A 57,671-nucleotide genomic window follows, 5' to 3' on the forward strand; every position below is an offset into this window, starting at 1 on the left:
CCCCGCCCCTCCCCGTTTCCCGGCTGGGGCGACTGGTAGCCGCCCGATCTTTGTCCCCCCCCCCCCCCCCCCCCCCCCCCCCCCCCCCCGAGGCCGAGCCGCAGGAGGCCCACCGATGACCACCCCACTCGACATCACCCGCGTGCTGTTCCGCCTCTACCGCCCGGTCGTGCTCTGGACCATGAGCATCCTGGCGGTCGGTAACGCGATCGGGATGACCGTGATCACCCGGGTCACCGACCCGCCGTTCAGCCTCTGGGTGATGATCGTCAGCCAGGCGGCGAAGTACTGGGTGCTCGTCCTCGGCATCATGCTCGTGTCCCTGTACCTGCGGTCGTTCGTCGCGAACGGGGTCACCCGGCGCGACTTCCTGGCCGGCGGCGGCCTCTTCGGGCTCGGCATGGCGGTGTGGTGGAGCCTGCTGGTGCCGATCGGGCACGGCGTCGAGAGCCTGGTGCTCGCAATCGCCGGCACCCCGCCCGGCTACCCCCGGCTCACCTTCGCCCTGGCCGCCACGGAGTTCGGCCACTCGCTGCCCAGCTCGGTCGCGTTCCTGGTCTCCGGCGCGGTGATCACGGCCGGCTTCTACCGCTACGGCGGGCTGGGCGGCCTGTGGTTCCTGATCCCCGGCCTGTTCCCGATGGCCGCCGCCGAGGGCCTGCTGGGGTTCGGCGAGCAGGGCCAGGCGGTGGTCCGCTTCCTGCCCTATGCGGGCGCGGCGGCGGTGACCCTCGCGGTCGCGGCAGCCCTGGCCGTGGTGGGCCGGCAACTGCTCCGCGATGTCGCCATCCGGCCCAGCTAGTACGCGCGGCCATGGACCAACACCATCGGGTACTAGAAAGTCGGGTTGTGCACACACGAGCGATCCCGTAGGGGCACGCGAGGCCCCGGGGAGGTGACCCCCCGAAACCCCTTGCCTGCAAAGGACCCTTGCCGGTCCGACCTGGACTGAGACGGAACGTCAGAACGACCCGGCGTCGCAGGGCATCCGGTCCCGGGGGCACCGCCGCTGGTGGACGAAGAAGGCCATCCGGCTCTTTTCGTCGAGCCAGATCTCGTACCGCTGGACGTCCGAGGGCTTGTCCGGGAAGGCCCAGGTGATCAGCCAGGACGGCGCGGGAGGCCCGAACCGGGCGAGCGGGCCCGGTATCGGCGGCGGCGGCATGTTGCTGTTCGGGCCGCCGTCGGCCGGGTTCCATGGGATGACCAACTCGCCGTCCGGGCGCCTGGCGAGCAGCGTGGCGACCTTCTCCCGCGACAGCAGCGCGAAGCCCTCGAACGTGACGTCCTGCCGCTTCGTATTGAACGAGGGGAGGTTTCTGCGGGTTCCCCCGCGCGTCGACCACTCGTCCCGCCAACGCCAGTGTGCCTCGGCGAGCGGGCCGAGCTCGGGCATGAGCCTGGCGACGGTCGCCGTGTCGATCTCCACGCCGGAGACGTGCGGCCCGGGCACCTGGTTGTACGCACTGATCCCGACCCACCCAGCGCCCATGAAGCAGATGGAAGCGGAGACGACGACCAGTGTCACCAGCCACACCTTGAACGTCCGGAACAGCTCGCGCGCAACGTACGTGGCCTTCTGCCGGTTTGTCGCGTGCCGCATGTCCACGGAGACCCACGCTAGTGCTTGACCACAAACGTTGGCCGGGTTGGGTGACACGCCGGATTGGGTCCGCAGTGCGGGCCCGTCCTGGCCGCCCAGCGCCGCGAACGCGTCCGCAGCGAACGCCAACACCGCTGGGGCCACCCGACCACAAAAGCCGCCTCATCAACCCGGCGAACGTTTGTGGTCAAGGCACTAGCTCGCGAACAACGGCGCGGCGTCTCGCCACCCGGCGAGCCGCCGCGTGTCGACCCGCAGGCGTTACTGCTTGTCGTGGATGGTGATCGCGTAGCCGTCCGGGTCGGCGAAGGTGAACTGGCGGCCGAACGGGCCGTCCACCGGCGGCGCCACGATCGGCACGCCGGCCGCGGTCAGGCTGTCGTGCAGCTGCTGGGCGTCGGTCGCGTGCAACCACAGCGCCACGCCCAGGCCCGGGCGGTCGACCGCGTCCAGGTCGACGCCGGGCAACGGCTCGCGCACCGCGAACGCCACCGGCGTGGTGGCGAACACCACGGCGCCGGGCGGGCCGGCCGGGACGCGGCGCAGGCCCAGCCGCTCCTCGTAGAAGGCGGCGGCACGGCCCAGGTCGCGCACCTGCAGGGCGACGAAGTCGGGTCCGGTGACGGTCATGGGATTCTCCTCGGTTCGCGATGTCAAAGTCCTGACATGCAAGAGCGTATGTCAAACTACTGACATGCGGCAAGTCGAATCGCTCGGCCCGGTCGAGAACGCGGTGGGTTACGTGCTGAAGCAGGCGGCGGTGGCGTTGCGCCAGACGATGGACGCGGCGCTGCGGCCGATGCGGCTGACCGTGCCGCAGTACTCCTGCATGGAACTGCTCCGCCAGCGCCCCGGGCTGTCGAACGCGGAGCTGGCCCGCGGCACCTTCGTCACCCGGCAGTCGATGAACGTGGTGCTGCAGGGACTCGAGGCCCGCGGCTTCGTCACCCGACCGGCCGCCGCGCCGCACGGCCGTGAGCTGCCGGCCGAGCTCACCCCGGCCGGGCGCGAGCAGCTGACCGAGGCGAGCGCGGCGGTCCGCGACATCCAGTCGCGGATGATCGAGGGCTTCACCCCGGAGCGGGAGCAGGCGCTGCTGGACGCGCTGGCCGCCTGTGTGCGGAACCTCAGCCCTGAACAGCCGGGGTGAGCAGGTAGTCCTCGGCGTCCGAGGACCATTCCAGGGCCACCGCGCCGTCGGTCGCCGCGGCCTTGCAGAACTGCAGGAAGCTGCGGTAGCCGAGCTTCTTCTCGCTGAAATCGGGCGCTACCTTGCGTACCTGATTCTTGAGACCCGAAAGGGCCACCGAGCCGGAGCCGCCCGCCAGGTCCTCGACCACCGAGCGCAGCAGGGTGAAGGCCGCCTCGCGGTCGCCGTGCTCCGGCAGGGTGACCTCCGGATCGCCCTTCGCCGCGCCCTCGCTCAGCTCGACCACGTTGTTGCCGGCCAGGTGGCGCAGCAGCTCGCCGAACGCGCGGAAGCCGTAGTCCGCCTCGTTGAACGTCGGGTCCTTGCGCAGCAGGGTGCGCTTGAGCGTGGAGGCGGTCACCGAGCCGCTCGAGCTCCGCAGCAGGCCCGACACGGTCTGCGCGACCAGCGCGTCGAGCGAGTCGGCGTCGCGCGCGGGCAGGTCCGCGACCGGCTGCGGCTCGGGCTGCGGCGGCGCGACCTCGGCCGGTGCCACCGAGGGCTTGGTGCGCCGCGTACGCGGCGGCGGCACCTCCACCCCCTCGAGGCGGTCGTAGTAGAGGAACTCGTCGCAGGCCGGCGGCAGCATGGCCGACGTGGTGCGCTCGACCCCGACGCCGATCACCCGCTTGTTCAGCTCGCGCAGCTTGTGCACCAGCGGGGTGAAGTCGCTGTCGCCGGTGCACAGCACGAACGTCGAGATGTACGTGCGCTCGAAGGCCAGCTCGAGCGCGTCCACCACCATCTTGATGTCGGCGGCGTTCTTGCGCGAGGCGCCCATCCGCTGCGGGATGTCGATCAGCTCGACGTGTGAGCGGGTCAGCATCCGCCGGTCCTCGTCGAAGTACGACCAGTCCGCGTAGGCCCGCCGGACCACGACCCGCCCGCGCTCGGCCAGCGCGTCGGCGACCGGGCGGAGCTCGAAGCTCATGCCGCCGAGATGGTCCCGAGCGCCGATCGCCAGATTCTCGTAGTCGAGGAACAGGGCGATGCGCTCTTCTTGATCCACGCGGTCAGCGTACGCCTGCATCCAGCGAAGCCCCGGCAAGCGAAGTGCAACGGGGTGGTTCCCACCCCGCCCGCTTCTCCGAAGGGACAACGATGACCATCAGGAAGCTCGCCGCACGCCGCACCGTAACCGCCATGGCCGCCGTCGTGGCCGGCGTCCTCGCCACCACCGCGCTGAGCGCCCCCGCCGAGGCACACGGCCTCGGCAGCAAGTCGCTCGCCGCCGTGCTGACCGCGGACACCAGCGGCTTCGACCGCAACAGCGGGGACTTCGACGTGCTCACCGCGGCGGTGCTCGCGGTGCTGGACGCCAAGCCGGCCAGCCCGGTCAAGGTGCTCACCGACGGCTCGGTGGCGCTGACCGCGTTCATCCCGAACGACGGTGCGTTCCGCCTGCTGGCCAAGGACGTCACCGGCGCGCGGTCCTTGCCGTCGGAGAGCGCGGCGTTCAGCACGGTGGCCGGACTCGGCATCGACACGGTCGAGACGGTGCTGCTCTATCACGTGGTGCCGGGCTCGACGATCACCCGCCGGGCCGCGCTGCGCTCGGACAACGCCAAGCTGGCCACCGCGACCGGCGCCACGATCAAGGTGGACGTGCGCTGGGGCTGCTCGGTCACGCTGATCGACGCCGACCGCAGCGACCGCAACCCGCGAGTCGTGAAGTTCGACATCAACCGCGGCAACAAGCAGATCGCGCACGCCATCGACCGCGTCCTGCGCCCGGTCGACCTGCCCTGACGAGAGGCGTCGCCCGGCCACACCGGGCGACGCCTCGTCCGGGTCAGGCGCCGACGGCGGCGATCGCCTCGATGGAGATCAGCAGGCCCTTGGGCAGGCGGACGTTGGCCGGGGCCGAGCGGGCCGGCGGCGGGTCCGGCATGTGCTCCGCGTAGATCTCGTTGATGGTCGCGAAGTCGTCCACCTCGCTGTAGAAGATGGTGGTCTTGACCAGGGTCGCCATCGAGGCGCCGGCGGCGGTCAGGACCGCCTCCAGGTTGCGCAGCGCGAGCCGCGTCTGGTCGGCGATGCCCGGTGGGATCGCGCCGGTCTCCGGGTCGATCCCGGCCGTGCCGGAGCAGAACACGAAGCCGCCGGCCACGATCGCCTGGCTGTAGGGCCCGATCGCGGCCGGGGCGAGCCCGGTCGTCACGGCTTGTCGATCCATGATCTGTGCCTCTCCTGATAGGTGCGGGCGCGGGCCGAGTAGGCCGGCATCCGGGCGTGCTCGCCGAGCGCCGCCAGTTCGGCCACCGCGGCGCCGGCCCGCGGCAGGCGGAACGTGGTGGCCACGTCGCAGATCGCGTCCAGGGTGGCCGCGTCGATCCAGCGGCACACCAGCGGTGGCAGGTCGCCGGTCCGGTGGTAGGCGCCGTCCAGCCACTGCATCGCCTCGGCCGCGTTGCCGCGCCGGGCGGCGAGCAGGCCCAGGCCGCGGCCGGTGACCGCGAGCCAGCACGGGTCGGCCAGCCGGGCGGCGGTGGTCCAGGCGGCCGAGAGCTGTTCGCCGGCCGCGTCGAGCCGCCCCTCGATGAGGTCGAGCTCCGCCGCGACGGCCAGCGCCAGCGGCCGGAACGCGGTCCACCGCTCGGCGTCGACCAGCGCGCCGGCCCGGTCGATGTCGGCGCGTGCCGCGGCCGGGTCGCCGCCGAGCAGCTCGTTGCGGGCCAGCATGGTCAGCGACCAGGCCGCCTTGCGAGGCTCGCCGGCCCGGTCGGCCAGCTCGACCGAGGTGTGGAACCGGCGGGTGGCCGCGGCGAAGTGTCCACTGTCGGTGAGCGCGAACGCCTCGATGCCGAACACCGCGGACAACTTCCCGTCGTCGCCCTCGGCCAGCTCGCGGGACGCGCGCAGGCGGCCGCCGCCGTTGCGGCTGCGGGCACCGGCCGCGACGAAGCCCAGCTCGCGGGACGCGGTGGCGGCGGTGGACCGGTCGCCGGCCGTCCGGGCCAGCTCGGCCGCCCGGCGCAGCGCGGCCACCCCGGCCGCGTCGGTCAGCGCCACCGAGTGCACCAGCGCGGCGCCCAGGGCGGCGTTCGCCTCGGCCCGGATGCCCGGGTCGCCGAGGCCGTCGGCCAAAGTCACCGCCAGGCGCAGCCGGTCCAGGCCGTCGCCGGTCGCGCCGGCGGCGAGCGCGGCCTTGCCCGCGTCCACGTCGAGCCGGGCCTGCAACCGGCGGCCGTCCGGCAGCAGCGTCACGCCGCCGGGCAGGACCTCCGCGGCGTGGGCGACCCGGCGGGACGGCAGGATGCCGAGTTCGCGGGTGAACAGGGCGGTGCAGGCCGCCACGGCGGCCTGCGCGCCGATCCGGTCTCCGGCGCCGGCCAGGCTGCGTACCAGAAGAAGGTGGCTCTGCTCCTCGAGCGGCGCCAGCCGGACGAGGCGGCGGGCCAGCCGGACCGCCTCCGTCGCGCGCCGCTCGCTGAGCCGGGCGCCGATCGCACTGCGCAGCGAGGACCGCAACGCGCCGGTGACCCGTTCGCGCTCGTGGGCCAGCCAGAGCTCGAACTCCGGGCAGTCCGGCAGCGCCAGACCGGCCAGCAGCTCGCCCGCGTCCTCGGCGGGCTCGACCTGTCCGGACAGCACCTGCCGCACGTCCACGACGGTGCCGGCGGACAGGTCGAGCGTCACCGGGTTGCCCTCGATGCCGGCGTCCGGGCGCAGGCCCCGGCGCAGCTCGGACAGCACCCAGCGTAGCGCCGCGGGGGCGTCGTCGGCCGCCGGGAACAGCATGCCGACCAGCTGGGACCGCGGGATCGGCCGCTCGCTGAGCGACGCCATGGCGAGCAGCGCCCACGCCTTGCGACCGCGGGGACGTGGCCCCCGGCCGCCCGCACGGTGAATGTCGGGACGTCCGAGGAGCTGGATGACCGTCGCCATGCCGAGAGTGTGCACGACGACGGCCGCCGGGTCGTTCAGCGATCCGACATCAGCCCGCGGCAAGTGCCCGGACATCCGCGGTGGACAGCGCCTTGCCGCCGATCCCCCACTCGCCGCTGGCCACCTCCTCGACCACCACCCAGGTGACCGGGCGCATGTTCTCTCCCTCGATGGCGACCATCGCCTCGGTCAGATCCTCGATCATCTGCTGCTTCTGCTTGCCGTCGAAGACACCTTCGATGACCTTCACGTTGATCAGCGGCACGGCCGTGCTCCTTCGCTCGTTCCCCCACCTTGTCGCCGAGCAGCATGGCGGCGCCGCGTGTGAGGATCCGTTTGAGCCGCTCAGCTGTCCGGTGTCAGCACGGCGGCGGCGACCGTGTCCACGTACCAGGTCTGGAAGCGCTCGACCGGCCAGCCGCGCTCGACCACCAGCCACTGGTAGTTGCGCACGTCCATGGCCAGCCACAGCACGTCGGCCACGGTGTCCGGGGTGTGCTCCGGGCGGATCTCGCCGGTGGCCAGCAGATCCGCCGCGAACCCGGTCATGCCACGGCGCCGGTCGTCGAGGTTCTTGCGCCAGATCGCGGCCGCGTCCGGGTCCGCGGTGGCCGCTCCGGCCAGCGCCGTCATCACCCGGGCCTGCCGGGCGTGCACGGCGGCCAGGTGCGCGGCGAAGCGGACCAGCTTGGCGCGGGCGCCGGTGAGCGCCTGGATGTCGGCGACGAACGATCGCCCGGGCAGCGGCACCGACTCGTCGTCGCCCGCGATGGTGACGTCGACGAGTTCCGACAGCAGCGCCTTCTTGCTGCCGAAGACCTTGTAAACGGTCTGGATCGCGACCCCGGCCTCGGCGGCGACGGCGGTGAGCGGGGTGGCCGCATAGCCCGGATCGACGAACAGCGACGCCGCCGCGTCCAGCACCGCCCGCCGGGTCTGACGGGCCTGCTCCTGCCGGTGCGCCGATTCGTACCGCCTCTTGACAGCCACCTGCCGACTGTAGTGCTCTATTCGATAGAGCGGTACTCTACTCAACAGGGAGACAGTTATGACCGGAGCTCGCGTGATCTTCATTCCGCCGCCGCTGTACTACGTCGCCGGCCTCGTCGCGGGCGTGCTGCTGCACCTCGTCGCGCCGCTGCCGATCGGCGGCCGGCCGGGCACCACGATCGCCGGCGCCGCCGGGCTGGCGCTGGGCGTCGCGCTCGCGGCCGGCGGGATCGCCGGGGTGGTGCGGCACCGGACCACGATCGTCCCGCACCACGCCGTGGCCACGCTGGTCACCAGCGGGGCGTACCGGATCTCCCGCAACCCGATGTACACCGGGCTCGCGATCGCCTACCTGGGCGGTGCGCTGCTGATCGGTTCGTGGTGGCCGGCCCTGCTCGCGCCGGTCGTGCTGGTGGCGGTCGGCCTGCTGGTGATCCGCCCGGAGGAGCTCTACCTGAGCGAGCGCTTCGGCGCGGCCTACGCGGGCTACTCCGGCCGCGTCCGCCGCTGGCTCTGAGCGAAGTCCATGTCCGCGGCGAGGTGGAAGCTCGGATAGGACGGCTGGTTGTAGGTGGTCTGCTGGCGGGCGACCTCGGCGCGGTACTGCCTGTCGTGCATGAGCGTGCCCAGCTTGTGAGTGGTCGGCTCGGTGCTCAGATAGATCCGGATCGCGGTGCTGTCCGCGGTGCGCAACAGAAGCTCCTCGCGCCAGTCGCCGAAGATGTCGGCGACCAGGCTGGGATTGCCTTTGGTGCCGTTGTTGGTGAGCGTGCCCTCGGCGGTCAGCAACGTGCCGCGCCGGTGGTCGACGATGGTCGGGGTGACCGCCAGGGCGCCGTCGACGATCTGCGTGGTGAGGTCGCCGGCCCAGCGGATGCTCATGTTGGTTCCGGGCGCGGTGGTGGAGATCAACTGCCCGTCCGAGGTACGCAGCCCGGTGCCGCTCGAGCCCCAGACCTCCATCCCGGGCAGGTCCGGCCGGATGTCGCCGACCATGCCGCGGCCGGTGTCCACGCCGGTGTAGCCGCCGAAGATCACGCCTCCGGTGGCGGCGTCGCGCAGCGCGTAGCCGTAGGGCGCGCTCGGGCCGCCCTCGTGCACCATGAAGATCTCCGTGCCGGGGCGGCGCGGGTCGATGTCGGTCACGTGCATGGCGTCGCCGTGGCCGAGCCGCGCCATAGTGCCGGGTGCGGCGCTGCCCGGCGGGAGCACCGCGAAGGAGCTGTAGAGCAGGCTGCCGTCGTGGTCGACGGTGGCGCCGCCGTAGACGATCTCCTGCTTGCCGTCGCCGTCCACGTCGGCCGCGCTGAGAGAGTGCGCGCCCTGTGTGGTGAGAGTCTTGAACTCGGGATCGGTGCCGTCCCGGCCGTGCGGCGCGTCGTTGAAGGGGTTGCTCATCGGGGTCCAGCCGCTGTCGGCGTACCAGCGCTCGTGCAGCCGGCGGCCGTCCCAGTCGTAGGCGATCAGCGTCGAGCGGGTGTAGTAGCCCCGGGCGAAGACCGCGGACGGGTGGCGGCCGTCGAGATAGGCCACGCCGGACAGGAACCGGTCGACCCGGTTGCCCGGCTCGATCCGGGCCATCGCATAGTCGCCCCACATCAGGCCGTCGTCGTGCCGGCCCGGCTTGTAACGCACCGTCTGCAGCTCGCGGCCGGTGGCGCCCTCGAACACGGTCAGGTATTCCGGTCCGTCGACGATGAAGCCGGCGAAGTTGCGCAGCTGGTTGCGGGTGCTGCGGGACGGCGCGTAGACGTCGATGAAGTAGTCCGCCAGCGCCTCGGCTCCCCTTCCGGACGGCGCGATGCCGAGCGCCTCCTCGACGGTGGCCGGCCAGCGCCCGGCGACCACCTCCGGGTGCGCCGCCCAGCCCTCGAACATCTCGACCAGGTGCTGGTAGTAGTCGGCGGCGCTCATCCGGAAGTCGTCGGTGTGCGCGTAGCCGGCCCGGACGTCCGCCGGTGGCATGGTGATGTGGCGGCGGCCGGTCTTCGTGCCGGGGGCGGTCTTCATCATCAGCTCGGCGCGGCCGTCGCCGTCGAAGTCGTAGACCAGGAACTGGGTGTAGTGCGCGCCGGCCCGGATGTTGACGCCCAGGTCGATGCGCCAGAGCAGGGTGCCGTCGAGTTCATAGGCGTCCACGAACACGTTGCCGGTGTAGCCGACCTGCGAGACGTCCTTGGAGTTGGACGGGTCCCACTTGACCACGTACTCGTACCGGCCGTCGCCGTCGAGGTCGCCGACGCTCATGTCGTTCGCGGAGTAGGTGTAGGCCTCCCCCGCCGGGGTCACGCCGTCGGCCGGTTTGCGCAGCGGCAGGTCGTGGTGGTTGGACGCCCACGGCACGGCCACCGCGGAGGCCTTGCCGTGCGCCGCGGCCACCCGGTAGCGGGCGGCCGCGGTGCCGGCCCGGTCGAGATAGGTGGTGCTGTCGGTGACCAGCGCGATCGGCCGGCCGTCCCGATAGACCCGGAATCCGGCGCTTGCGGCCCCGGTCGCGGTGTGCCCGGTGACCTCCTCGCCGAGCAGTCGCCAGCTCAGGAAGACCCCTTCGCCGGTGGCGACGGCCACCAGTCCGCGGTCGAGCTTTTCCATGCTCGGTTCGGCATGCGCCGGCGTCGGGAGAAGCACCAGCGCGAGCACCAGACTCCAGATCTTCATCGGGACCTCTCAGCCGATCGCGAAGCTCGGGTGCGGCGGCTGGTTGTACGCCGTGTTCTGCCAGGCGACCGCGTTGCGGTACATCCGGTCCTGCATCAGCGAGGGCCGCGAGATGCTGGTGCCGTCGGTGGTCGAGTAGATCCGCAGCGCCGTGTTGTTGCTGGTCGGCCAGATGACCTCCTCGCGCCAGTCGCCGAGGATGTCCGCCTGCAACGAGGGCGTCGCCTTGGTGCCGTTGTTGGAGTGCACGCCGCTCGCGGTCAGCAGCCGGGTGTCGCCGCCGGTGCCGTACTTGTCGATGTGCGTGGCGTCGAGCAGCTCGCGCTGGGCGTCGCCGTCCCACCAGATCACGAAGTTCGTCGAGCTCGGCTTGCGGCCGATGTTGCTGCCGGAGGTGTTCAGCAGGCCAGTGACCGCGGACGACCAGGACTCCGCGCCCGGACTGCCGGCATAGATGTCCGCGGAGACGCCGCGGCCGTTGTCGCACCCGCACGACGGGTTCTGCCAGATGATCGATCCGGTCCGCGCGTCGCCCATCCAGGCGGCCGGCTTGCTGGTGCTCTCGTTCACCTTGAAGACCTCGAGACCGGCGCGGCCCGGGATCAGGTCACCCACGTGGTACGCGTCGCCGTGCCCCATCCCGTTGGTCCACAACCCGTAGCCGTTGTCGTCGATGGCCATCGCGCCGTACATGATCTCGTCCTTGCCGTCGTTGTCGACGTCGGCGACCGAGAGCTGATGGTTGCCCTGGCCGGTCCAGGCGGACCCGTTGGTGGACGAGTTGCTGTCGAAGGTCCAGCGCCGGGTCAGCGCGCCGTTGCGGAAGTCCCAGGCGACCACGACGCTGCGGGTGTAGTAGCCGCGGGCCATGATGATGCTCGGGTACGACCCGGTGACATACGCGGTGCCGGCCAGGAACCGGTCGACCCGGTTGCCGTAGCTGTCCCCCCACGACGAGACCGTGCCGCGCGGCACCACGTAGTTCGCGGTGGCCATCGCCCGGCCGGTCTGTCCGTTGAAGACGGTCAGGAACTCGGGCCCGGACAGGATGTAGCCGGACGAGTTGCGGTAGTCCGCGGACGACGAGCCGATCACCACGCCGCCGCCGTCCCGGGTGCCGTCGGCGGTCTTCATGGCCACCTCGGCCCGGCCGTCGCCGTCGTAGTCGTACACCTGGAACTGGGTGTAGTGCGCGCCGGCCCGGATGTTGCGGCCCAGGTCGATGCGCCAGAGCCGGGTCCCGTTCAGCTTGTACGCGTCGATGAACACGTTGCCCGTGTAGCCCGACTGCGAGTTGTCCTTGGCGTTCGTCGGGTCCCACTTGAGCACGATCTCGTACTGCCCGTCGCCGTCCAGATCACCGACGCCGGCATCGTTGGCGACGTAGGTGTACGAGACCCCGTCCGGCGTGGTGCCACCCGCGGGGATCTGGATCGGCACGTCCTGACTGGTCGCGAACGGCCGCACCGGCGCGTCCGCGGCCAGCGCCTCGACGCCGCCGGTGATCGGCCGCACGGCGTAGCTCGCACCGGCCGGGGCGCCGGCGTCGGTGAAGTTGGTGGTCGACGAGACGGCCACCTTGGCGCCGTCCCGGTAAACGGCATAGGTGGATCCGTCGGCCGGAAGCAGCCGCCAGGAAAGGAAGTTGCCCTTCTCGGTGCGCATCGCGATCAGGCCGCGGTCGAGCTTCTCGGTGGTGCCGGTGACGTCGGCCGGCGGGAGCGGAGCAGCTGCGTGCGCGGCGACGACGGTGGTGCCGCTGGTGGCGAGGAGGACGCTCGCCAGCACGACGGGGATTCTGAGACGTTTCATGAGGCCGTCCAGGGACTCGGGCCGCACACGCCCTCGGGACGGGAGGGGGAACCGGTCGGCGGGACCGGATCCGCGGGGCGCGGGGGATGCGGCGTGGTTCGCTCTCCTGGGGGGCGGAAAGCGCTTACCTGGTCCCGGACGATAGCCACGCAATTGACTGCCGTCAATGTTGACCACATGCGGAGCGCGACGTAACCTCATCGAAACAGTGAAATGTTAGCGCTAACAAAGAGGATCACCGTGAAAGCCGTGCTCGCCGTTGCGCTCCTCGTCCTGCCGGCCGTGCCCGTCGCGGACGCCGTGCCCGACCCGGTGGTCGCCTATGCCATCGATGCCGACGACGTGGCCACCGCGGTGGTCACCGACTCCTCCGGCAACGGCCTCGACGGCCGGTTGGCCGACGGGTCGACGGCCGCGGTGATCCCGGGCGCCGACGGGCTCGCGCTGGATCTGCCGGGCGGCCCCTTCGTCGAGCTGCCCCGCGGCATTCTGGCCGGGCGCACCGACCTGACCGTCTCCGCGCGGGTGCGCTGGGACGGCGGCACCGCGCCCTGGCAGTGGATCTATGCGCTGGGCAAGGACAACGGCCGCTATCTGTTCACCACGCCCTCCAACGGCGACGGTGTGCTGCGCACGGCGATCACCACCGCGGGTGGTGGCGGCGAGGCCAAGGTGACCGGGTACGCCGCGCTGCCGGCCGGCACCTGGAAGACCCTCACGGTCACGCTCGACACCACGGCGGACCGGCTGACCACCTATCTGGACGGCGCCGCGGTCTCCTCGGCGAGCACCACGATCAGCGCCGCGGACCTGCTCGACGCGGCCACCACGACCAGCGGATTCATCGGCAAGTCGTTCTATCCCGACCCGCTGTTCGACGGCGCGATCGATGACTTCCGCGTCTACGACACCGCGCTCACGGCCGAGCAGATCGCAGGCGGCACGGCACCCACCCCGACCGGCCTGAGCACGACGGCGTTCGACGTGCGTACCACGATCGGGGTGGCCCCGGCACTGCCCGCCGCGGTCCGCGCCGCCTTCACCGACGGCTACGACCGGGACGTGCCGATCTCCTGGGCGGCCGTCGATCCGGCCGACTATGCCGCCCGCGGCACCTTCACGGTCACCGGCGTCGCGGCCGGGCGGCAGGTCGTCGCCACGGTGACCGTGATCCGCGAGGGCGAAATGACCATCGACCTCGGCGACCCCACCGGCGCCTTCCACGGCGGCGCCGCGGGCACCCTCTACGGCCTCTACGGTCCGGGCATCCCGAGCGGCAATCTGATCGAGGGCATGCGGCTGCGGACCGTATCGACCAAGGCGCAGGACGGGCCGCAGCACCCGGGCGCCGACGCGCTCGAGGTCGTCAAGCCGCTCGCCGACAGCACCGGCGGGGACGTCTACATCTACATGACCGACATCCATCGCGGCTTCCCCTATCAATGGCCGGGCGACACCCCCGAGGAGAAGCTCGCGCTCTTCGAGGAGAAGATCGCCAAGCAGGTCGACCAGGTGCTCACGCTGCCGCCGCGCTATCGGGACAACGTGGTGTTCGTGCCGTTCAACGAGCCCGAGGGCAACATGTTCGGCACCGGCGAGTGGAGCTACGACGGCGTTTCGTGGCTCGACGACCCCACCGACTACTTCCGGGCCTGGGACGAGGTGCACGCGCTGATCAAGGGCCGGATGCCGGACGCGCGGATCGCCGGGCCCAACACCAGCGTGCTGTTCAGCCAGGTGCGCGGCTTCCTCGAGCACACCCTGGCGGCCGGCACGCTGCCGGACGTGATGACCTGGCACGAGCTCAGCCATCCCGAGCAGGTGCGGGAAAGCGTGCGGCGCTATCGCGCCTGGGAGGCCGAGATCCTCGGTGACCGGCGACTGCCGATCAACATCAACGAGTACGCGTTCAACTACCACACCTCGGTGCCCGGGCAGATGATCCAGTGGGTGTCCGCGATCGAGGAGTCCAAGGTGGACGGCGACATCGCCTATTGGAACATCGACGGGAACCTGTCCGACTCGGCGGTGCAGGCCAACCGCGCCAACGGGCAGTGGTGGCTGTTCAACGCGTACGGCGGGATGAGCGGGCAGACGGTCCGGGTGGATCCGCCCTTCCCGGGGCGGAACTACACGCTCAAGGGCGTCGCGACGATCGACCCGGCGAAGAAGCAGGCGCGGGCGATCATCGGCGGCGCGGACGGCGCGGCGCACGTGCGCTTCACCGATGTGCCGCGCGACGTGCTCGGCGGCGAGGTGCACGCGGTGGTCCGCGAGATCCGCTGGTCGGGCCAGATCGGCGATTCCGGGCCGCCGCAGGTGCTTTCCGAGCGAAGCATCCGGGTTGACGACGGCGCCGTCGAAGTCGACCTGACCGGTCTGGTCGAGTCGTCGGCCTACGAGATCGTGCTGAGCCCGGCCAAGATCGCGGACCCGGTCGAAAGCTGGGAGCAGTCCTATGAGGCCGAGGACGCCGCCTGGACCGGCGGCGGCTACAGCCGGAACGGGCCGGAGGGCTCCCCCGCCGACGTCAGCAAGTTCTACACCTCGGGCGGCTTCGACGTCGGCGGCCTGCGCACCGGATCGGACGGCGTGCTCACCTTCACCGTGGACGTGCCCACGCCGGGACGCTACGACCTGGGCATCTTCGCCAATTCCCTGAACACCTTCGATCCGGTACGCGAGCAGGGCCCGACGAACGTCTTCCTGCGCGTCGACGGCGCGGCCGAGCGGGAGGTGTTCCTGCCGCTCGGCTACAAGTGGGTGGTCTGGGATCACACCGACGCCACGGTCGACCTGACCGCCGGGCGGCACACCATCTCGCTGGCCGCACGCAGCCTCGACGGCACCCGGGCCACCCGGGGAGACGCCATCGTCGACCGGATCCGGCTGTCGAAGCCCGCTCCGGCCACCGCTGCCTATGAGGCGGAACTGGCCGACCTCCGGGGCGGATCCATCGATCGTGGAACGGTCGCGCTTCGCCGCGGCGAGTCGGCGACCTTCTGGGTCTATTCGGCCGCCGACGCCGAGGCGACTCTCGGCATCGACCGGTCCGGTCCCGGCCGGGCGTCCCTCACGGTGAACGGCATCCGGGTGCCCGCGGCGGCCGTCTCGCTCTCCGGCGGCATCAACAAGGTGACGGTCACCGGCGAGACCAAGGTGTCGCTGATCGACCGGCTGACCGTGGGGCCCGGCACCGGCGCTCTGCCGGCCACCACGATCGAGGCCGAGGCGGCCCAGTTGGCCGGCACCGCGTCCGCCACTCCCCTGTCGCTGGCGAGCGGCGGCAGCGCCGTCACCGGCGTCGGCGGCCCGCCCGGCAACGCCAACACGCTCACCTTCACCGTGCCCGCGGCGAAGGCCGGCACCCATGCGATGCGGATCCGCTACGCCAACCCGGAGCAGTCCCCCGCCACGCACTACAACCCGGACCCGCTCGCCCGGCACGCCGACCTCGAGGTGAACGGCGTGCCGAAGCGGGTGTTCTTCCCGCACTCGTTCCACCGGAACAACTTCTGGGACCTGACCGTCCCGGTGGACCTGCGGCGCGGCGCCAACACGATCCGGTTCGCGTCCGAGGAACTGCCCAATTACGACGGCAAGACCTATGCCTCGCAGACCTTCCCGGGCATCCTGCTGCGCTCGCAGGAGGCCCCGATCGTCGACAAGATCACCGTGACACCGTTCGCAGCCCCGGCACGGTGATGGTGATGATCTCGGTGTCGTCCGGACGGCCCGGGATGCGGCCGTCGTTGCCCGGGAAGTTGTTGTCGTTGGCGACCAGCACGCGGTCACCCACCAGCGGCAGCACCGTCTCGACCGACTGCAGCGGGAAGGAGAACAGCGGTCCGACGCGGCGCTGGTCCGGGTCAGTGGTCCTGGCGCCCTCCAGGATCGAGTAGAGCGTCCAGCCGTCCCGGCTGGTCGCCATCGCCTCGAAGCCCTTGCTGGCCGGCAGGTTCGGGGTCTCGCCCGGCAGCAGGAACGGCGATTGCGGCGACTTCGTGCCGTCGGCCAAGGGGATCGGCGCCTGCAGCACCTTTCCGGTGCGGTCGGTGCGCACCAGGAACGGGCCGAACTCGTCGCCGAACCAGAGGTTGCCGCGGGCGTCCCGGGCCAGCGACTCGATGTCGAAGTCGGCGCCGGTCAGCAGCCGGTCGCTGGTGTTCTCGTTGACGATCGGGAACGGGATCCGGTGGTCCGGGTCGCGGAAGCTCAGGTGGCCGCGTACCGCAACGGTGTGCCGGCGATAGTCCGGCTCGATGTCATAGGCGCGCAGCAGGAAGTCGGCCGAGTTGGCCTTGGTGCCGAAGCCGTTGTCCGGCATGGCCAGCAGGCGTTTGCCGGACCGGTCGTCCGCCCGCAGCGGCAGGATCGCGGAGAAGCCGGGGATCGGCTGGCCGGCGAACGGCGGGGTGATGCCGTTGACCGGGCCCGGCGGCAGCAGTGTCCCGGAGACCGGGCCGGGCTGGTAATCGGTGGCGGGCAGGATCGCCCGGCCGGTCAGCGTCACCTCGGGCCGGATCGTGACGGCGAGCGAGTAGAACCGGGTGATCTGGGTGGCGCTGCCGTTGTCGTCCGAGATCAGATGGAGCCGGTTGCCGGCCAGCGCGGCGCCCTCGATGTTGTCCAGCAGCGGATTGGGCTGCGGCTGCTTGGCGGTGGCGCCGGCCGACGGGCAGTTGACCAGGTCGGCGACGAGCTCCTTGCCGAGCCACGTGCGCGGGTCGGTGACCGTCGACAGGGTGGCGAACGGGGTGACGTCCGGCGCGCCGGTGGCGGACACCCGGAAGACCCGCACGACGTTGCCGACGCCGGGGGTGAAGCCGCGTTCCAGGGAAAGGAACTGGTCGCCGCCGAGGGCGATCAGCTCGACCAGGCCGAGGTTCGGGTCGGTGCGGTAGGCGTGCTGCGCGACCGGGCTGTACGCGCCGCCCTCGCGCCCGGCGTACCGGATGATCCGCTGCAACCCGGCGCCCTGAGCGTCCCGGCCGTCCGCGGCGAGCGGGCCCTCCATGCCGGCGAAGAGCGACCGGTGGTCCGGCGTCGCGGTCAGCGCCTCGAAGGTCTGGTTGACCGCCGCCTCGCCGGCCGGGGTCACCTGGAAGCGGGCCGGCACCGGCAGCGACGCGAGCTCACGCCCGTCGGACATCCGGAACGCCGGATCGACGGCTCCCGCTCCGAGCCGGCCAGGACGGTGTGTCCGCCGTTCTCGGCGACCAGGCCCTCGCCGTCGAAGTCCGCGCCGGTGTACGCGGTGCCGTCCGGCCTGGTCAGCAGGGTCACGCCGCGGACCCTCAACGGCTGAAGCCCCAGCTTGTAGACGCGAGCCGGGGTGGTGCCGATGTTGTCGACCAGCGCGAGCGCGCGATCCCGGCCGGTCAGCGCCAGCGCGGAGAGACCGGCGACCGGCGTGCCCTCGAAACTGGTCTTGTCCAGCGCGTCAGTGAAGCCGAGCAGCGATGCGTCCGCCTCGGTCACCAAGGCGAACGGCTCGTGGACGGCGGGTGGCGGGGTGGCGAGCCGTGGCCCACCACCCCGCCTCACGCACTATCCGATCGCGTACGCCCGCAGCACCGTGATCACCGCGGTGTTGCCCGCGGCGTCGGTGGCGTGCGCCCGCAGCGACACGTGGCCGCTCGCCGGGTTGGTGACGCCCAGCGTGCGGTGGTCGCCGGAGCCGCGCACCGTGGCCGGCTGCCACGTCGCGCCGTCATCGGTGGAGAACTCCGCGGTCAGCACCCGGTTGACCTTGGCCGCCGAGTCCGTCGGCCGCTCGACCGTCACCGGGATGGTGAACGCGCCGGCCGGGGCCGCGTTCGTCTGGTCCACCCGCGGGCTGAACCGCACCGAGGACACCGGCAGGCGGGCCTCCTCCACGCTCGCCGAGCGGAACGTCCACTCGGCACTGACCGTGGTGGACAGCCGGAACGGCTCGCCGCGCGTGCCGGACATCTCCAGCCGGTAGGCCGCGTCGCCCGGCGGCACCTCGAACTCGGCGTAGTCCGACGGCACCTCGCCGATCAGCGTGTCGCCGGAGTACAGCGCCGTCCGGGCGCTGTCCAGCAGGGAGAACCCGTAGTGTCCGGCGCCGTCACCGAACAGCGGCGCCGCGGCGACGATCACGTCACCGAAACGCAGCACCGAGTTGACGTCGCCGCCGACCGCGGGGGCGAACACCGCGCGGTTCCAGTCCTGCTTGTAGGTCGCGCCCGCGGTGAACTTCTGCTCCGCGCCGACCGCGATGCTGATCAGCTCGGGCCAGGACTCCTCGTCGACCGGCGGCATCTCCTGGTCGAACTCCGGCGACCAGCGGACCCCGCCCTCGGTGCTGAGGAACTCGGTGCGCTCGAACGGCAGCGGGAACGGAATCCCGACCGCCCAGCCGCCGAAGCTGGCGAAGTCGAGCTTGACGCCGTTGGCGCCGACCGGGTCCTGGGCGTAGCGCGACTTCACCGTGGCCAGGTCCTTGGCCCGGACCTGCTTGGTGAACCCGGTGTAGAACGCGCCCTGCTTGCGATAGGCCAGCTCGTAGAGGTAGGGGCTCTCCTGGAACGACTCGCTCGCCTCGTCCCAGCGGGCGAACGCGCCGTTGATCGAGCCGGCGAAGTTCTCCACCTTGCCGCGCGGGCCGATCTGGGCCGTGAACGTGTCGCCCTCCGCGAAGGACAGCGCGGAGGCGCCGACCGACCACTCGTCGCTGAACCAGTCGGCGTTGACCGCGACCAGCGCCTGTCCGGCGTCGGCGCGCGGCACGTCGATGTCGACCGGCTTGCCGCGCCGGGCGTCCAGCTTGATGCTCGCGTCCTTGTCCACCACGAGCTTCGGCTGGACCAGCATGGTCACGTCGGCCTCGCCGTAGATCCAGGTGAAGAAGCCGTACTCGCCCTTGGGCAGGCGCACGGTCTCGCTGGGCTCGGCGCTGAACAGGTCGTAGAACGCGATGTCGCCGTCCAGCCGGTTCAGCGACGCGTAGTGGTCGGTGCTGGCCACGCCGTTCCGGTCGAGGAAGCCGAACGTGACGTCGTAGCTCTCGACCTCCTTGTTCACCGCGATCGCGGTCTCCACCTTGACGTCGCCGGGTCCGGTCGCGACCACCCGGCCGGTCAGGAACCCGTCCGGGTCGTCGCCGGTGGTGTCCGCGGTGACCGTGGTCGAGGCGGTGCCGCCGGCCGGCACGGTGAGGCTGGTGGCGGCGAGCGAGAACGCCTCCGAGTCGCTGCTCAGCGCGAGCGACAGGGTGATCGGCGCGGTGCCGCCGTTGCGGTAGGTGACGGTCTTGGTGATCGGGGCGTCGTCGTCGTGCGGCCAGATCGCGCGGCCGAAGCTGACGCTGCCCTCGTCCACCGAAACCGCCTGGTGGATCACCCGGGCCACGTCGACCCGGCCCGCGCCCTGCCCGAAGACGCCCACGCCCTCGGTCGGCTTCGCGGCGCCGATCAGCAGCGTCTTGCGCTGCTTCGACGACCAGCCGGGGTGCTCCTGCGCGACGATGGCGGCCGCGCCGGCCACGTGCGGGGTGGCCATCGAGGTGCCGGACAGGCTCACATAGCCCTCGTCCGCCGGGGTGCCGATCTGGCCGTTCGCCGCGGCGGCCGCGACGATGTCCACGCCGGGCGCGGTGATGTCCGGCTTGATGGCGTCGTCGCCGACCCGCGGGCCGCGGCTGGAGAAGTCGGCCAGTTGGTCCTCGTCGTCCACGGCGCCCACGGTGAGCGCGGCGTCCGCGCTGCCCGGCGAGCCGACCGTGGCGTCGCCACCGGCGTTGCCGGCCGCGATCACGAAGAGTGTGTTGTGCGCCGCGGTCAGATCGTTGACGGCCTGCTCGAGCGGGTCGATGCTGGGCGCGTCGCCGCCGCCCAGGCTCAGGTTGACCACCGGGGCGATCGGGGCGGCCCACTGCATGCCGGCCAGGATCGCCGACTCGTCACAGAAGTCGGTCTCGCAGACCTTGCCGATGGCGAGCTTGGCGCCGGGCGCCACGCCCTTGTATTTGCCGCCGGACTTGGCGCCGCTGCCCGCGATGATCGAGGCGACGTGCGTGCCGTGGCCCACGTTGTCGTCGGCGGACGGCATGCCGGTGAAGTTCTCGGTCGCCACGATCTTGCCGGCGAAGTCCGGGTGGGTCGCGTCGATGCCGGTGTCCAGCACCGCGACCGTCACGCCGGCGCCGTCCAGGCCCTCCTGCCAGGCGGTCGGCGCGCCGATCTGGGGCACGCTGACATCCAGGCTGACCTTGCGCTTGCCGTCCAGGTAGACCCGCTCGATGCCTGGCTTCAGGGCGCGTGCTGTGGTCGTACCGCTGGTCAGAGAGGTCCAAAGCCTGGCCCGCTCGGCGCGCTCGGCGCGCATCGCGAGCGCGCCCACCCCCGGAAGATCGCGGGTCACGCGGGCCGTCGCGCCGGTTGCCGCGGTCGCGCTCGCCGACCCCTTGCGGTTACCGCTCTTCGGGTACGCGACCAGCAACGGAAGCGCCTTCTCCCCGGTGTAACCCAGGTCGCGCAGCGCGGTCACGTCGAACAGCCGCTGGTCGAGCCGGCCGTCCCGCAGCAGCGGCAGCGCGTCGGTCGGGAACACGTATTTGTGCGCGCCGGCCGTGCGGCTCACGAACCGCACGCCGGCCCGGCCCGGACCGCGCTCGATGCTGGTCCCCTTGTCCGACACGATCACCCGGTCGCCGGTGATCAGCGTGATGCTGACCGGCCGATCCGCGGCTCGCCCCGGAGCGCGGGGCGGCGCCGCCCAGGCCGCAGCGGGCGCGACCACGGCGATTGCCGCGGTCGTCCCGGCGGCCAGCAGAGCGGCCGAAAGTTTTCTCAGGATCATGCGAGCCCTCCCGTCAGCGTCACATAGACGCCCGCCACTCTCCCACAGGGGTGCAAGGCTCCTGTGTGGACCGCGGAGCGCGGCTCTCAGCAAGATCAGCGAGGATGATCGGATGGTTGCCTTCGAACTCGCGGTCCAGGATTCGCACGGCCTCGCGGTGGCGGCGCGGCTCGGCGTGGACCGGATCGAGCTGTGCGCCACCCTCTCGGTCGGCGGGGTGACCCCCTCGGCGGGCCTGATCGAGGCGGCGGCCGGCGGGCCACCGGTGCACGTGCTGGTCCGGCCCCGGCCCGGCGGCTTCGACTACTCGCCCGCCGAGACCGATGTGCTGGTCCGCGACGTGCGGCTCGCGGTGTCGGCGGGCGCGTCCGGGGTGGTGATCGGCGGGGTGCGCGCCGGAGCGGTCGACGAGGTCCTGGTGCGCCGGGCGGTCGAGGCCGCCAGGGATGCGCAGGTGACCTTCCACCGCGCCTTCGACACGCTCGCCGATCCGCACGCGGCGCTGGCGACCCTGGCCGGGCTGGGCGTTCGCCGGGTGCTGACCTCGGGCGGCGCCACGACCGTCGCGGACGGGCTGCCCGCCCTGGCCGGGCTGGTGTCGGCGGCGGCCGGCCGCATCGAGATCATGGCCGGCGGCGGGGTGCATGCCGACCTGGTCGGCCCGATCGTGCGGACCGGGGTGGCCGCGGTGCACGCCTCGGCCAAGCGGCTGGTGGCCGACCACGTCGGCATCGGGCTGGGCAGTGCGGCGCCGGCCGGCGGGGGCGGCCGGGAGACGACCGACGAGGGCCTGGCGGCCGCCCTGCTCGCCGCGGTCCGCGGTCAGCCCAGCCAGGCGGCGATCGCGACCAGCGTCGCGGCGGAGATCGCGGTGGACAGCACGATCGTGTCGCGGGCGAAGGACTCGCCGCGGCGGTAGCGGGAGGCGAAGACGAAGACGTTCTGGGCGGTCGGCAACGCCGAGGTGACCACCGCGGCCAGCAGCATCGGGCCGCCCAGGCCGAACAGGAACCGGCCGATCAGGTACGCCAGCAGCGGATGCGCCGCGACCTTGAGCAGCACCGCGAGCATCCGCTCCGCCGAGTCCGGGCCGCCGCGCAACGGCCGGCTGCCGCGCAGCGACATGCCGAGCGCGAGCAGGGTCATCGGCACCGCCGCGCCGCCGACCAGCGCGAACGGCTCCAGCACCGGCGCCGGCAGGTCGATGCCGGTGGCCATGACGGCGATGCCGGCCGCCGAGGCGATCATCAGCGGGTTCCGCAGCGGCATCGCGGCCAGCCGGCGCCAGGACGGCCGGCCCTCGCCGGTGGCGACGTCCAGCACCGCCAGCGCGGCCGGGCTGGCCAGCAGCACCTGGAACATCAGCACCGGCGCGATGAACGAGACGTCCCCGAGGATGTACGCGGCGATCGGGATGCCCAGGTTGCCGGCGTTCACATAGCCGGCCGCCAGCGCGCCGACGGTGAGCTCGGCGACGTCCCGGCGCCACAGCAGCCGGGCCAGCGTGATGTGCAGGGCGGCGACCGCCAGCGTGCTCAGCACGAACGCGGCGAGCGCGCCGGTCAGGATGCGGCCGGGCGCCGACTCGGCCAGCGTGACGAACAGCAGGGCCGGGGCGAGCACGAAGAACGCCAGCCGGGTCAGCGTCACCAGGCCGGCGTCGCCGAGCAGCCGGAAGCGGCCGATCAGGTAGCCGGCCAGCACGAGCACCCAGATGATCGCGAAGCCGGTGACGATGTCCCGCACGTCAGAGGGTCTGGCCGCCCACGTCCGCCCGGCCGTCCGCGATCAGCACGCGCAGCGCCTCGCGGATCGCCTCGAGCGAGGTGAACCGTGGCGCGTAACCCAGCACCTCGCGGGCCCGGTCGATGGACGCCGCGATGCCGCGCTCGATGTGGTCGCGGGTGGCGCCGGCGTGCTCCGCGCCGACCCGCTTCTCGAACTCGTCCCAGTCGACCAGGTCGAGGACCGCCGCGCGGCCGAACCAGGCGGCCACCCCCTCGGCCAGCCCGCGGCTGGTCATGGCCTGCGCGGCGACCACGTGGAAGCTCGACCCGATGGCGGCCGGCCGGGTCAGCGCCCGCTCGAAGGCCTGCGCGACGTCGTCGGCGTGCACGTGGTTGAGCATGCCGAGGCCGAGCGCGGGCAGGGCGAGCGGCTCGCCGGTGGCAAGCCGCCGCCACACGTCCGGGTCGAGGTTGCCGGCCGGGGTGATCACCGGCCAGCCCGGGCCGCTGATGTGGCCGGGGTGCAGCACCACGCTCGGCACGCCGCCGGCCAGGGTCTCGCGGTGCAGCAGCTCCTCGATGGCGACCTTGCCGGCGCCGTATTCGCCGTAGCCGGTGCGGGGCTCGTCCTCGGTCAGCGGCGCCCGCGCGGCCCGGCCGTGCACCCAGATGGTGCCGCAGTGCAGCAGCAGCGGCCGCGTGGGCCGCAGCGCGTCGAGGAGACGTCGCGCGGACTCCGGCGTGAAGCAGATCAGGTCGACCACCGCGTCCGGCCGCAGCTCGGCGATCCGCTGCTCGAACCCCTCGTCGGCGCGGTCCGCGGTGACCCGCTCGACCGATCGCCACTCGACCGCGTCGTGATAGGGCTTGCTCTCGCCCCGGCTCACCGCGACCACGTCATGTCCCGCCCGGACCAGGCGCGGCACCAGAAAGGTGCCGATGTGCCCGGTCGCTCCGATCACCACCACTCGACGCATCCCCGCAGCCTACGGCGGGCCGGTACGGTGAGCGGCGTGGATTCGGTCACGCAGTTCCCGCCCGGCTTCCAGATGGGTGTCTCCACCGCGGCCTACCAGATCGAGGGCGCGGTCGCCGAGGACGGGCGGGTGCCGTCGATCTGGGACACCTTCGCGCACACCCCCGGCCGGGTCCGCGACGGCGACACCGGCGACGTGGCGTGCGATCACTATCACCGCTGGGCCGAGGACGTCGCGCTGCTGGCGGATCTGGGCGTGGACGCCTACCGGTTCTCCATCGCCTGGCCGCGGGCCGCGGATCTCGGCTTCTACGACCGGCTGGTGGACGCGTTGCTGACCCGCGGCATCGCGCCGCTGCCCACGCTCTTCCACTGGGATCTGCCGCAGTCGATCGAGGACGAGGGCGGGTGGCTGAGCCGGTCCACCGCCGAGCGCTTCGCCGAGTTCGCGGGCACGGTGGCCGACCGCCTCGGCGACCGGGTGCACCGCTGGATCACGTTGAACGAGCCGGTCGTGCACATGGCGGAGGGCTATGCGTTCGGGGCCGGAGCGCCGGGCCGGACACTGCTGCTCGGCGCGCTGCCGGCCGCCCATCACCAGCTGCTCGGGCACGGCCTGGCGGTGCGGGCGCTGCGCGAGCGCGGCGCGACCGAGGTGCTGATCACCAACAACTGCACGCCGGTGCTGGCGGCGAGCGACGACGAGGCGGACCAGGTCGCGGCGGCGGTCTACGACAGTTTCCACAACCGGCTGTTCAACGATCCGGTGCTGCTCGGCACGTACCCGGATCTTCTGGCCGAGGCGATGGGCGACGTGGTCCGCGACGGTGACCTGGCGATCATCCGGACGCCGCTGGACGCGCTCGGCATCAACTACTACAACCCGACGCTGGTCGGCGCCCCGCCCGCCGACGCCGACCTGCCCTTCGACCTGCGGCAGATCGAGGGCGTGCCGACCACCGCGTTCGGCTGGCCGGTGGTGCCGGACGGGCTGCACGACCTGCTCACCGGGCTGCGCGACCGGTACGGCGACGCGCTGCCGCCGATCTACATCACCGAGAACGGCTGCTCGACCGCGGACGGCACCGAGGACGCGTTCCGGATCGACTACCTGGACCGGCACCTGCGCGCGGTCGGCCGGGCGATCGCCGGCGGCGTCGACGTGCGCGGCTACTTCGTCTGGTCGCTGCTCGACAACTTCGAGTGGGCCGAGGGCTACAGCCAGCGGTTCGGCCTGGTCCGCGTCGACTTCGAGACGCAGCAGCGCACGCCGAAGGATTCCTACCGCTGGCTGCGCGCGGCGCTCACGGCTCGACGCTGACCAGCCGCATGGTGGTGCCGGTGGCCGGCGGCTCGACCATCGCACGGGCGTACTCGGCTTCGGCGTACTTCGTCAGATAGGCCCGGTCGACGGCGGCGTCCAGGTCGGCGCCGGCGACCGGCTCGAACCGGACCCGATGCTCGCCGAGGCTGCTGACCAGCGAGCCGGTGCCGGTGCGGCGGGCCCGGCGGTACCAGACACCGCCCTCGCCCTTCCAGGACCGGGCATAGAGCTCACCGTCCACGGCGACCACCCAGATCGGCACCCGGACCGGATCCTTGTCCGGCGCCGGCACCACGACGGTGACCTCGCGCACGGTGGCGATCTCGTCGAACACTGACGCTTCCCACGGCATGCCAGCAGGATAGCCAGCTAGCCTAGGGGTTGACGACGACCTTGAGACCCGCCCGGGCTGCCGCGGTCGCGAACGCCTCGGTCGCGTCGCTCAGCGGGAACGCGGCGGTGACCAGCGACGGCAGGTCGAGCCGGCCGCTGGTGGCGAGCTCGATCGCCCGCGGGTAGACCTCGCCCATCCGGCGGGACATCACCAGGGTCAGGCCCTTGCGCCGGGCCGGCGAGGCCTTGAACGAGGTGCGGTCGCCGTCCGGGATGCCGACCAGCACCACCCGGGCGCCGGGCTTGGCGAGCCGCAGCGAGGCGTCCACCGCGCCGTCCGTGCCACCCACCTCGAAGACCACGTCGGCCGCCGACTCGTCCGCGTCGGTGACCGGCTCGGCGCCGAACTTCACGGCCGCCTCCAGCCGGTGCGGCAGCGGGTCGGCGGCCAGCACCCGGGTGGCGCCGGAGAGCCGGGCCAGCTGCACCAGGAACAGGCCGATCGGGCCGCACCCGGCCACCGCGACCGTGGTGGCCACCCGCAGGTGGCCCAGGTCGAGCGCGTGCAGGGCGACGCCGAGCGGCTCGAGCAGCGCGCCCTCGTCGTCCGACAGCGAGTCGGGCAGCGGGTGCAGGCGGTGGCTGGGCCAGGCCATGAACTGGCGCAGGCCGCCGTCGGTGCCGCCGTGCCCGGCGAAGACGACCGTCGGGCACAGGTTCACGTCGCCGTCGAGGCACTGCGCGCAGACGCCGCACGGCACCGCCGGGTCGATCGCCACCCGGGTGCCGTCGGCGTCGCCGCCGCGGATCACGCCGGCCATCTCGTGCCCGAGCACCAGCGGCCGGGCCAGGGTGGCGTCGCCGATCGCGCCCTCGGTGAACCAGTGCAGGTCGGAGCCGCACAGGCCGACCGAGGTCACCTGGACCAGCGACTCGCCGGGACCCGGGACGGGCCGCTCCTCGGACTGCACCCGGACGTCGCCGGCGCCGAACAGGCGGGCGGTGAGGTGGCTGGCATCTGACATGGCGAAACTCCCGTCGGCGGCGGATGTTAACGATAACAACTACCCTGTCGAGCGGTAGGCCTCGACGGCGGTCGGCAGGGTCGGGAACACGCGGTCCTCCCCGATCTTGTCGAGCAGGCCGTAGGCGCGCAGCGCGAGAAGCAGGTCCTGCTTGACCCGGGCCAGCGCGAACACCACGCCCCGGGCGGTCAGGGCGGCGCGCACCTGCTCGACCGCGTCCAGCCCGGTGCTGTCCACCTCGACGTTGGCCTCCATGTTGAGCACGAACCAGCGGACCGGCTCGCGCTGATCGGCGACCGCGGCCAGCGCGCGGCGGTGGAAGTCCTCCGCGTTGGCGAAGAACAGCGGCGAGTCGTAGCGGTAGACCACCAGGCCGGGCAGCGTGGTCGCCTTCGGGTAGTCGTCGATGTCGTGCATGCCGGCCAGGCCCGGCACGAAGCCCTGCACGGCGTCGTGCGGGCGGGCCACCCGGAAGAGCAGCTCGGCCACCGACAGGCCGATCGCGAGCAGCACGCCGTAGAGGATGTCGAAGACCAGCACCCCGGCCAGCGCCGCCAGGGCGAGCAGCAGCTCGCTGCGGCGGAAGGCGGCCAGCTTGCGAAAGCCGGCGATGTCGATCAGCCGGATCGCGGCGTAGACCACGATCGCGCCCAGGGCGGCGGCCGGGAAGCGGGCCAGCATCGGCCCGGCGAACAGCAGCACCGCCACCACGGCGGCCAGGGCGACCAGCGAATACACCTGGGTGCGCGCGCCGGCCGCGACGGCCAGCGCGGTGCGGCTGCCGCTGCTGCTGATCGGGAAGCCGCGCATCAGCCCGGCTCCGACGTTGGCCGCGCCGAGCGCCAGCAGCTCCTGATTGGGATCGACCTGGTAGCCGCCGCGCGCGGCGAACGCGCGGGCGGTCAGCACGGTGTCGGTGTAGCCCACCACCAGCACGCCGACCGCCGGGAACAGCAGGTCGACCAGGTCCCCGGCGCTGGGCAGCGCCGGGGCGGGCAGGCCGCCCGGGATCGCCCCGGCCACCGCGATGCCGTGCGACTGCAGGTCGAAGACGACCACCGCCAGGGTGGCCAGCAGCACCACGAACAGCGGCACCGGCAGGCGCGGGAAGATTCGCTGCCCGGCGAACAGCAGCACCAGCACGGCCGCGGCGAACAGTGCGGTGCCCGGGTGCATGCCCGGCAGGCCGCGGACGAACGAGATCACCTCGCCGACCAGGCTGTCGCCGTCGACGTCCACGCCGGTGAGCTTGCCGAGCTGACCGATGATCATGGTGAACGCCACACCCGCGAGATAGCCCACCAGGATCGGCTTGGACAGCAGGTCGGCGACGAAGCCGAGGCGGGCGACGAAGGCCACCAGGCAGAGCAGGCCGACCATCAGGGCCAGGGCGCCGGCCAGGGCCGCGTACCGATCGGGGTCGCCGGCGGCCAGCGGCGCGACCACCGCGGCCGTCATCAGGGCGGTGGTCGACTCCGGGCCGATCGAGAGATGCCGCGAGGAACCCAGGAACGGATAGAGGACCAGGGGGATCAGGATCGCCCAGAGGCCCGCCACCGGAGGCAGGCCGGCCAGGCCGGCATAGGCCATGACCTGGGGTACGAGGTAAGCCGCCACCGTCAATCCGGCGAGCAGATCACCCCGCACCCAGGACCGTTGATAGTCGCGCAGCAGCGCCGTCCCCGGAAGGATCGAACGCAGCACACGCACCACTCGACCGGGTCAGCTCAGCCGCTGCGCCGGTTGCCGTACTGCCGGGGGCTCTGCACGGAGCCGCGGCCGGTCGGCGGCTGCCCCTTGGAGAACACCTCGGTCGTGCGGCCGGCCTTCTTGCCCTTCGCCCGGCGCTCGGCCCGGTTGGCGAAGACCTCGGGCTGATCGCCGGTCTCCTCCTCCCCGGTCGTCGTTTCGGGATCGGTGGGCGCCTCGGACATGAATTTCTCCTTCAAGAGAGCCGATTCCTGCACAGGCTATCCGGCGGGTAGCGTCTATCACCCAATCTTGACTCGTTCCAGAAAGTTGGCCAGACTCCGACCGTGGCGACGGCCCCGGCTACCCCGCGCGGAGTTCCACCCCAGGCACACTGATCCACAGTCCGCACACCTGTTCGCGGCACAGCACGGAAGGAACGCGATGTCCGAGAGCCCGATGTCCGAGAACCACCAGGCGATCGACCACGACGCCGAGGTCGGCGCCCAGTCGAACTGCCCCGTCGCGCATGGGCGCGCCCCGCACCCGACCGAGGGCGGCGGCAATCGCGGCTGGTGGCCGAACCAGCTGAACCTCAAGATCCTGGCGAAGAACCCGGCCGTCGCGAACCCGCTGGGCGGCGAGTTCGACTACGCCGCCGCGTTCCGGACGCTCGACCTGCCCGCGGTCAAGCAGGACATCGCCGAGGTGCTGACCACGTCGCAGCAGTGGTGGCCGGCGGACTACGGGCACTACGGCCCGTTCATCATCCGGATGGCGTGGCACAGCGCGGGCACATACCGGATCAGTGACGGCCGCGGCGGCGGCGGCGCCGGTCAGCAGCGGTTCGCGCCGCTGAACAGCTGGCCGGACAACGCGAACCTGGACAAGGCGCGCCGGCTGCTCTGGCCGGTGAAGAAGAAGTACGGCCAGAGCCTCTCCTGGGCCGACCTGATGATCCTGGCCGGCAACGTGGCGCTGGAGTCGATGGGCTTCCAGACCTTCGGCTTCGCCGGCGGCCGCCCGGACGTCTGGGAGCCCGATCAGGACGTCTACTGGGGTCCGGAAACCACCTGGTTGGGTGACGAGCGGTACACCGGCGACCGCGAGCTGGAGAACCCGCTCGCCGCGGTGCAGATGGGCCTGATCTACGTCAACCCGGAGGGCCCGAACGGCAACCCGGACCCGATCGCCTCGGCCCGCGACATCCGCGAGACGTTCGGCCGGATGGCGATGAACGACGAGGAGACGGTCGCGCTGATCGCCGGCGGGCACACCTTCGGCAAGACGCACGGCGCCGGCCCGGCCGACAACGTGGCCGTCGAGCCCGAGGCCGCGCCGCTCGAGGAGCAGGGCCTGGGCTGGAAGAACAGCTTCGGCACCGGCAAGGGCGGGGACACCATCACGAGCGGCCTCGAGGGCGCCTGGACGTACACCCCCGCGAAGTGGGACAACAGCTTCTTCGAAATTCTCTTCGGGTACGAGTGGGAGCTCTCCAAGAGCCCGGCCGGCGCCCACCAGTGGAAGCCCGCCGGTGGCGCCGCGGCCGGCACGGTGCCCGACGCGCACGACGCCGCGAAGACGCACGCTCCGACCATGCTCACCACCGACCTGGCGCTGCGCTTCGACCCGATCTACGAGCCGATCTCGCGGCGCTTCCGGGACGACCCGGCGGCGTTCGCGGACGCGTTCGCCCGCGCCTGGTTCAAGCTGACCCACCGCGACATGGGCCCGATCGTCCGCTACCTCGGCCCCGAGGTGCCGTCCGAGGTGCTGCTCTGGCAGGACCCGGTGCCGGCCGTCGACCACGAGCTGGTCGACGCCGCGGACGTGGCCGAGCTGAAGAGCCGGATCCTCGCCTCCGGGCTGACCGTGGCCCAGCTGGTCTCCACCGCGTGGGCGTCGGCCTCGACGTTCCGGGGCGGCGACAAGCGTGGCGGCGCCAACGGGGCACGCATCCGCCTCGAGCCGCAGCGGGGCTGGGAGATCAACAACCCGGACGAGCTGGCCGGCATCCTGCGGGAGCTGGAAGGCATCCAGGAGGCGTTCAACGCGGCCCAGACCGGCGGCAAGAAGGTCTCCCTCGCGGACCTGATCGTGCTCGCCGGGTCGGCGGCGGTGGAGAAGGCCGCGGCCGACGGCGGGGTCACCGTCGAGGTGCCGTTCGCGCCCGGCCGCACCGACGCCACCCAGGAGATGACCGACGTCGAGGCGTTCGCGCCGCTCGAGCCGACCGCCGACGGGTTCCGCAACTTCCTCGGCAAGGGCCACCGGCTGCCGGCCGAGTTCCTGCTGGTGGACCGGGCGAACCTGCTGACCCTGAGCGCGCCGGAGATGACCGTGCTGGTCGGCGGCCTGCGGGTGCTCGGCGCCAACGCCGGTCAGTCCACGGTGGGCGTGCTGACCGAGCGGCCGGGCACGCTGACCAACGACTTCTTCGTCAACCTGCTCGATCTGGGCACGGTGTGGTCGCCGGCGACCGAGGACGCGAGCAGCTTCGAGGCGCGCGACCTGTCGTCCGGCGAGGTGGTCGGCACCGGCAGCCGGGTCGACCTGCTCTTCGGGTCCAACTCGGAGCTGCGCGCCATCGCCGAGGTCTATGCCGGCGACGACGCGCGCGAGAAGTTCGTGCACGACTTCGTCGCCGCCTGGGTGAAGGTCATGAACCTGGACCGCTACGACCTGGTCTGATCCACGGCACGACCGATGGCCCCGCTTCCCTCCGGAGGCGGGGCCATCGCCGTCGAACCGCCTGCACCGATGGACCCGATCGGCTGCCCTGCTTTACCGCAGCCGCCTTTCATTCACGTTCATCGATGATAATGCTCCGAAGTCACCGATCCGCACCGGGATCGCGGCCTGAGGAGGACCTCTTGTCCCTGCTTCGTCTCCCGAGACGCACCGCCGCCCGGCGGAGCCGGCCGCTGCGGCTGCTGCTGACGGCTCTGCTGACCGTCACCGGCACGGCCGTCACGCTGGTGGTCACCGACTCCGCGGCGCTGGCCAACGAGTACTACAACAGCATCCACGAGGCCGACCCGGCGAACGTCGACTGGATGAGCCGGGTGCCCGGCGACAAGAGCATCGCCGCGCTGTCCATCCCGGGCACGCACGAGACGCTCGCGCTGTGCGGCTACTTCGAGGACGAGACGGACCTCTGCGACCCGGTCTCCACCAGCATCACCAAGACCCAGCAGAGCTTCGGCTTCGGCACGCCCACGCTGCAGAAGCAGCTCGACGCCGGGATCCGGTCCTTCGACTTCCGGTTGCGGGTGAGCAAGGACGACAACGGGCTCAGCTTCACGATCCACCACGCGGTGTACTACCAGCAGGTCAACTTCAACGACGTGCTGGTGACCCTGCGGTCGTTCCTCGCCGCCCACGGGCGCGAGACGCTGCTGGTGAACCTGAAGTTCGAGTGCGAGGGCAGCGGAACCTCCTGTTCGGACGCGGACGGCTACGACACCAACGACTGGCGGCTGAAGGTCCTCCGCGGCTATCTGGAGGGCAAGGCCTGGACCGGCGAGGGCGACGAGTCCCGGCCGGCCACGAACTTCGGCGGTCTGTTCTGGGGCGACTCGGTCACCGGCAAGGGCCAGGCGGCCACCCCGAAGCTCGGCGACGTGCGCGGCAAGGTCGTGCTCGCCACGCTCCGCGGCGTGAACGGCGGCTACTTCGACGGATACGGCCTGGACCAGCTCACCACCGGCGCCAACCAGGAGGACCAGAACAACGAGTACGTGCAGGACGAGTACAAGGTCGACGACATCAGTGATTTCGACGACAAGTGGGAAAAGGTCCGCACGATGCTGCGGAAGACCAACGGCGTGATGGACGCGAACCGCGGTGAGCAGGGGCGGCCGTACAAGCCGGACGCGGTCTACATGAACTACACCAGCGGCACCGGGTCGGGCGCGCACCCGCTCACCGTGGCCGGTGGCACGCCGACCGCGAACGGCATCAACGAGTTCCTGATCCAGTGCCTGCACGGCACCGACGGGCGCTGCCCAGAGTTCTATCCGGACCGGGACGACAACTTCAGCGGCCGCGAGTCGATGGATCGCACCGGCATCATCATGATGGACTTCCCCGGCGGCGGCCTGGTCGACTCGATCATCGAGCGCAACACGTTCGGCCCCGACCCGGTGAGCGACAACGGCGGCGTCGGCAACCCGATGGAGGACCACCCCGGCGGTGACGACGGTGGTCCCCGGCCGGCATCGGCCAACGCCGGCGACTGCCGCCCGGACGGGCTCGCGCCCACGGCCGGCGTGAACACCCCGTACTGCCTGATCTATCAGGGTGACGGGCGGGAGTGGCTGGGTCAGGGGCGGCCGCGGCGCGTGGTCGCGTACTTCAACGGCGGGCGCACCGGAGCCGACGGCAAGCCGCACTACCTGGTGAAGAACATCCCCTGGTCCAAGGTGACGCACATCAACTACGCCTTCGCGACCGTGCACAACAACCGGATCGCGGTCGACGGCGACGCGACGCAGCGGGAGTGGCCCGGCGAGGTCGGCGCGGAGATGGACGCGTCGCTGCCCTACAAGGGGCACTTCAACCTGCTCACCAAGTACAAGCGGCTGCACCCGCGGGTGAAGACGATGATCTCGGTGGGTGGCTGGGCCGGCTCCGGCGGCTTCTACGCGATGACCACCAACCCGGACGGCAGCGTCAACCAGGGCGGCATCAACACGTTCGCCGGCTCGGTGGTCGACTTCCTGCGGACCTACGGGTTCAACGGCGTGGACATCGACTTCGAATATCCGACGGTGCTGGACGACTCCGGCAACCCGTCCGACTGGGGGCTGTCCAACCCGCGGCGCAAGGGGCTGCCCGACGCGTACACCGCGCTGATGAAGACGCTCAAGGAAAACCTGGACCGGGCGTCCGTGGCGGACAACAGGTACTACCTGCTCACCTCGGCATCGTCCGCCTCCGGTTACCTGGTCCGCGGCATGGCCAACCAGCAGGCGTTGCGCTACCAGGACTTCAGCAACCTGATGGCGTACGACTACCACGGCACCTGGAACGACGTGGTGGGCCCGAACGCGGCGCTCTTCGACGACCACAAGGACCCGGAGCTCGCCGACCTCTACAACACCCCGGAGTACGGCGGCATCGGCTACTTCAACACCGACTGGGCGATGAAGTACATGCGCGGCCAGCTGCAGGCCGGGCGGGTCAACATCGGCGTGCCCTATTACACCCGCGGCTGGAAGAACGTCACCGGCGGCACCAACGGCATGTGGGGCAACTCGCAGAAGGCCGGATGCGAGCCGGGCACCGGGATCCGGCGGCCGTGCGGCGACGGCGCGATCGGCATCGACAACATCTGGCACGACGACACGTCCAACGGCGGCGAGCTCGGCTCGGGCACCAACCCGCTGTGGCACTCGGAGAACCTCGAACGCAACATCCTGCCGCGCTATGCGCCCAACGTCGGGCTGAAGCCGGACACCGACCCGGCCGACCGGCTCAGCGGCACGTACACCCGCTTCTGGGACAACGCGACCAAGACGGTGTGGCTGTGGAACGGGACCAAGAAGGTGTTCCTGTCCACCGAGGACGAACAGGCCGTGGACGCGGTCGCCGAGCTGGTCCGGTCCACCGGCGCGGGCGGCGTGATGATGTGGGAGCTGGGCGGCGATTATGCCTGCCCGGAGACGGTGGACGCCGCGCACCCCTGCGGCATGGGCTACACGCTCACCACCCGGCTGAACAACGCGCTGGGCAACTCCGGCGCCTATGACGCGAGCCGGAGCACCGGCAGCAGCGGCCGGATCCCGACGCAGACCGCGAACCTCTCGGTCGACCTGGTGAACTACCCGAACACCACGGCGACCCTGTGGCCGCTCACCCCGACCGTGCGGGTCACCAACAACACCGGACGCACCATCGGCGGCGGCAAGGACACCGTGCTGTCCTTCGACATCCCGGCGTCCACCTCACCGCTGATCAAGGACGCCAACTGGCAGACCGGCGACCAGGGCGGCCAGTGGAAGATCACCTCCGGATCGACCTTCCACCGGATCAGCACCACGCTGGACTACTGCCAGATCATCCCGGCCGGGCAGAAGCTCGATCTGCCGATCATCTACTACCTGCCGGTGACCGGGCCGGTGAACACCACGTTCTCGGTCGGCGGCACGTCGTTCGCGCCGATCACCGACAACCTGCGCGGCGTCGGCGCGGGCACCGTGCCGACCGGCGGCTGCGGCGCCTCGGCCTGGAACAGCACCAAGGTCTACGACCCCTCGACCCAGCCGATCGAGCAGACCACGGTGACCTACAACGGCAAGGTCTACAAGGCGAAGTGGTGGACCCAGAACAACATCCCGGGCACGGGCGCCGACCCGGACCACGAGCCCTGGAAGCTGATCGGTCCGGCCGCCTGAGGCACGGTGGCCCCGGGGACGCGAGTTCCCGGGGCCACACCCGGTCGGTTCCCGGACATTTGCCGTGACAAATCTCCGGGAAGCCGAGATCATCCCGAACCGTGACTGTCGCCAAGAACGCCTCCGCCGACGCCGGATCCGAGCTGGCCGGCCTGACCTGGCCACCGACCGGCGAGGCCGGCCGGATCTCGCTCGGCGACCTGCTCACCGCGCTGCAACTGCTCGGCACGGACGTCGAGCGCAAGGAGGCGGTCAACCAGACCGCGTGGGACGCCGACACCCCCGGCTCGCTGCAGGTGCTCAAGTCCGGCGTCACCAGCGTCACCAAGTGGTGGCTCAAGCGGGCCGGTGCGGCCGGCGGCGCGGCGGGTCTGCTGGCCGCCCTGGGCGGCGTGCTGATCAGCTCGGTCACCCCGTTCCGCAACGCGCTGGGCGAGCCGATCGCGGTCGCCCTGGTGGTGGCCGGCGCGCTGATCATCGCGGCCACCGTGCTCGCCCTGGCCCACTTCGTCACCGGCGACCTGCGGGCCCGCGCGCACGCCACGTCCGCCCGGACCGAGGCGCGGGCGAACGTGGCCACGGCCTTCCTGAGCGGTTCGGCGATCCAGAACCTCACGGCTCCCCCGGCGGAGCCTGACCTGCGCACCGAGCTGATCACCGCGATCAGCTCGTTCGAGAAGCTGTTCGTGCGGGTCAAGGGCGACCCCGCCTGGGTCGAGGCGGTCGGTCTGCGCCGCGCCGCCGAGGGCTTCCAGGTACGCCTGGAAGGCGGCGACTGGAAGCCGGTCGCCGAGGTCGAGCAGTACACGACGCACCGCGGCTGACCCGCGCCACCGACATCGAGCCGGAGCTGTCGGCGTCCTTGCGGTAGCGCCCGGAGAGCCAGCCGCCGGCCAGTGGGCTGTAGGGCAGCACGCCCATGCCGTAGCGCTGGGTCAGGGTCAGGATCTCGTTCTCGATGCCGCGGGTCAGGATCGAAGAGGTCGGCTGCTCGGTGACGAACCCCTCGCGGCCTCGGTCGCGGGCCGTGAACTGCGCCTCGACCAGCGCGGACGCCGGGAAGATCGAGTGGCCGAGGTACCGGACCTTGCCGGCCCGGACCAGGTCGGTGAGGGAGCTTCTGCTGTTCCAGGTACCGCCAGTACCTGTCAGTTAGCGTGGCCGGGTGCGGCGAATCCTGGTGGTGGCGATGTCCGGCGCGGGAAAGACAACCGCGGCGCGGCGGCTGGCCGACCGTCGCGGGCTGCCCTTCCATGAGATGGACGCGCTCGCCCTCGGGCCGGGGTGGTCGACGCCGCCGACGCTGGTGGGTGATGTGGACGCGATCGTGCGGGAGCCGGGCTGGGTGTTCGACTCGTGGGGCTATCCGGCGGTGCGCGATGCGATGTGGGCGGCCGCGGACACCGTGGTGTGGCTCGACTATCCGCGGCGGGTGGTGCTGCCCCGCCTGTTGCGGCGGTCGGTGCTGCGGTCGTACCGGAAAGAAAAGGTCTTCGGTGGGAACGTCGAACGGTGGCGTGACTGGCTGTCACGGGACCACCCCTTCTGGCACGCCGTCACGACCTTTCGCCGACGGCGCGTCTACCTGGCCGGGCGGACCGCGCGCGAGACTCACCTGACGACGGTCCGGCTGCGCACGCCGGCCGAGCTCGAAGCCTGGATGGAGAGCCTGTGACCCTGCCCGCGGACAGCCATGTGCACACCGAGTTCTCCTGGGACGCGACGCGCGGGTCGATGGAGCGCACCTGCGCCGAGGCGGTCCGGATCGGGCTGCCGGCGGTCGCGTTCACCGAGCACTTCGACCACTCCTCGTGGCCCCTGCCCACAGACAGTCCGCACGTCGACGAGCACCTGGCCGAGCACCTCGCCACGTTCGCCGGGCCGGACGGGATCCTGACTCCCCCGCCGTTCGACGCGAGCGGCTACGCGGCCTCCGTCGAGCGCTGCCGCGACCTCTTTCCGGACCTGCGGATCCTCACCGGCCTCGAGATGGGCGAGCCGCACTGGCACGCCGAGGCCTATGCGGAGGTGCTCGCGGCCGGGCGCTTCGAGCGGGTGCTGGGGTCGCTGCACTGCCTGCCCGACGGTGAACGCGTCGCCGAAGTGTGGACCATCGCGCCGCACCGGCCCCCGGCCGGCCTGCTGCGGGAGTATCTGGCCGAGGTGGTGCGGGTGGTCGAGGGCGGCGTGGCGTTCACGGTGCTGGCGCACATCGACTACGCGGTGCGATTCTGGCCGGGGCCGTTCGACCCGGCGCCGTTCGAGGAGGAGTTCCGGCACGCGCTGCGGGCCACCGCCTCGTCGGGCCGGGCACTGGAGATCAACACGCGCTTGCCGCTGCATGCCACGCTGCTGACCTGGTGGCGCGAGGAGGGCGGCGAAGCGGTGACCTTCGGCAGCGACGCCCACATCCCGGAGCTGGTCGGCCATGCCTTCCGCGAGGCGGCGGACATGGCCGAGGCGCACGGCTTCCGAGCGGGCCGGCATCCGCACGATTTCTGGACGCGGTAACGATCGGGGCCGGACCGGACATGTGGCCGATGTGATCTCCGGAACCGAACGCTTCCGACACGCCTACGCGGCCAATTTCGAGGCCCTGCTGGCCTATGCCGTGCGGCGGGTCGATCCGCGCGAGGACGCCGCCGACGTGGTGGCCGAGACCTTCCTGGTCGCCTGGCGCCGCCGTGCCGAGTGGCCGCCCGACGACGAGGTCCGGCTCTGGCTCTACGGCGTGGCCCGGCGGGTGCTGGCCAACCATCAGCGCGGGGCCGTCCGGCGGGAACGGCTGGGCGAGCGGCTGCGGCAGCGGTTCCGGGCCGCGGTGGCCGCCGACCCGGGCGCCGAGGTGCCGGAGCGGCTCGCCGTGCTGGCCGCGCTGGCCCGGCTCGGTGAGCTGGACCGGGAGGTGCTGACGCTGACCGTGTGGGAGGAGCTGGAACCCCGCGAGGTCGCCGCGGTGCTCGGGGTCAGCCCGGCCGCGGTCCGCACCCGCCTCTCCCGGGCCCGGGGCCGGCTCCGCGAGATCATCGGTGACGGCGCCGGGCCACCCGGACATGTACTCGACGTCCTGACCGCGCACACCCCCAAGGAGGGCAGATGAACGACGAGCAGCTCGACCGGATGGTCCGCGACGCGGACCCGCACCGGCCGGAGGTCGTCGAGCGCCTCGGCGGGGCGCAGCAGACGTTGCTGGAGGAGATCATGTCCACCCCGATCCTGGAAACCGTCGCCGAGTCACCGCGACGGCCGCGCCGCGCGCTGCTTCGCGGCCTCGCCGGCGCGGTGACCGCGGCCGCCGTCATCACCGGCGTCTTCGCCGTCTCGGTCGTGAACCGTGACCGGCCGGAGACCCGCCAGGCCGCGCCGCCGAGCGGTCCGGCAATCGGCGGCCCGAGCGTCGCTCCCCCGGTCGTCTTCTCGCCGGCCGCGATGGAGGCCGCCGAGAAGAACCCGCGACTGCTGATCGACCAACCCGGGTGGAAGGCGATCACCGTCTACGGGTTCACCGAGGCGGTCGGCACCATCGAATTCGCCAAGGGCGGACGGAAGCTCGAGATGAACTGGTACCCGGCCGGCACCTACGCCGACTACCACCAGGACCGGGTGCACGTGAGCCCGCCCGAGGCGGTCGAGGTCGACGGCGTGCCGGCCGACGTCTTCACCTACAGCGACAACGACTTCGCGGTGATGCTGGAGCCCCGCGACGACGCCTTCGTCGAGATGCGCACCGGCGGCGGCTGGACCCGTGCGGAGTTCGACCAGGTGCTCACCGACGTCATCCGGGTCGACGCGCGCACCTGGCTGGCCGCGCTGCCGAAGGAGATCGTCACGCCGGGCAAGGCGGACGAGGCGGCGAAGAAGGTGCTCGCCGACGTGCCGCTGCCGCCGGGCTTCGACCGGGCCGAGGTGGACAAGCTGGGCGTCAACGACGCGTACCAGTTCGGCGCGCAGGTCACCGGGCTGATCGGCTGCGCCTGGATCGCCGAGTGGGTGCGCGCCCGGAAGGCCGGCGACGCCGCCGCGGTCGAGCGGGCCGCCGGCGCGATGAAATCCAGCCACCGGTGGAAGGTGCTCAACGACATGAACGCCGACGGCGACTGGCCCGAGGTGTTCTGGGAGTACTCCGACAAGATCGCCGCCGGCGAGTACCCCGAGGGGTACGAAAGCGGGATCGGCTGCAACTAACCTGCAAACGCCATCTCTTCCACATTGATGTCCGCCTATGTTCCCCTGTGTGTGGGAGCGTTCCCATTCGCGGGCCGGACATCAAGGGAGATGACATGAGACGTGGTTTCCGCACGACTCTCGGCTTGGCCACGGCGCTGCTGGTCGCCACCGTCACGGCGGTGACCGCGGCGCCGGCCCAGGCGGCGGTCTGGTCCTCCGCGGACCGCTGGGGCACCTGGAACAGCAACGGCTACACGCTCTACAACAACGTCTGGGGCTCGGGCTACGGGCCGCAGACGATCTGGGCCAACTCGGCGTCGAACTGGGGCGTCTGGGCGAACCACCCGAACACCGGCGGGATCAAGTCCTACCCGAACGCGACCCGATGGATCGGCAAGCGGGTCAGCGCGCTGGGCACCACCACCAGCAGCTTCAACGTGAGCGTGCCGACCAGCGGGGTCGCGTTCACCACGGCCTATGACATCTGGTCGTCGGACAACGCGCACGAGATCATGCTGTGGATGAACAAGTACGGCGCGGTCGGGCCGCTGGGCACGCTGCAGACCACCACCGCGGTGGGCGGGCACACCTGGGCCATCTACCGCGGCTCGAACGGCGCCAACCAGGTCTACTCGTTCGTGCGGACCAGCAACACCAGCTCCGGCACGGTGGACATCCGGGCCGTCGCCCAGTGGATCCGGGCGCGCGGCTGGTTCGGCGACGTGACCATCGGCAACGTGCAACTGGGCTACGAGATCACCTCGGCGTCCGGCGGCAAGGACTTCGTCACCAACTCGTTCTCGGTGACCGGCTGAGCGGTGGGCCCGGGCGACGCCGCCCGGGCCCAGTCTCAAATGTCAGCCGGCGATCCAGACCCCGTAGTCACGGGTCGCCGTGCCGAAGTCCTGGAAGCCCAGGATCGTGTTGTTCCCGACGTACGTGTAGCAGTTGATGCCCTTGGCGATCGCGCCGCCACTGGCCGAGCCGCTGTAGACCGGGCCGCCGCTGTCGCCGCCGCGGACCGCCGGCTGACCGTCGACCTGCCGGGCCTCGACCGCGTCACCCGGGTCGGTGTTGAACTTCTCCACCCGCAGGCCGCACACCGGGCCACCGATGTCCCGCGCCGACGAGCCGCCGGACTGGCACAGGTATTCGCCCGGGTAGACCCAGTCCCAGCCGTCCACGTTCACGACCGCGTTGCTGTCCAGGCCGCCGACGTACATCTGGTTGTCGACGCCGCCGGGCACGTGGACCAGGCCGAGGTCGTGGCCGTCGTTGTCGCCGGTGAAGTTGCCGATGTACTCGCCGACGCCGTCGCGGATCTCGTTGCCGTTGCTGCCGCAGTGCCCGGCGGTCAGGATCAGCCGGTCGTTGCCGCCGGTGCGCACCGCGAAGCCGCCGGTGCACCGGGTGCCCTGCGCGTTGTTGATCTGGTCGGCGCCACCGATCCACGGCGCCCAGTCGTCGCGCCGGCTGGTGAGCACCTTCTCGCCCTGGTCGACGAACTCGACCGGCACGTTCACCTGCGGCACCTCGGTGGTGCTGAAGCCGGTCTTCAGCGACATGCCGACAACCACCTTGCTGCCGTCCACCGCATATGTGATCCGGGGCTTCTCGGCGCCCAGCGCGGTGCGCATCTGAGCGCCCGCCGCACGCAGCTCGGCCAGGGTGTGCTTGGCCGGCTTGACCTGCACCGGAGCGATCGTGCGGGCCTTGCCGACGACCCGGTCGAGCGACTCGGGGAGCGCTCCCTTCCACCACAGCACGACGCCGGCGTCGGCCAGCTCGAGACCGGCGAAGCCGGCCGTGCCGCCGCGGTCGATCTCCTTCTTGATCAGGCTCGCGGCCGTGCTGAACGGGATCTGCCGGCGGGCGGCGTCGGGGATCCGGAGCTGCTGGGCCACCCGGTCGGGGGCGGCCGGTGCGGCGCCGGCCGGGGGTGCGGCCAGCACCGTGGCGATCGCGATCGCGACGCCGGCGGTGGCGCCGAAGCGCCTGGTGCGTGTCATCCGGTTGCCTTTCGTGGGGCGCGAGGAAGCGCGCGGAGGGGGGATCACGTCCATTGATGGTAGTCAATGTGCTGGTTTGTTGACAGTAGTCGGGCGCTACGTTTCGGGAATGACTGCGATCGACTTCGGCTACCTCACCTCGTTCGCGTCCGGGTCCGGACGGGAGCGCCCGCGGGCGATCGCGCCGACCGACGCCGCGACTTTGGACCTGGCCGGCGACTGGGCATTCCGGCTGGTTCCGGGGCTGGACTCGGCCTCGCCGGGGTTCGAGGAGGCCGGCTTCGACGACTCGGGATGGGACCGGCTGGCGGTGCCGAGTTGCTGGCAGATCGCCGGGCTGCGGGACGCCGGCGGGGAGTTGCTGCCGCCGGGCCGCGAACGGTACGGGCGCCCGGCGTACACGAATGTGGCCTTTCCCTTTCCGGTGGAGCCACCGAACGTGCCGGACGACAATCCCACCGGTGAGTACCGCCGCGTCTTCGACCTGCCGGAGATCGGTGACCGCGTGGTGGCCCGCTTCGAGGGCGTGGACTCGTGCTTCTTCGCCTGGTGCAACGGCGAGCCGCTCGGCTGGTCCACCGGCAGCCGGCTGGCCGTCGAGTTCGATCTGACCGCGCATCTGCGGCCGGGCCGCAACGTGCTCGCCCTGCGGGTGCACCAGTGGTCGGCGGCCAGCTATCTCGAGGATCAGGACATGTGGTGGGTGTCCGGCGTCTTCCGCTCGGTGCGGGTGCTGACACTGCCCCGCGGCGGGATCCGCGACCACTTCGTGCAGGCCGACTTCGCCGACGGCGCCGGGATCGTGCGGATCGAGACCGAGGTGCCCGCGCGGCTGAGCATCCCGGCGCTCGGGCTGGACTCCGTCGACGCCGCCGAAACGCATCGGCTGCCGGGCGTGCGGCCGTGGAGCGCCGAGGACCCGCACCGCTACGACGCGACCCTGTCGACGGAGACCGAGCGGCTCAGCCTGCGGATCGGCTTCCGCACGGTGCGCGTCGCCGACGGCCGGATCACGGTCAACGGGCAGCGGATCCAGTTCCGCGGCGTGAACCGGCACGAGTGGCATCCGGACACCGGGCGGTCCCTCGACGCCGAGACCATGCTGGCCGACATCCTGCTGATGAAAAGACACAACATCAACGCGGTACGCACCAGCCACTACCCGCCCGACCCACGGTTCCTGGACCTCTGCGACGAGTACGGGCTCTGGGTGATCGACGAGTGCGACCTGGAGACGCACGGGTTCACGCTGCTCGGCTGGCGGGGCAATCCGAGCGCCGACCCGCGGTGGCGGGAGGCCTACCTGGACCGCATCGAGCGCACCGTCGAGCGGGACAAGAACCACCCGAGCGTGATCGCCTGGTCGCTGGGCAACGAGTCCGGCACCGGGGAGAACCTGGCGGCGATGGCGGCCTGGGCGCACGAGCGCGATCCGAGCCGTTTCGTGCACTACGAGGGCGACTACGACAGCCCCTACGTGGACGTCTACAGCCGCATGTATCCGCATCCGGACCACGTGCGCAAGATCGGCCTGCGGACCGAGGACCCGACCGCCGATCCGGCGCACGACGAGCACCGGCGCGGGCTGCCGATGATCCTCTGCGAGTACGCGCACGCGATGGGCAACGGTCCCGGTGGGCTGGCCGACTATCAGGAGCTGTTCGATCGGTATCCGCGGCTGCACGGCGGGTTCGTCTGGGAGTGGATCGACCACGGGATCCGGCAGCCCGGGTTCTTCGCGTACGGCGGCGACTTCGGCGAGGAACTGCACGACGGCAACTTCATCGCGGACGGGCTGGTCTTCCCGGACCGCACGCCGTCGCCCGGCCTGACCGAGTACAAGGCCGTCATCGCCCCGGTCACCCTCACCCTGAGCCGCACGGCGGGCGTCACCGTTCGCAGCGGCTACGACCACCGCGACACCGCGCATCTGCGATTTCGCTGGTCCGCGGGCGACACGAGCGGAGTGCTGGACGTGCCGGTGCTGGCGGCGCGGGACGAGGTGGTCGTGCCGCTGCCACCCGTGCCCGAGACGGAGTGGCTGACCGTGGTCGCCGAACTGGCCGTGGACACGCCGTGGGCGCCCGCGGGCCACGAGATCTCCTTCGCACAGCTCGCGCCGGTCTCCGCCGCGCCGCCTTCCGTCACGCCGGCGCCCCTGCGTGGTCTCGCCGCCTTCGACGACCGGGGTGCGCTGGTGCGGCTCGGCGGGATCGAGCTCGTCCCGCCGGCGCTGGAGGTCTGGCGGGCGCCGACGGACAACGACGTCAAGGAGTCGAAGGCCTGGCGGAAGGCCGGCCTGCATCGCGTGCACCACCGGGTGGTGGAGGTGGACGCCCGGGCGGACGAGGTGGTGGTGCGCACCCGCACCGCGGCGGCGGCCTCCGACGCCGGCCTGATGACGACGTGGCGGTGGACGGCGGACGCCGACGGCTGGGTGCATCTCGAGGCGACCGTCGAGCCCGCCCTCCCGGAGGATCTGACGCTGCCGCGGATCGGGCTCACGGTCGGGCTGCCCGCGGGCCTGGATCGGATCGAGTGGTTCGGGCTCGGGCCGGGCGAGGCCTATGTGGACACCCGGCACGCCCAGCGGGCCGGGCGCTGGTCGGCGACGGTCGACGAATGGCAGACGCCCTACCTGCGCCCGCAGGAGAACGGCAACCGGCACCGGGTGCAGTGGGCCCGTCTCACGTCGGCCGGCGGTGACGGACTCGAACTGCGCGGCCACCCGGCGGTCGACCTGACCGCGCGGCGCTGGACCAACCGGGAACTGACCGCGGCGCGGCACCCGACCGACCTGGTGGCCGGAGACCGGGTCTGGCTCGGCGTGGACGCCGCACACCACGGCATCGGCTCGGCCTCCTGCGGGCCCGGGGTGCTCCGCCACTATCGGCTGACGCCGGAGCCGACCCGGATCGCCGTATCGTTCCGGGCGCGGTAGCCGTCCTCTTCGGACCCGATGGGGCCTCGCGAGCGAAGCGGACGTTGTAGCATCTACCGGTCATCGAGGTACATGATCGGACGGGGTGATCATGAGCGATCGCGAGGCGCCGGGCATCGACACCAGCCGGATGCATCCGGCCCGGCGCTATGACTACCTGCTCGGCGGCAAGGACAACTTCGAGGCCGACCGGGCCAGCGCGGAGATGCTCACGAAGGCCTTCCCGGCCGCCCGGGTGACCGCGCGGGAAAATCGGAAGTTCCTGCGCCGGGCGGTGTCCGCGCTCGCCGGGAGCGGCGTGCGGCAGTTCCTCGACATCGGCGCGGGCCTGCCGACCTCGCCCAACGTGCACGAGGTGGCGCAGTCGATCGTGCCGGACGCCCGGGTGGTCTATGTCGACAACGACCCGATGGTGCTGGCCCACGCCCGCGCCCTGCTGACCAGCGCACCGCGTGGGGCGACCGCCTATGTCGACGCCGACCTGCGCGATCCCGAGGCGATCCTGAACGACAAGGACCTGCTGGGCACGCTCGACCGCTCACGCCCCATCGGCCTGCTGCTGGTCGCGATCATGCACTTCATCACCGACGACATGGACCCGTTCGGCATCGTCCGGCGCTTCGTCGAGGCGATGCCGCCCGGCAGTCACCTGGTGATGTCGAACGGCACCCTCGACTTCATGGCGCCGGTCGACGCGGACCGGCTCCGCGAGGCGTTCCGGCTCAGCGGCGAGCCGGCCGCTCCGCGCAGCCGCGCCGAGTTCGCGCGCTTCTTCACCGGCCTCGAGCTGCTGCCGCCCGGCATCGTCTCGGTCGCCGAGTGGCGTCCGGACGACGAGCCGGGCGAGCGGGCCGGTCCCGCCGACGCGGCGGTCTACGCGGGAGTCGCCCGCATCCCCTGACGGCCCGCTCAGACGCGGAACGGCTCAGAAGGGGGCCGGCCCCTCGCCCTGCAGGGACATCAGCACCTGGGTGGCGAGCAGCCGGCGGATGTGGGTCACCGAGACCGCACCGATCTGCTCATAGGGCAGCTCCAGTTGCAGTCCCTCGCTCGCCTCCCGCAGCTCGGCACTGACCTGGTTGGGGCGGAAGCTGCCGCTCCAGCCGTTCAGGTTTCCGCGGTTGTTGGTGCCGAGCGAGACCATGCCGGTCACCCGCGCGCCGTCGGCGAGGATCAACGTTGCCGGACCCGAATAAGCTGCCATAGTCGTCAACCGTAGCCTCCCGGGGCAGGTGCTGGCTCGACGATCACCTCATCAGCCGGCGCGCCCCGGCCGTGACCTGCACGATCGCCGGCGCCGCCAAGGTCGGATCCACTCTTTGGCGCAGGGTCGGCGTCCACCCGGCGTCCGGCGACAGGTCGGGGTCGTAGGCGGCGTTGTAGGCGTCCAGCAGGCTCACCGGGCGCGGCAACCGGCTGCCGATCTTGACCAGCGAGCCGATCTCGGTGATCCGGGTGCCCTTCCAGTAGTGGATCACGTCGCCGGCCGGCACATCGGCACTGAGCAGGAAGAAGTTGTTCTCCGCGACGATCGCCGATTCCACGCCGACCCCGATCGAGTAGCCGAAGGCGGCCTCGTCGGTGGCGATGTAGAAATTGTCGAACACATCGACCTGGCCGAACCGCACCCGCGGCGCCCGCTGAACGACGTTCGCGAAGCGGTTGTGGTGCACGGTGACCCGCAGCTTCCCGACGTCCACCCCGGGCGTGTCGGTCGAGCCGATCAGCATCGTCTTGTCGTGGTCGTAGTAGTCGTTGTACGAGACGGTGACCAGGTCGGAGCCCCGGATGATGTCGGACGCCCCGTCGTGCACCTGATAGGGCCGGCCGAAGTGGAGCGGCTGGTCGGCGTCGTGGTTGTTGCCGTCGCTGAACGTGTTGTGATCGATCCACACGTTCGTGGCGCCGCTGAGCGAGACCAGGTCGTAGAGCGAGTTCCAGTTACCCGCCTCGCCGTCGGTCGGGTCCCAGGCCGGGAAGCAGTCGGCCGCGTCGGTGAACTCGACGCCCCGCACGATCACGTTGCCGACGTTGGTCAGGATCAGGCTGCCGTGGTCGATCCGGGCGCCGTTGAGGCCGATGATCGTGGTGTTGGCGCCGACGTTGATCCGGATCTGCTCGCCCTGCCGCCGCGCGGACCGCACCCGGGCGTCCTCCAGCGGCCCGGACGGCTTGGTCGCCCGCCCCCACACCGCCGGGTCGTAGGCCGCCAGGAAGGCGTCCAGCGAGTACTCCGGGTCGGCGTAGTCGGCACAGGTCAGGCCCGCGTTCATGTCGATCCGGCCGCTGATGAACACGATCTTCGGCACGGCGTTGGAGCCGTTCGTGAGCGCGTCGCCACCCAGCGCGTCGATCAGCTCGGCGCGGTTGCGGGCCACCGCGATGTGCGCGGCGTCCGCTGCCGAGCCACCGGTCGTGCCGGCCCCCGCGGCCGCCCAGCCGTCGTCCGGAGCCAGCGTCTGCCGGGCGGTCCGCAAGGGCAGGGACGGCGGCGCCGCGGCGGCGGGCGCGGCGAAGGTCGCCAGCAGCAGCACGGCGACGACGGACACGATGCGACCACGCATGCGAGGCTCCTCAACGAGCAGGAAAGCGCTTACCAGCCGTCACCGTTACACGGGTGTTTCGACGAGTCAATGAGTGTCGATGTGCAGGAAATTTGCAGTACGTGCGTACCGGCGTCTCCTATATTGAGTCGATGTCGCACAGGAGGCCGACGCTGGCCGATGTCGCCGCCACGGCGGGTGTGTCCAAGTCGGCGGTGTCCCGGGTCATCAACGACGCGGCCGGGGTGTCGCCGCAAACCCGCGAGCACGTCCGGCAGGTGATCGAGCGACTCGGCTACCGGCCGGATCCGGTCGCCCAGGCACTCGCCTCGGGCCACGGCGAGGTGATCGAGCTGGTGGTGGTCGACGACCCCGCGGTCTTCGGGTCCAGCCCCTACTACGGCCGGGTGACCGCGGGGATCCTGCACGAGCTGGGCGGCGGCAACGGGCAGTTGCGCGTACACGTGGTGGACGAGCCCGGCGCACCCGCCCTGCTGGCCCGGATCGCGGACACGGTGAGCCTCGGGGTGATCCTGATCAACGTGGCGCCGCCGGTGGCGGCGCGGTTTTACACCCGCTGCGACCGGGTGGTGTCGATGGGTCCCTCCGCGCCCGGCGTGCCGTTCATCGGCCTGGAGAACGCGGAGGGCGCCGAGGCGGCGGTCCGGCACCTGCACGGGACCGGCCGGCGGCGGATCGCCGCGCTGCACGGCCAGGAGGGCAACTCCTGCGCGGACGGCCGGCGGGAGGGGTGGGCGCGGGCGATCCGCGACCTGGCCCTGCCCGACATCTCGGCCACCGGCAAGCTCCGCCGCGAGTCCGGTTACCAGCTGACCCCGCGCCTGCTGGCCGAGGAGCCCGAGCTGGACGCGATGTTCGTGGCCTGCGACCTGATGGCCACCGGGGCGATGCAGGCGCTGGCCGACGCCGGCCGGCGGGTGCCGCAGGACGTGGCCGTGGTGGGCTTCGACGACAGCGTGATCGCCGAGTGCGCCACCCCGCCGATGACCTCGGTGCACCAGCCGGTCGAGCAGATGGCGGCGGCCGCCACCCGGGCGCTGGCCGGCCGCCGGATCGCCCCGCACTGGCGCTGCGTCTTCCCGGCCGACCTGCGGATCAGGCAGAGCTCTAGCCCACGGCCAGCGCCGCGCTCGGCGGGGTGAAGCCCGGATAGTCGCCGTCGCCGGCCGCGGCCCGCAGCGTCCGGGCCACCGCGGTCACCACCCGCGACTCGACCGCGCTGCCCACGTGGTCCGACGGGTCCACCGGGTCGTTGGCGATGCCCGCGGCGGCGAACCGCGGGGTGAACCCGACGAACGTCTCGGTGGTGTTGTCCTCGGTGCTGCCGGTCTTGCCGGCCACCGGGCGGCCGCCGAAGATCGCGTCCACCTGCGGCGCGGTGCCGCCGTCACACTCGCCGAAGGCGCTCTGCTGACCGACCGGGCAGCGCGCGGCGTCGGTGGCGGCCCGGGCCACGTCCGCCGGGAGCGCCTGCCGGCAGGTGTCCGCGACCGGCACCGCCGCATCGCGCCGGTCCTTGATCGACTGCACCGGCACCGGCGCGCAGTACTTCCCGTCGGCGGCGAGCGTCGCATAGGCCGAGGCCAGCTCGAGCGGGGTGGTGTCGACCACGCCGAGGGTGAACGAGCCCCACGAGCCGGGGTCGGCCGCCTGCTTCGCGTCCCCCGGCGCCGCGAAGCCGATCCCCAGGTTCTGCGCCTGCGCCACCGCGGCGGCCGGCCCGACCTGCTCCTCCAGATGCACGAAATAAGTGTTCACCGACCGGCCGAACGCGTCCCACATGGTCCGGTGGCCGTCCATCCACGCCGGGTTGTCGTTGCCCGGGCACCAAGCGCCGCCGCAGTTGCCGGCCCGGTGTCCGGCCAGCGCGTGACCAGCTTGGCGGGCGCGTCGAAGCCGGTGCTCAGCGGCATCCCAGCCTGCAGCGCGGCGAGCATGGTGAACAGCTTGAAGGTCGAGCCGGACGGGTAGCCGCGCACGCTGCCACCACCGCTGATCAGCGGGTTCACCGTCTCCGACCGGGACGTCCCGGTGCCGTAGCGCCGGTTGACCGCCAGCGCGAGCACCCGGCCGGAGCCGGGCTCGACCACGGCGATCGGCAGGGTCTTGCGGCTCTGCGTCGAATACACCGCCCGGGACTGCGCCGCCGCCGCTTTCTGCACCGCCGGGTCAAGCGTGGTGACGATCGTGTAGCCGCCGCGGCGCAGCGCGTCCTCCCGCTCGGCGACGGTCGCCCCGAACTGTGGCCGGCTGTCCCACCAGCGCTGCAGATAGTCGCAGAAGAAGCCCGCCGAGCCCGTGCAGCCGGTGGGTGTCCGCGTGCCCGGGAAGGTCAGCTTCTCCGCGGCCGCCGCGGTGCGCTGGGCCGGAGTGATCAGGCCGGCCTTCTGCATGGCATCGAGAACATAAACCTGACGGGTACGCGCCAGCGCCCGGTCGCCGCCGATCGGATTGTCCGTCTCCGGCGACTGGACGACGCCCGCGATCAGTGCCGCCTGGGCCAGATCGAGCCGCGCCGGACTCACCCCGAAGAACCGCCGGGCGGCCGCTTCCACGCCATAGGCCCCGTCGCCGAAGTAGGCGATGTTCAGGTAGTTCGCCAGGATCTGCTGCTTGCTCAGGCGGCCCTCGAGCAGGATCGCGTATTCCGCCTCGCGCAGCTTGCGCTCCGGGGTGTCCGCGGTGGCGGCCGCGCGCTCGGCCGGGGTCAGGCTGGGGTCGTCCTTGAGCGCGTTCCGCACCAGCTGCATGGTCAGCGTCGACGCGCCCTGCTCGGCCTGGCCGGCGCCGGTGTCGGCGACCAGCGCCCGCAGCACGCCCTTCGGGTCGACCCCGCCGTGCTGGAAGAAGCGGGTGTCCTCGGCGGCCACGATCGCCTGCCGCATGACCGGCGCGATCTGTCCGAGGGCAACGTCGTGCCGGTCCTCGTCATAGAAGGTGGCGAGCAGGGTGCGGCCGTCGTTCGCATAGACCCGGGTGAGCTGGTCGGTGACCGGGTCGATCAGCTGCGCCGGCAGCCCGGCCTCCTTGACCCCGGACCAGTAGCCGGTGGCCATGCCGAGCGCCGCGCCGACCGGGATGGCCGCCACCCCGATCAGGGCGCCGACCAGCAGCAGCACACCGCCGAGTCGCAGCAGTGCTCGGATGCGACTCGGCGGTGCGGTGGTCCGGCGTCTCATCGGACCTTCTGTACCACCGGTTGCTGTGCGTTCCCGGTGGTTCCTCTCAGCTTGCGACGCAGCTCACGGTGGGGGTGGTGGCGCCCGAGGAGATGAACCCGAACTGCGCGGTGGCCCGGGGCCGGAGCGCGCCGTTCCAGTTCACGTTCCGCACGCTGACCGCCGATCCGCTGACCGTCAGCACGCCGTTCCAGACCTGACTGATCGACTGTCCATTGGCGAGCGTCCAGGTCACCTGCCAGCCCGCGATCGGTGCGTCGCCGGCGGTCACCGTCACCTGCCCCTGGAAGCCACCCGACCAGGTGCTGGACGTCTGATAGGTCGCGGCACAACCACCCGTTGTGGGCGGCGGGTCGCTGGGCGGCGGGTCGCTGGGCGGCGGCCCGGTCGGCGGGTCCGCGACGCCGGTCGCCAGGCTGAAGGCCAGGTCCGGCTGGAAGGAACCGGCGGCATATCGGCAGCCGTCCGCCTCGCCGGGCGGCTTCACCCACAGGTACGCGTCGATGTTCGCGTCTCCGGTGGCGGTGGTCGGATATCGACCGATCCGGCGGTCGGTGTTGTCGTCGCCGCACCAGTCTCCGGCGGCGCCACCGTTGCGGCTGGTGTCGATCACCTGGCGTTTGCCGGAGATGCCCCGGCCGGCCAGCGCCGCCAGGATCGCCCGGCCGTAGGCGGCCTCGCTCGACGTCGGGTTGAAGTTCGAGACGTTCGTGTAGAAGCCGTCCGCGTCCGCCACGCCCGCGGCGATCAGCCGGTTCGCCTGCTCGGTGGCGCTGTTCCAGGTGGAGTGCCCGGCGTCCAGATAGACCTCGGCGCCGGCCGCCACCAGGGTCTGCGTCGCGGTGTGCAGGGCCGCGTTGCGGGCCGCGATCTCACTCGCGCTGAGGCAGGTGAGCAGGGCGATCGAGTCGGGCTCGAGCACCGCGACCGTGGTCCGGCCGGCGATGCCCCGGGCGATGCCGTTCACCCAGGTCTGATAGGTCGGCAGGTCGGGCGCGCCGCCGGCGCTGGCGCCACCGCAGTCCCGGTTCGGGATGCCGTAGAGCGTCAGGACGGGCAGCTGGCCGAGCGCGGTGGCATTGCCGACATAGGTGGCCACCTCGGTCTCGATGGTGCCGAGGTTGAAGTTCGAGAGCCAGTGCGAGGCGGGCTGACTGGCGATCCGGGTGCGGATCACGCCGGTCCGGGCGTCGTTCGGATTGGCCGCGACCCAGCGGGCGACGGCGGTGCCGGGTTCGCGATAGAGGCTGCCCGTGAGTGTGCCGGCCGACGCCGATCCGGTGGAGAACCAGACGCCGGTGGCTGCCACGGCGCAGACGACCGCCACCACGAGGGTGGACAGCCGGCGGCGGGGACCTGCCGAGGGAGGAGACACGAACCTTCCTTCCATCAAGAGACCAGTGTCGATGGGAGCGCTCCCACACGGTAGGACGTTCAGTGCCCGAGAGCAACCCTGAGCTGCGATTCGGGCACGCCGCCTTCGACCACGTGGTGGTCTCTACCGCAGGGCCGGCATCGCCTCGGTGAGCATCGCGCGCCAGTCCGGCAGCGGATCGACCCCGGTGCCGGACCAGGCGTCGTGACCGAGCACGCTGAAGGCCGGGCGCTTCGCCGGGCGCATGAAGCGGTCGCTGGTGGTCGGGCGCACCCGGCCGGGGTCGAGACCGGCCTCCTCGAACGCCGCGCGGGCCAGGCCGCACCAGGTGGTCTGCCCGGCCGCGGTGCCGTGGTAGGCGCCCGGCGCGGCCCGCCCGGCCACCGCGGCGACGCCCAGGGCGACCGTCTGCCGGGCCAGCGCGTAGGACCAGGTCGGCGGGCCGGTCTGATCGTCGACCACGTCAAGGGTGTCGCGCTCGCCGGCCAGCCGCAGCATGGTGCGGACGAAGTTGGGACCGTGCGCGCCGTAGAGCCACGCGGTCCGCACCACGTACCCCCCGGCGGCCAGGACCGCCCGCTCGCCGACGGCCTTGCCGCGGCCGTAGGCGTTCACCGGCGCCTGCGGCGCATCCTCCGGGTACGGGCTGGAGGCCGTGCCGCCGAAGACGTAGTCGGTGGAGAAGTGGATGAGCCGCTTGCCGGCCGCGGCGGCCAGGATCTCCACGGCGTGCCCGTTGACCGCGGTGGCGGCCTCCTCGGCGGTCTCCGCGCCGTCCACGTCCGTCCAGGCGGCCGCGTTGAGGACGACGTCGGCGCCGGCGACCGCCTCGCGCACCGCGGCCGGGTCGGTCACGTCCAGGTCGGCCCGGGTCGCCGCCCGCACGTCACGCTCCCCCGCCGCGGCCAGGGCGGCCCGGAGGTCCTGGCCGAGCATCCCCCCGGCGCCGGTGACGAGCCAGCGCATCAGACGGCGCTCCGGGCTTTCAGCGGTTCCCACCAGTCACGGTTGTCCCGGTACCACTCGACCGTCGCGGCCAGCCCGTCGTCGAGGGTGACCTGCGGCGCGTACCCGAGCTCGTCTTTGATCTTGGTGATGTCGAGCGAGTAGCGGCGGTCGTGGCCCTTGCGGTCGGTCACCGGCACCACCATGTCCCAGCCGGCGCCGCAGGCGTCGAGGAGACGCCCGGTCAGCTCGCGGTTGCTCAGCTCGGTGCCGCCGCCGATGTTGTAGACCTCGCCGGCCCGGCCCTTCTCCAGGGCCAGCTGGATGCCGCGGCAGTGGTCGGTCACGTGCAGCCAGTCGCGGATGTTGCCGCCGTCGCCATAGAGCGGCACCTGCTTGCCGTCGAGCAGGTTGGTCACGAAGAGCGGGATCACCTTCTCCGGGAACTGGTGCGTGCCGTAGTTGTTGGAGCAGCGGGTCACCACCACGTCCATGCCGTGGGTGCGGTGCGCGGCGAGGGCCAGCAGATCGGAGCCGGCCTTGGAGGCGGCATAGGGCGAGTTCGGCTCCAGCGGCCAGGTCTCGGTCCAGGAGCCCTCGTCGATCGAGCCGTAGACCTCGTCCGTGGAGACGTGCACGAACCGGCCGACGCCGGCGGCGCGAGCGGCGTCCAGCAGCGTCTGGGTGCCGAGCACGTTGGTCGCCACGAACGGGACGGCACCGGCGATTGATCGATCCACGTGGGATTCCGCCGCGAAATGGATCACCGCGTCATGTCCGGGCAGAATCTCCCGCAGCAGGGCCGAATCGGATATGTCGCCCTGAACGAAGCGGAGTCGGCTATCCGTCAACGGGAGGTTGGCACGATTGCCCGAATAGGACAACAGGTCCAGAACCGTCACGGAGGCGCCCACCGCACCTGCGAACTCATCCGCCAGGATGGCCCGCACATAGGCCGAACCGATGAAGCCGGCACCGCCGGTCACAAATATCTGCACGGCTGGCGAGTGTAGTCGAATGCCTTGCTCCACTTAGTGTTTCGCCGTGCGCGGAATTCTGCTCGCCGGTGGCACCGGCTCACGGCTCTGGCCCATCACCATGGCCATGTCGAAACAACTCATGCCCATCTTCGACAAGCCGATGGTCTACTACCCGCTGACCACGCTCGTGTCGGCCGGGATCCGGGAGATCCTGGTCATCACGACGCCCGAGGACCAGCCGCACTTCGAGCGGCTGCTGGGCGACGGGAGCCGGTTCGGGCTCTCCCTGACATATGCGGAACAGCCGAAACCGGACGGCATCGCCCAGGCCTTCCGGATCGGCGCGGACTTCATCGGCGACGAGCCGGTCGCGCTGATCCTGGGCGACAACATCTTCCACGGCGTCGGCCTGGGCCGGCAGCTGGCCGAGTTCGGCAAGCCGGACGGCGGGCGGGTCTTCGCCTATCCGGTGGCCGACCCGGAGCGCTATGGCGTGGTGGAATTCGACGACACCGGCCGGGTGCTCTCGATCGAGGAGAAGCCGGAGCGGCCGAAGTCGACCTACGTCGTGCCGGGGCTCTATTTCTACGACGCCGACGTGGTGCGGATCGCCGAGAAGCTCGAGCCGAGCGACCGGGGCGAGCTGGAGATCACCGCGGTGAACGAGGAGTACCTGCGCCAGGGCCGGCTGGGCGTGACCGTGCTGGACCGGGGAACCGTGTGGCTGGACACCGGCACCTTCCAGTCGATGGTGCAGGCGTCGGAGTACGTGCGGGTCATCGAGGAGCGCCAAGGTCTGAAGATCGGGTGTGTCGAGGAGGCCTCCTGGCGACTCGGCCTGATCTCCGACGAGCGCCTGCGCGAGCTCGCCGAACCGCTGCTGAAAAGCGGCTACGGCGACTACCTGGTGCGGCTGCTGGACCACGACCGCTTCGGGGGCGTTCGGTGAAGGTCCGGCCGCTGACCATCGAGGGCGCCTTCGAGGTGACTCCGGTGCAGCACCGCGACTCCCGCGGCGCCTTCTTGGAGTGGTATCGCTTCGACGCGCTCGCCGCGGCCGTCGGCCATCCGCTGGACCTGGCCCAGGCGAACCTCTCCACCTCGGCCCGGGACGTCGTGCGAGGCGTGCATTTCGCCGATGTGCCGCCGGGACAGGCCAAATACGTCACCTGTGTGTCCGGCGCCGTGCTCGACGTGGTGGTGGACATCCGGGTCGGCTCGCCCACGTTCGGCGCCTGGGAGGCCGTGCCGCTGGACGACGAGGAGCGGCGGGCGGTCTATCTCGCCGAGGGGCTCGGGCACGCCTTCTGCGCGCTCACCGAGGGCGCCACCGTGGCATACCTGTGTTCCTCCACCTATCGGCCCGGGCACGAGCACGGCATCGACCCGCTGGACCCCGAGATCGGCATCGTCTGGCCGGCCGCCGTGCCGCTGCTGTCCAAAAAGGACGCAGATGCACCGACCCTGCGTCAGGCGGAGGCGTCCGGTCTGCTGCCGCGGCACGCCGAGTGCACCGCGTGGGTGGAATCGAAGCGTCGGACTGAAGACAGCTGAAACTCCCCCGCGGCCGATTGACCACTACCATTCCGTGTAGTAGGCGATCCATTTCCGGCACATTTCCGCGCCGATGTGGGGCGAAGGAACCGGAGAATCTGGTTAGTCCAATCTGACCGACTTGCGCCTGCTTTCGTCTCCCATTCATCCGAACCGCCATAGGGATCGAACGTAAGGGTGTAGCGCGAACGGGTCACCGTTCTAGAGGCTGTCCCATGGGTCCCACCGGTTACGGGCGGGGACCAGATTTCACCCAGGCGTGTTGGGGCACGCCCCGGGGGCGACGTTCATGGGGTCTACCTCGATCAATGACGGGGGCAAGGCGTGCAGACCACCAGACCAGTGTCGGTCATCGAGGTCACAGCGAAAGCTGCGCAGGTCAACGGTCGGATTCGGGCAGGGGCGGCCCGGGTCGGATGGCAGAACAGATACGCACTGACGCTCTACCTCATCGACTTCTCGGTCGGGCTCTGCGCGGCGTCGCTGGCCCTGGTCCTGCGATTCGGATCATCCGGCGGCGAACCGTTCGTCCGCGACTACTTATTGTTGACATTTGTATTGCCGATCGCCTGGATAGTCTGTTTGGCTATCAACCGAGCGAACGAACCACGTCACCTGTTCGTCGGCACCGACGAGTACGCTCGGGTATTCCGTTCGGGATTGGCGCTCACCGCCGCCCTGGCCATTTTCTCCTTCGCGTTCGATCTACGTTTGGCCCGCGGTTACGTGATTATCGCCATGCCGCTGGCCGTCGCTGTCGACCTGGCCGCGCGCTACGTCTTCCGGCAGACCCTGCACCGGTCCTGGGCCCGCGGTGAGCGGCTGCACCGGGTCGTCCTGGTCGGGCACGAGCGGGCGGTCGCCGACATGACCCGCCGGCTCAGCCGCGAGCGCCAGCACGGCCTCGGCGTCATCGGCGCCTGCCTGCCGCCGGGCATCACCGCCAACGACTTCATCCCCGGCCTGCCACCGATCTACGGCACCTTCGACGAGGTCGCCTCGGCGGTCGTCATCTCCGACGCGGACACCGTGGTCGTGTTGTCCTGCCCCGAGATCGACGGCGCCGCGCTGCGCCGCCTCGCCTGGCAGCTCGAGCGCGAGGACATCGACCTGATCGTGGCCAGCACTTTGGTCGACGTGGCCGGCGACCGCACCACGATCCGGCCGGTGGACGGCCTGCCCATGCTGCACGTCGAGCACCCGCGCCTGAAAGGCAGCGCCCGCTTGGTCAAGGCGGGGTTCGACCGGGCCGGCGCCTTCGTGTTGCTGACCCTCAGCGCACCCGTGCTGGCCGTGCTCGCCGCGCTGGTGATGTTCTGGCCCAAGGGCGGCGGCCCGGCCATCTTCCGGCAGGAGCGGGTCGGCAAGGACGGCCGGCCGTTCATGCTCTACAAGTTCCGCACGATGGTGGTCAACGCGGAGGCGCGGCTGCCGGAGCTGCGCAACCTGAACGACACCGACGGCGAGCTGTTCAAGATGCGCCGCGACCCCCGGGTCACCCCGGTCGGCCGCTGGCTGCGCCGCTTCTCGCTGGACGAGCTGCCCCAGCTGGTGAACGTGCTCAAGGGCGACATGTCGCTGGTCGGCCCGCGGCCGCCGCTGTCCCGCGAGGTGGCCGGCTACCCGGCGGACATGCGCCGGCGGCTCGTCGTCAAGCCCGGCCTGACCGGGCTGTGGCAGGTCTCCGGGCGGTCCGACCTCTCCTGGGAGGAGTCGATCCGGCTCGACCTGACCTATGTGGAGAACTGGTCGCTGGCCATGGACGTGGCCATCCTGGCCCGCACGGTCAGCGCCGTGCTGCGCAGTTCGGGGGCGTACTGATGAGGCTGACCGTGATCGGCACCGGCTATCTGGGCGCCACCCACGCGATCTGCATGGCCGTGATGGGTTTCGAGGTGCTCGGCGTCGACGTGGACGCCACCAAGGTCGCCCGGCTCAACTCCGGCGAGGTCCCGTTCTTCGAGCCCGGCCTGCCCGAGCTGCTCAGCAAGGCGCTGGAGTCCGGCCGGCTGCGCTTCACCACCAGCTTCCAGGAGGCCGGCGAGTTCGGCGACGTGCATTTCGTCTGCGTCGGCACCCCCCAGCAGCAGGGTTCCGAGGCGGCCGATCTGACGTACGTGGACGCGGCGGTCACCGCGCTGGCCGCGCATCTGCGTCGCCGGGCCTTGGTGGTCGGCAAATCCACCGTGCCGGTCGGCACCGCGGCCCGGCTCGCCGAGCTGATCCGCGCCACCGCGCCGGCCGGCGCCGAGGTGGAGCTGGCCTGGAATCCGGAGTTCCTGCGTGAGGGTTTCGCGGTGGACGACACCATGAAGCCCGACCGGATGGTCTTCGGCGTCACCTCCGCCTGGTCCGAGCAGCAGCTCCGCGCCGCGTTCCGGCCGGTGCTGCAGCAGGGCGTGCCGGTGAAGGTCACCGACCTGCAGACCGCCGAGCTGGTCAAGGTCGCCGCCAACTCGTTCCTGGCCACGAAGATCTCCTACATCAACGCGATGGCGGAGATCTGCGAGGCGACCGGGGCCGACGTGCACGACCTGGCCGAGGCGCTGGCCTATGACGAGCGGATCGGCGGCAAGTTCCTGCGTCCCGGCCTCGGCTTCGGCGGCGGCTGCCTGCCCAAGGACATCCGCGCCTTCGCGCACCGGGCCGAGGAGCTCGGCGTCGGCCAGGCGGTCGGATTCCTGCGCGAGATCGACGGGATCAACCGGCGGCGCCGCGCGCGCACCGTCGATCTGGTGGTCGAGCTGTGCGGCGGCGACGTCCGGGGCATGCGGGTGGCCGCGCTCGGCGCCGCGTTCAAGCCGAACTCCGACGACATCCGCGACGCGCCCGGTCTCGACGTGGCCGCGACGCTGCACAGCATGGGCGCGCGCGTGGTCGTGTTCGACCCGGCGGCGATGGAGAACGCCCGGCGGGTGCACCCCGAGCTGGGCTACGGTGTGAACGCCCTGGACGCGGCCCGGGATGCCGACGTGGTCGTGCTGCTCACCGAGTGGACCGAGTTCCGCGAGATCGAGCCGTCCGCGATGGCCGCGGTCACCCGGCGGCGAAAGATCGTGGACGGCCGGCACGCCCTCGATCCGGTGCAGTGGCGGGCCGCGGGCTGGGAGTACCGGGCCCTCGGGCGCCCATGATGCGGGAGGACACAGTGGACAGCTCGACCGAATCGGTCGCGGTCGTCGTGGTCACGTACAACAGCGAGAAGTTGTTGCCGGACCTGATCGCCTCGCTGGCGCCGGGCCTGGACGGCGTCGCGTGGCACCTCACGGTGGCCGACAACGCCTCGGCGGACGACTCGGTCGGCGCGGTGCGGCGGCTGGCCCCGGACGCCACGGTCGTGGAGATGGGCCGCAACGCGGGCTACGCGGCGGGCATCAACGGCGCGCTGGCCAAGGCCGGGCCGTTCACCGCGGTCCTGGTGCTGAACCCCGACGTGCGGCTGACCCCGGGCTGTGTGCGCACCCTGCTCGGTGTGCTGCGCACCCCGGGCACCGGCATCGCGGTGCCGCTGCTGGTCGA

Annotated in this window: 47 protein-coding genes and 2 pseudogenes (1 of these 49 cut by a window edge); 23 read left to right on the forward strand and 26 right to left on the reverse strand. The window is 71.5% G+C overall.

What is annotated here, in order from left to right; translation table 11 throughout:
- The first annotated feature begins 115 nt into the window (after positions 1-115).
- The gene (locus tag ACZ6TI_RS19030) at positions 116-802 is read left to right on the forward strand and encodes a hypothetical protein (RefSeq protein ID WP_465346398.1); all 687 of its coding nucleotides are present in this window, start codon (positions 116-118) and stop codon (positions 800-802) included.
- Positions 803-961: 159 nt separating this feature from the next.
- On the opposite strand, the gene ACZ6TI_RS19035 is transcribed toward ACZ6TI_RS19030, so the two are convergent.
- Both ACZ6TI_RS19035 and ACZ6TI_RS19040 read right to left on the reverse strand, forming a co-directional pair.
- Positions 962-1,735, reverse strand: a complete 774-nt coding sequence (locus tag ACZ6TI_RS19035; protein WP_465346399.1) for a hypothetical protein — start codon at positions 1,733-1,735, stop codon at positions 962-964.
- Positions 1,736-1,864: 129 nt separating this feature from the next.
- Positions 1,865-2,233 carry a VOC family protein gene (locus ACZ6TI_RS19040; RefSeq protein ID WP_465346400.1) on the reverse strand — a complete coding sequence of 123 codons (369 nt, stop codon included), beginning with the start codon at positions 2,231-2,233 and terminating at the stop codon, positions 1,865-1,867.
- Between the two features lie 64 nt (positions 2,234-2,297).
- On the opposite strand from ACZ6TI_RS19040, the gene ACZ6TI_RS19045 reads away from it, so the two are divergent.
- Positions 2,298-2,753 (forward strand): MarR family winged helix-turn-helix transcriptional regulator, encoded by a 456-nt coding sequence (locus ACZ6TI_RS19045; RefSeq protein WP_465346401.1) that lies wholly within the window; start codon positions 2,298-2,300, stop codon positions 2,751-2,753.
- Here the strand turns inward: ACZ6TI_RS19045 and ACZ6TI_RS19050 are convergent.
- Complete coding sequence (locus ACZ6TI_RS19050; RefSeq protein ID WP_465346402.1) at positions 2,731-3,801, reverse strand: NYN domain-containing protein; 1,071 nt, start codon at positions 3,799-3,801, stop codon at positions 2,731-2,733. The two genes, ACZ6TI_RS19045 and ACZ6TI_RS19050, sit on opposite strands and share 23 nt — an antisense overlap.
- 92 nt (positions 3,802-3,893) lie before the next feature.
- Here ACZ6TI_RS19050 and ACZ6TI_RS19055 point away from each other — a divergent pair, with 92 nt between their 5' ends.
- A complete protein-coding gene (locus ACZ6TI_RS19055) occupies positions 3,894-4,541 on the forward strand; it encodes a fasciclin domain-containing protein (protein ID WP_465346403.1) in 648 nt (215 codons plus the stop codon).
- A gap of 43 nt (positions 4,542-4,584) precedes the next feature.
- Here the strand turns inward: ACZ6TI_RS19055 and ACZ6TI_RS19060 are convergent, their stop codons facing one another.
- The 4 genes from ACZ6TI_RS19060 to ACZ6TI_RS19075 form a co-directional block, all read right to left on the reverse strand.
- Complete coding sequence (locus ACZ6TI_RS19060) at positions 4,585-4,968, reverse strand: RidA family protein (protein ID WP_465346404.1); 384 nt, start codon at positions 4,966-4,968, stop codon at positions 4,585-4,587.
- Entirely contained in the window at positions 4,950-6,680 is a 1,731-nt protein-coding gene (locus ACZ6TI_RS19065) for an AfsR/SARP family transcriptional regulator (RefSeq protein WP_465346405.1), read from the reverse strand. The genes ACZ6TI_RS19060 and ACZ6TI_RS19065 overlap by 19 nt, the downstream gene beginning before the upstream one ends.
- A gap of 49 nt (positions 6,681-6,729) precedes the next feature.
- On the reverse strand, positions 6,730-6,945 hold the full coding sequence (locus tag ACZ6TI_RS19070) for a tautomerase family protein (RefSeq protein WP_465346406.1): 216 nt from the start codon (positions 6,943-6,945) through the stop codon (positions 6,730-6,732).
- 80 nt (positions 6,946-7,025) lie between these two features.
- Positions 7,026-7,670: a TetR/AcrR family transcriptional regulator gene (locus tag ACZ6TI_RS19075; RefSeq protein ID WP_465346407.1), complete on the reverse strand. Its 645-nt coding sequence runs from the start codon at positions 7,668-7,670 to the stop codon at positions 7,026-7,028.
- Positions 7,671-7,728: 58 nt separating this feature from the next.
- On the opposite strand from ACZ6TI_RS19075, the gene ACZ6TI_RS19080 reads away from it, so the two are divergent.
- Positions 7,729-8,187, forward strand: coding sequence for a methyltransferase family protein (locus tag ACZ6TI_RS19080; protein WP_465346408.1), 459 nt, complete (start codon positions 7,729-7,731; stop codon positions 8,185-8,187).
- Here the strand turns inward: ACZ6TI_RS19080 and ACZ6TI_RS19085 are convergent.
- The gene (locus ACZ6TI_RS19085; protein WP_465346409.1) at positions 8,157-10,328 is read right to left on the reverse strand and encodes a rhamnogalacturonan lyase; all 2,172 of its coding nucleotides are present in this window, start codon (positions 10,326-10,328) and stop codon (positions 8,157-8,159) included. The genes ACZ6TI_RS19080 and ACZ6TI_RS19085 overlap by 31 nt on opposite strands.
- A gap of 9 nt (positions 10,329-10,337) precedes the next feature.
- On the reverse strand, positions 10,338-12,140 hold the full coding sequence (locus ACZ6TI_RS19090; protein WP_465346410.1) for a rhamnogalacturonan lyase: 1,803 nt from the start codon (positions 12,138-12,140) through the stop codon (positions 10,338-10,340).
- A 249-nt stretch (positions 12,141-12,389) separates the two neighbouring features.
- Between ACZ6TI_RS19090 and ACZ6TI_RS19095 the strand changes: the two genes are divergently transcribed.
- Positions 12,390-15,845 carry a LamG-like jellyroll fold domain-containing protein gene (locus ACZ6TI_RS19095; RefSeq protein WP_465346411.1) on the forward strand — a complete coding sequence of 1,152 codons (3,456 nt, stop codon included), beginning with the start codon at positions 12,390-12,392 and terminating at the stop codon, positions 15,843-15,845.
- On the opposite strand, the gene ACZ6TI_RS19100 is transcribed toward ACZ6TI_RS19095, so the two are convergent.
- The 3 genes from ACZ6TI_RS19100 to ACZ6TI_RS19110 are packed head-to-tail and all read right to left on the reverse strand — an operon-like array spanning position 15,811 to position 20,966.
- Positions 15,811-17,292, reverse strand: a complete 1,482-nt coding sequence (locus ACZ6TI_RS19100) for an esterase-like activity of phytase family protein (protein ID WP_465346412.1) — start codon at positions 17,290-17,292, stop codon at positions 15,811-15,813. The genes ACZ6TI_RS19095 and ACZ6TI_RS19100 overlap by 35 nt on opposite strands.
- The gene (locus ACZ6TI_RS19105) at positions 17,238-17,687 is read right to left on the reverse strand and encodes an esterase-like activity of phytase family protein (protein WP_465346413.1); all 450 of its coding nucleotides are present in this window, start codon (positions 17,685-17,687) and stop codon (positions 17,238-17,240) included. The genes ACZ6TI_RS19100 and ACZ6TI_RS19105 overlap by 55 nt, the downstream gene beginning before the upstream one ends.
- A gap of 3 nt (positions 17,688-17,690) precedes the next feature.
- On the reverse strand, positions 17,691-20,966 hold the full coding sequence (locus ACZ6TI_RS19110) for a S8 family serine peptidase (RefSeq protein WP_465346414.1): 3,276 nt from the start codon (positions 20,964-20,966) through the stop codon (positions 17,691-17,693).
- A gap of 112 nt (positions 20,967-21,078) precedes the next feature.
- Here ACZ6TI_RS19110 and ACZ6TI_RS19115 point away from each other — a divergent pair, with 112 nt between their 5' ends.
- Positions 21,079-21,885, forward strand: coding sequence for a copper homeostasis protein CutC (locus ACZ6TI_RS19115; protein WP_465346415.1), 807 nt, complete (start codon positions 21,079-21,081; stop codon positions 21,883-21,885).
- Here the strand turns inward: ACZ6TI_RS19115 and ACZ6TI_RS19120 are convergent.
- Positions 21,789-22,712, reverse strand: a complete 924-nt coding sequence (locus ACZ6TI_RS19120; RefSeq protein ID WP_465346416.1) for an AEC family transporter — start codon at positions 22,710-22,712, stop codon at positions 21,789-21,791. The two genes, ACZ6TI_RS19115 and ACZ6TI_RS19120, sit on opposite strands and share 97 nt — an antisense overlap.
- A gap of 1 nt (position 22,713) precedes the next feature.
- Positions 22,714-23,670, reverse strand: a complete 957-nt coding sequence (locus tag ACZ6TI_RS19125) for an NAD-dependent epimerase/dehydratase family protein (RefSeq protein ID WP_465346417.1) — start codon at positions 23,668-23,670, stop codon at positions 22,714-22,716.
- A gap of 36 nt (positions 23,671-23,706) precedes the next feature.
- Between ACZ6TI_RS19125 and ACZ6TI_RS19130 the strand changes: the two genes are divergently transcribed.
- Positions 23,707-24,990: a GH1 family beta-glucosidase gene (locus tag ACZ6TI_RS19130; RefSeq protein ID WP_465346418.1), complete on the forward strand. Its 1,284-nt coding sequence runs from the start codon at positions 23,707-23,709 to the stop codon at positions 24,988-24,990.
- Here ACZ6TI_RS19130 and ACZ6TI_RS19135 read toward each other — a convergent pair.
- Genes ACZ6TI_RS19135 through ACZ6TI_RS19150 form a run of 4 tightly spaced genes read right to left on the reverse strand, consistent with a single transcriptional unit; the run spans position 24,974 to position 28,285 of the window.
- Positions 24,974-25,345, reverse strand: a complete 372-nt coding sequence (locus tag ACZ6TI_RS19135; RefSeq protein ID WP_465346419.1) for a DUF2255 family protein — start codon at positions 25,343-25,345, stop codon at positions 24,974-24,976. The genes ACZ6TI_RS19130 and ACZ6TI_RS19135 overlap by 17 nt on opposite strands.
- Positions 25,346-25,367: 22 nt before the next feature.
- Positions 25,368-26,351 carry a zinc-dependent alcohol dehydrogenase gene (locus ACZ6TI_RS19140; RefSeq protein WP_465346420.1) on the reverse strand — a complete coding sequence of 328 codons (984 nt, stop codon included), beginning with the start codon at positions 26,349-26,351 and terminating at the stop codon, positions 25,368-25,370.
- 39 nt (positions 26,352-26,390) lie between these two features.
- Complete coding sequence (locus ACZ6TI_RS19145; RefSeq protein WP_465346421.1) at positions 26,391-28,055, reverse strand: SulP family inorganic anion transporter; 1,665 nt, start codon at positions 28,053-28,055, stop codon at positions 26,391-26,393.
- Between the two features lie 23 nt (positions 28,056-28,078).
- Positions 28,079-28,285 (reverse strand): hypothetical protein, encoded by a 207-nt coding sequence (locus tag ACZ6TI_RS19150; RefSeq protein ID WP_465346422.1) that lies wholly within the window; start codon positions 28,283-28,285, stop codon positions 28,079-28,081.
- A gap of 214 nt (positions 28,286-28,499) precedes the next feature.
- On the opposite strand from ACZ6TI_RS19150, the gene katG reads away from it, so the two are divergent.
- The 3 genes from katG to ACZ6TI_RS19165 all read left to right on the forward strand — a co-directional run bounded on the left by katG (position 28,500) and on the right by ACZ6TI_RS19165 (position 35,262).
- The gene (gene katG, locus ACZ6TI_RS19155; protein WP_465346722.1) at positions 28,500-30,731 is read left to right on the forward strand and encodes a catalase/peroxidase HPI; all 2,232 of its coding nucleotides are present in this window, start codon (positions 28,500-28,502) and stop codon (positions 30,729-30,731) included.
- 182 nt (positions 30,732-30,913) lie between these two features.
- On the forward strand, positions 30,914-34,438 hold the full coding sequence (locus ACZ6TI_RS19160) for a glycosyl hydrolase family 18 protein (RefSeq protein WP_465346423.1): 3,525 nt from the start codon (positions 30,914-30,916) through the stop codon (positions 34,436-34,438).
- Positions 34,439-34,539: 101 nt separating this feature from the next.
- Positions 34,540-35,262 (forward strand): hypothetical protein, encoded by a 723-nt coding sequence (locus tag ACZ6TI_RS19165; RefSeq protein ID WP_465346424.1) that lies wholly within the window; start codon positions 34,540-34,542, stop codon positions 35,260-35,262.
- A 31-nt stretch (positions 35,263-35,293) separates the two neighbouring features.
- On the opposite strand, the pseudogene ACZ6TI_RS19170 reads toward ACZ6TI_RS19165, so the two are convergent.
- A pseudogene (locus ACZ6TI_RS19170) lies at positions 35,294-35,590 on the reverse strand (aldo/keto reductase); the annotation flags it as partial.
- A gap of 13 nt (positions 35,591-35,603) precedes the next feature.
- Here ACZ6TI_RS19170 and ACZ6TI_RS19175 point away from each other — a divergent pair.
- The 5 genes from ACZ6TI_RS19175 to ACZ6TI_RS19195 all read left to right on the forward strand — a co-directional run bounded on the left by ACZ6TI_RS19175 (position 35,604) and on the right by ACZ6TI_RS19195 (position 39,420).
- Positions 35,604-36,113, forward strand: a complete 510-nt coding sequence (locus ACZ6TI_RS19175; RefSeq protein ID WP_465346425.1) for a P-loop NTPase family protein — start codon at positions 35,604-35,606, stop codon at positions 36,111-36,113.
- A complete protein-coding gene (locus tag ACZ6TI_RS19180; protein ID WP_465346426.1) occupies positions 36,110-36,949 on the forward strand; it encodes a PHP domain-containing protein in 840 nt (279 codons plus the stop codon). Before ACZ6TI_RS19175 ends, ACZ6TI_RS19180 begins: the two co-directional genes overlap by 4 nt.
- Before the next feature lie 31 nt (positions 36,950-36,980).
- The gene (locus tag ACZ6TI_RS19185; protein ID WP_465346427.1) at positions 36,981-37,538 is read left to right on the forward strand and encodes an RNA polymerase sigma factor; all 558 of its coding nucleotides are present in this window, start codon (positions 36,981-36,983) and stop codon (positions 37,536-37,538) included.
- Positions 37,535-38,623, forward strand: a complete 1,089-nt coding sequence (locus tag ACZ6TI_RS19190; protein ID WP_465346428.1) for a hypothetical protein — start codon at positions 37,535-37,537, stop codon at positions 38,621-38,623. The genes ACZ6TI_RS19185 and ACZ6TI_RS19190 overlap by 4 nt, the downstream gene beginning before the upstream one ends.
- 95 nt (positions 38,624-38,718) lie before the next feature.
- Positions 38,719-39,420: a GH12 family glycosyl hydrolase domain-containing protein gene (locus ACZ6TI_RS19195; protein ID WP_465346429.1), complete on the forward strand. Its 702-nt coding sequence runs from the start codon at positions 38,719-38,721 to the stop codon at positions 39,418-39,420.
- 42 nt (positions 39,421-39,462) lie between these two features.
- Here the strand turns inward: ACZ6TI_RS19195 and ACZ6TI_RS19200 are convergent, their stop codons facing one another.
- Positions 39,463-40,614: a chymotrypsin family serine protease gene (locus ACZ6TI_RS19200; RefSeq protein WP_465346430.1), complete on the reverse strand. Its 1,152-nt coding sequence runs from the start codon at positions 40,612-40,614 to the stop codon at positions 39,463-39,465.
- A 109-nt stretch (positions 40,615-40,723) separates the two neighbouring features.
- On the opposite strand from ACZ6TI_RS19200, the gene ACZ6TI_RS19205 reads away from it, so the two are divergent.
- Positions 40,724-43,555, forward strand: coding sequence for a glycoside hydrolase family 2 TIM barrel-domain containing protein (locus ACZ6TI_RS19205; protein ID WP_465346431.1), 2,832 nt, complete (start codon positions 40,724-40,726; stop codon positions 43,553-43,555).
- Between the two features lie 91 nt (positions 43,556-43,646).
- On the forward strand, positions 43,647-44,456 hold the full coding sequence (locus ACZ6TI_RS19210; protein ID WP_465346432.1) for an SAM-dependent methyltransferase: 810 nt from the start codon (positions 43,647-43,649) through the stop codon (positions 44,454-44,456).
- 24 nt (positions 44,457-44,480) lie between these two features.
- Here ACZ6TI_RS19210 and ACZ6TI_RS19215 read toward each other — a convergent pair whose 3' ends face one another.
- Positions 44,481-44,759 (reverse strand): hypothetical protein, encoded by a 279-nt coding sequence (locus ACZ6TI_RS19215; RefSeq protein WP_465346433.1) that lies wholly within the window; start codon positions 44,757-44,759, stop codon positions 44,481-44,483.
- Positions 44,760-44,802: 43 nt separating this feature from the next.
- Positions 44,803-46,119, reverse strand: a complete 1,317-nt coding sequence (locus ACZ6TI_RS19220) for a pectate lyase family protein (protein ID WP_465346434.1) — start codon at positions 46,117-46,119, stop codon at positions 44,803-44,805.
- A 131-nt stretch (positions 46,120-46,250) separates the two neighbouring features.
- Here ACZ6TI_RS19220 and ACZ6TI_RS19225 point away from each other — a divergent pair, with 131 nt between their 5' ends.
- Positions 46,251-47,261, forward strand: coding sequence for a LacI family DNA-binding transcriptional regulator (locus ACZ6TI_RS19225; protein WP_465346435.1), 1,011 nt, complete (start codon positions 46,251-46,253; stop codon positions 47,259-47,261).
- Here ACZ6TI_RS19225 and ACZ6TI_RS19230 read toward each other — a convergent pair.
- From ACZ6TI_RS19230 to rfbB, 4 genes and pseudogenes are all read right to left on the reverse strand, one after another.
- A pseudogene (locus ACZ6TI_RS19230) lies at positions 47,227-49,298 on the reverse strand (transglycosylase domain-containing protein). The gene ACZ6TI_RS19225 and the pseudogene ACZ6TI_RS19230 overlap by 35 nt on opposite strands.
- Positions 49,299-49,344: 46 nt before the next feature.
- Complete coding sequence (locus ACZ6TI_RS19235) at positions 49,345-50,673, reverse strand: glycoside hydrolase family 6 protein (RefSeq protein ID WP_465346436.1); 1,329 nt, start codon at positions 50,671-50,673, stop codon at positions 49,345-49,347.
- Positions 50,674-50,796: 123 nt separating this feature from the next.
- On the reverse strand, positions 50,797-51,639 hold the full coding sequence (gene rfbD, locus ACZ6TI_RS19240) for a dTDP-4-dehydrorhamnose reductase (protein ID WP_465346437.1): 843 nt from the start codon (positions 51,637-51,639) through the stop codon (positions 50,797-50,799).
- The gene (rfbB, locus tag ACZ6TI_RS19245) at positions 51,639-52,616 is read right to left on the reverse strand and encodes a dTDP-glucose 4,6-dehydratase (protein ID WP_465346438.1); all 978 of its coding nucleotides are present in this window, start codon (positions 52,614-52,616) and stop codon (positions 51,639-51,641) included. The genes rfbD and rfbB overlap by 1 nt, the downstream gene beginning before the upstream one ends.
- Positions 52,617-52,662: 46 nt before the next feature.
- Here rfbB and rfbA point away from each other — a divergent pair, with 46 nt between their 5' ends.
- The 5 genes from rfbA to ACZ6TI_RS19270 all read left to right on the forward strand — a co-directional run.
- Complete coding sequence (gene rfbA, locus ACZ6TI_RS19250) at positions 52,663-53,547, forward strand: glucose-1-phosphate thymidylyltransferase RfbA (RefSeq protein WP_465346439.1); 885 nt, start codon at positions 52,663-52,665, stop codon at positions 53,545-53,547.
- On the forward strand, positions 53,544-54,152 hold the full coding sequence (locus tag ACZ6TI_RS19255) for a dTDP-4-dehydrorhamnose 3,5-epimerase family protein (RefSeq protein ID WP_465346440.1): 609 nt from the start codon (positions 53,544-53,546) through the stop codon (positions 54,150-54,152). Before rfbA ends, ACZ6TI_RS19255 begins: the two co-directional genes overlap by 4 nt.
- Before the next feature lie 342 nt (positions 54,153-54,494).
- The gene (locus ACZ6TI_RS19260) at positions 54,495-55,973 is read left to right on the forward strand and encodes a sugar transferase (RefSeq protein ID WP_465346441.1); all 1,479 of its coding nucleotides are present in this window, start codon (positions 54,495-54,497) and stop codon (positions 55,971-55,973) included.
- Positions 55,974-55,978: 5 nt separating this feature from the next.
- A complete protein-coding gene (locus ACZ6TI_RS19265) occupies positions 55,979-57,286 on the forward strand; it encodes a UDP-glucose dehydrogenase family protein (protein ID WP_465346723.1) in 1,308 nt (435 codons plus the stop codon).
- A gap of 14 nt (positions 57,287-57,300) precedes the next feature.
- Positions 57,301-57,671: the 5' end (the start) of a glycosyltransferase family 2 protein gene (locus tag ACZ6TI_RS19270; RefSeq protein WP_465346442.1), read on the forward strand. 571 nt of this gene lie beyond the right edge of the window; 371 of the gene's 942 nt are visible here — the first part of the coding sequence; its start codon is at positions 57,301-57,303; its stop codon lies beyond the right edge, outside the window.

The organism is Actinoplanes sp. NPDC051388, assembly GCF_055586225.1.

Excerpts from the sequence above, each read along its gene's own strand:
- ACZ6TI_RS19030 (WP_465346398.1), top strand. The coding sequence starts at position 116 with ATGACCACCCCACTCGACATCACCCGCGTGCTGTTCCGCCTCTACCGC.
- ACZ6TI_RS19040 (WP_465346400.1), bottom strand. The coding sequence starts at position 2,233 with ATGACCGTCACCGGACCCGACTTCGTCGCCCTGCAGGTGCGCGACCTG.
- ACZ6TI_RS19045 (WP_465346401.1), top strand. The coding sequence starts at position 2,298 with ATGCGGCAAGTCGAATCGCTCGGCCCGGTCGAGAACGCGGTGGGTTAC.
- ACZ6TI_RS19055 (WP_465346403.1), top strand. The coding sequence starts at position 3,894 with ATGACCATCAGGAAGCTCGCCGCACGCCGCACCGTAACCGCCATGGCC.
- ACZ6TI_RS19060 (WP_465346404.1), bottom strand. The coding sequence starts at position 4,968 with ATGGATCGACAAGCCGTGACGACCGGGCTCGCCCCGGCCGCGATCGGG.
- ACZ6TI_RS19065 (WP_465346405.1), bottom strand. The coding sequence starts at position 6,680 with ATGGCGACGGTCATCCAGCTCCTCGGACGTCCCGACATTCACCGTGCG.
- ACZ6TI_RS19080 (WP_465346408.1), top strand. The coding sequence starts at position 7,729 with ATGACCGGAGCTCGCGTGATCTTCATTCCGCCGCCGCTGTACTACGTC.
- ACZ6TI_RS19085 (WP_465346409.1), bottom strand. The coding sequence starts at position 10,328 with ATGAAGATCTGGAGTCTGGTGCTCGCGCTGGTGCTTCTCCCGACGCCG.
- ACZ6TI_RS19090 (WP_465346410.1), bottom strand. The coding sequence starts at position 12,140 with ATGAAACGTCTCAGAATCCCCGTCGTGCTGGCGAGCGTCCTCCTCGCC.
- ACZ6TI_RS19100 (WP_465346412.1), bottom strand. The coding sequence starts at position 17,292 with ATGTCCGACGGGCGTGAGCTCGCGTCGCTGCCGGTGCCGGCCCGCTTC.
- ACZ6TI_RS19110 (WP_465346414.1), bottom strand. The coding sequence starts at position 20,966 with ATGATCCTGAGAAAACTTTCGGCCGCTCTGCTGGCCGCCGGGACGACC.
- ACZ6TI_RS19115 (WP_465346415.1), top strand. The coding sequence starts at position 21,079 with ATGGTTGCCTTCGAACTCGCGGTCCAGGATTCGCACGGCCTCGCGGTG.
- ACZ6TI_RS19125 (WP_465346417.1), bottom strand. The coding sequence starts at position 23,670 with ATGCGTCGAGTGGTGGTGATCGGAGCGACCGGGCACATCGGCACCTTT.
- ACZ6TI_RS19135 (WP_465346419.1), bottom strand. The coding sequence starts at position 25,345 with ATGCCGTGGGAAGCGTCAGTGTTCGACGAGATCGCCACCGTGCGCGAG.
- ACZ6TI_RS19140 (WP_465346420.1), bottom strand. The coding sequence starts at position 26,351 with ATGTCAGATGCCAGCCACCTCACCGCCCGCCTGTTCGGCGCCGGCGAC.
- ACZ6TI_RS19150 (WP_465346422.1), bottom strand. The coding sequence starts at position 28,285 with ATGTCCGAGGCGCCCACCGATCCCGAAACGACGACCGGGGAGGAGGAG.
- katG (WP_465346722.1), top strand. The coding sequence starts at position 28,500 with ATGTCCGAGAACCACCAGGCGATCGACCACGACGCCGAGGTCGGCGCC.
- ACZ6TI_RS19190 (WP_465346428.1), top strand. The coding sequence starts at position 37,535 with ATGAACGACGAGCAGCTCGACCGGATGGTCCGCGACGCGGACCCGCAC.
- ACZ6TI_RS19195 (WP_465346429.1), top strand. The coding sequence starts at position 38,719 with ATGAGACGTGGTTTCCGCACGACTCTCGGCTTGGCCACGGCGCTGCTG.
- ACZ6TI_RS19200 (WP_465346430.1), bottom strand. The coding sequence starts at position 40,614 with ATGACACGCACCAGGCGCTTCGGCGCCACCGCCGGCGTCGCGATCGCG.
- ACZ6TI_RS19205 (WP_465346431.1), top strand. The coding sequence starts at position 40,724 with ATGACTGCGATCGACTTCGGCTACCTCACCTCGTTCGCGTCCGGGTCC.
- ACZ6TI_RS19210 (WP_465346432.1), top strand. The coding sequence starts at position 43,647 with ATGAGCGATCGCGAGGCGCCGGGCATCGACACCAGCCGGATGCATCCG.
- ACZ6TI_RS19215 (WP_465346433.1), bottom strand. The coding sequence starts at position 44,759 with ATGGCAGCTTATTCGGGTCCGGCAACGTTGATCCTCGCCGACGGCGCG.
- ACZ6TI_RS19220 (WP_465346434.1), bottom strand. The coding sequence starts at position 46,119 with ATGCGTGGTCGCATCGTGTCCGTCGTCGCCGTGCTGCTGCTGGCGACC.
- ACZ6TI_RS19225 (WP_465346435.1), top strand. The coding sequence starts at position 46,251 with ATGTCGCACAGGAGGCCGACGCTGGCCGATGTCGCCGCCACGGCGGGT.
- rfbD (WP_465346437.1), bottom strand. The coding sequence starts at position 51,639 with ATGCGCTGGCTCGTCACCGGCGCCGGGGGGATGCTCGGCCAGGACCTC.